This window comes from Paenibacillus sp. tmac-D7 (genome assembly GCF_006519665.1).
GTDB lineage: Bacteria > Bacillota > Bacilli > Paenibacillales > NBRC-103111 > Paenibacillus_G > Paenibacillus_G validus.
The window spans coordinates 1-57,275 of sequence record NZ_VIDW01000002.1 but is presented as its reverse complement, the minus strand read 5'-3'; the positions used below and the strand labels follow the sequence as shown (position 1 = coordinate 57,275).

61 protein-coding genes and 1 other RNA gene (1 of these 62 running past the window's edge) are annotated in these 57,275 nt (G+C 53.4%); 43 read left to right on the top strand and 19 right to left on the bottom strand.

The window, feature by feature from the left end; all coding sequences use genetic code 11:
- The 3 genes from FKP33_RS01760 to FKP33_RS01750 all read right to left on the bottom strand — a co-directional run.
- A protein-coding gene (locus tag FKP33_RS01760) for an ABC transporter ATP-binding protein (protein WP_054796813.1) crosses the window boundary here: on the bottom strand, nt 1-386 show its 5' portion. The gene continues 307 nt to the left of window position 1, outside the view; 386 of the gene's 693 nt are visible here — the first part of the coding sequence; the start codon lies at nt 384-386; its stop codon lies beyond the left edge, outside the window.
- Nucleotides 387-562: 176 nt separating this feature from the next.
- Nucleotides 563-1,750 (bottom strand): MFS transporter, encoded by a 1,188-nt coding sequence (locus tag FKP33_RS01755; RefSeq protein WP_230876123.1) that lies wholly within the window; start codon nt 1,748-1,750, stop codon nt 563-565.
- Entirely contained in the window at nt 1,747-3,120 is a 1,374-nt protein-coding gene (locus FKP33_RS01750; RefSeq protein ID WP_054799235.1) for a hypothetical protein, read from the bottom strand. The genes FKP33_RS01755 and FKP33_RS01750 overlap by 4 nt, the downstream gene beginning before the upstream one ends.
- Before the next feature lie 173 nt (nt 3,121-3,293).
- On the opposite strand from FKP33_RS01750, the gene FKP33_RS01745 reads away from it, so the two are divergent.
- From FKP33_RS01745 to pfkA, 4 genes are all read left to right on the top strand, one after another.
- A complete protein-coding gene (locus FKP33_RS01745; protein WP_054796814.1) occupies nt 3,294-3,611 on the top strand; it encodes a hypothetical protein in 318 nt (105 codons plus the stop codon).
- Between the two features lie 56 nt (nt 3,612-3,667).
- On the top strand, nt 3,668-4,273 hold the full coding sequence (locus FKP33_RS01740; protein ID WP_141333803.1) for a hypothetical protein: 606 nt from the start codon (nt 3,668-3,670) through the stop codon (nt 4,271-4,273).
- A complete protein-coding gene (locus tag FKP33_RS01735) occupies nt 4,260-5,336 on the top strand; it encodes a tetraprenyl-beta-curcumene synthase family protein (protein WP_127606141.1) in 1,077 nt (358 codons plus the stop codon). Before FKP33_RS01740 ends, FKP33_RS01735 begins: the two co-directional genes overlap by 14 nt.
- 98 nt (nt 5,337-5,434) lie before the next feature.
- Nucleotides 5,435-6,400, top strand: a complete 966-nt coding sequence (pfkA, locus tag FKP33_RS01730) for a 6-phosphofructokinase (protein WP_127606139.1) — start codon at nt 5,435-5,437, stop codon at nt 6,398-6,400.
- 174 nt (nt 6,401-6,574) lie between these two features.
- On the opposite strand, the gene FKP33_RS01725 is transcribed toward pfkA, so the two are convergent.
- Nucleotides 6,575-7,033, bottom strand: coding sequence for a peroxiredoxin (locus FKP33_RS01725; protein ID WP_127606137.1), 459 nt, complete (start codon nt 7,031-7,033; stop codon nt 6,575-6,577).
- Nucleotides 7,034-7,226: 193 nt separating this feature from the next.
- On the opposite strand from FKP33_RS01725, the gene FKP33_RS01720 reads away from it, so the two are divergent.
- The 3 genes from FKP33_RS01720 to FKP33_RS01710 all read left to right on the top strand — a co-directional run bounded on the left by FKP33_RS01720 (nt 7,227) and on the right by FKP33_RS01710 (nt 8,455).
- Entirely contained in the window at nt 7,227-7,433 is a 207-nt protein-coding gene (locus FKP33_RS01720) for a DUF3906 family protein (RefSeq protein WP_054796818.1), read from the top strand.
- A 138-nt stretch (nt 7,434-7,571) separates the two neighbouring features.
- Complete coding sequence (locus FKP33_RS28030; protein WP_328133349.1) at nt 7,572-7,769, top strand: hypothetical protein; 198 nt, start codon at nt 7,572-7,574, stop codon at nt 7,767-7,769.
- A complete protein-coding gene (locus FKP33_RS01710) occupies nt 7,754-8,455 on the top strand; it encodes a uracil-DNA glycosylase (protein ID WP_141333802.1) in 702 nt (233 codons plus the stop codon). Before FKP33_RS28030 ends, FKP33_RS01710 begins: the two co-directional genes overlap by 16 nt.
- A 60-nt stretch (nt 8,456-8,515) precedes the next feature.
- Here the strand turns inward: FKP33_RS01710 and FKP33_RS01705 are convergent, their stop codons facing one another.
- Nucleotides 8,516-9,703 (bottom strand): putative glycoside hydrolase, encoded by a 1,188-nt coding sequence (locus FKP33_RS01705; RefSeq protein WP_141333801.1) that lies wholly within the window; start codon nt 9,701-9,703, stop codon nt 8,516-8,518.
- Nucleotides 9,704-9,857: 154 nt separating this feature from the next.
- On the opposite strand from FKP33_RS01705, the gene FKP33_RS01700 reads away from it, so the two are divergent.
- The gene (locus FKP33_RS01700) at nt 9,858-11,021 is read left to right on the top strand and encodes an MFS transporter (RefSeq protein WP_127606129.1); all 1,164 of its coding nucleotides are present in this window, start codon (nt 9,858-9,860) and stop codon (nt 11,019-11,021) included.
- 36 nt (nt 11,022-11,057) lie between these two features.
- Here FKP33_RS01700 and tatA read toward each other — a convergent pair whose 3' ends face one another.
- The 5 genes from tatA to FKP33_RS01675 form a co-directional block, all read right to left on the bottom strand.
- Entirely contained in the window at nt 11,058-11,291 is a 234-nt protein-coding gene (gene tatA / locus FKP33_RS01695; protein ID WP_127606127.1) for a twin-arginine translocase TatA/TatE family subunit, read from the bottom strand.
- A 112-nt stretch (nt 11,292-11,403) separates the two neighbouring features.
- Entirely contained in the window at nt 11,404-11,598 is a 195-nt protein-coding gene (locus FKP33_RS01690; RefSeq protein ID WP_054796819.1) for a hypothetical protein, read from the bottom strand.
- A 159-nt stretch (nt 11,599-11,757) separates the two neighbouring features.
- Nucleotides 11,758-12,591 carry a YitT family protein gene (locus FKP33_RS01685; protein ID WP_127606125.1) on the bottom strand — a complete coding sequence of 278 codons (834 nt, stop codon included), beginning with the start codon at nt 12,589-12,591 and terminating at the stop codon, nt 11,758-11,760.
- Between the two features lie 70 nt (nt 12,592-12,661).
- Nucleotides 12,662-13,381: a DUF4247 domain-containing protein gene (locus tag FKP33_RS01680; RefSeq protein WP_127606123.1), complete on the bottom strand. Its 720-nt coding sequence runs from the start codon at nt 13,379-13,381 to the stop codon at nt 12,662-12,664.
- Nucleotides 13,382-13,431: 50 nt separating this feature from the next.
- Nucleotides 13,432-13,980, bottom strand: coding sequence for a DUF4178 domain-containing protein (locus tag FKP33_RS01675; protein WP_127606121.1), 549 nt, complete (start codon nt 13,978-13,980; stop codon nt 13,432-13,434).
- 263 nt (nt 13,981-14,243) lie between these two features.
- Here FKP33_RS01675 and cshA point away from each other — a divergent pair, with 263 nt between their 5' ends.
- The 5 genes from cshA (at nt 14,244) to FKP33_RS01650 (ending at nt 18,329) form a co-directional block, all read left to right on the top strand.
- Nucleotides 14,244-15,842, top strand: coding sequence for a degradosome RNA helicase CshA (gene cshA, locus FKP33_RS01670; RefSeq protein ID WP_127606119.1), 1,599 nt, complete (start codon nt 14,244-14,246; stop codon nt 15,840-15,842).
- 159 nt (nt 15,843-16,001) lie between these two features.
- Complete coding sequence (locus FKP33_RS01665; RefSeq protein WP_127606117.1) at nt 16,002-16,823, top strand: YesL family protein; 822 nt, start codon at nt 16,002-16,004, stop codon at nt 16,821-16,823.
- A 76-nt stretch (nt 16,824-16,899) separates the two neighbouring features.
- A non-coding RNA gene (ssrS, locus tag FKP33_RS01660) (6S RNA) lies at nt 16,900-17,081 on the top strand.
- Nucleotides 17,082-17,124: 43 nt separating this feature from the next.
- Nucleotides 17,125-17,781 carry a fructose-6-phosphate aldolase gene (gene fsa, locus FKP33_RS01655; protein ID WP_127606115.1) on the top strand — a complete coding sequence of 219 codons (657 nt, stop codon included), beginning with the start codon at nt 17,125-17,127 and terminating at the stop codon, nt 17,779-17,781.
- A 158-nt stretch (nt 17,782-17,939) separates the two neighbouring features.
- Complete coding sequence (locus tag FKP33_RS01650; RefSeq protein ID WP_127606113.1) at nt 17,940-18,329, top strand: DUF1499 domain-containing protein; 390 nt, start codon at nt 17,940-17,942, stop codon at nt 18,327-18,329.
- Between the two features lie 76 nt (nt 18,330-18,405).
- On the opposite strand, the gene tpx is transcribed toward FKP33_RS01650, so the two are convergent.
- Nucleotides 18,406-18,909: a thiol peroxidase gene (gene tpx / locus FKP33_RS01645; RefSeq protein WP_127606112.1), complete on the bottom strand. Its 504-nt coding sequence runs from the start codon at nt 18,907-18,909 to the stop codon at nt 18,406-18,408.
- A gap of 128 nt (nt 18,910-19,037) precedes the next feature.
- On the opposite strand from tpx, the gene gltC reads away from it, so the two are divergent.
- A complete protein-coding gene (gene gltC, locus FKP33_RS01640) occupies nt 19,038-19,931 on the top strand; it encodes a glutamate biosynthesis transcriptional regulator GltC (protein ID WP_054799239.1) in 894 nt (297 codons plus the stop codon).
- An 82-nt stretch (nt 19,932-20,013) separates the two neighbouring features.
- Here gltC and FKP33_RS01635 read toward each other — a convergent pair whose 3' ends face one another.
- A complete protein-coding gene (locus FKP33_RS01635) occupies nt 20,014-20,694 on the bottom strand; it encodes a zinc metallopeptidase (RefSeq protein ID WP_054796820.1) in 681 nt (226 codons plus the stop codon).
- A 39-nt stretch (nt 20,695-20,733) separates the two neighbouring features.
- Complete coding sequence (locus FKP33_RS01630) at nt 20,734-21,165, bottom strand: helix-turn-helix domain-containing protein (RefSeq protein WP_054796821.1); 432 nt, start codon at nt 21,163-21,165, stop codon at nt 20,734-20,736.
- A 358-nt stretch (nt 21,166-21,523) separates the two neighbouring features.
- Here FKP33_RS01630 and FKP33_RS01625 point away from each other — a divergent pair, with 358 nt between their 5' ends.
- From FKP33_RS01625 to FKP33_RS01615, 3 genes are all read left to right on the top strand, one after another.
- Nucleotides 21,524-22,903: an ammonium transporter gene (locus FKP33_RS01625; RefSeq protein WP_373423821.1), complete on the top strand. Its 1,380-nt coding sequence runs from the start codon at nt 21,524-21,526 to the stop codon at nt 22,901-22,903.
- A gap of 65 nt (nt 22,904-22,968) precedes the next feature.
- Complete coding sequence (locus tag FKP33_RS01620) at nt 22,969-24,069, top strand: DUF294 nucleotidyltransferase-like domain-containing protein (protein ID WP_141333800.1); 1,101 nt, start codon at nt 22,969-22,971, stop codon at nt 24,067-24,069.
- Entirely contained in the window at nt 24,066-24,800 is a 735-nt protein-coding gene (locus FKP33_RS01615; RefSeq protein ID WP_141333878.1) for an exonuclease domain-containing protein, read from the top strand. Before FKP33_RS01620 ends, FKP33_RS01615 begins: the two co-directional genes overlap by 4 nt.
- Before the next feature lie 42 nt (nt 24,801-24,842).
- Here FKP33_RS01615 and FKP33_RS01610 read toward each other — a convergent pair whose 3' ends face one another.
- Complete coding sequence (locus FKP33_RS01610) at nt 24,843-25,325, bottom strand: M67 family metallopeptidase (protein WP_127606105.1); 483 nt, start codon at nt 25,323-25,325, stop codon at nt 24,843-24,845.
- A 61-nt stretch (nt 25,326-25,386) separates the two neighbouring features.
- A complete protein-coding gene (locus FKP33_RS01605) occupies nt 25,387-26,730 on the bottom strand; it encodes an MFS transporter (protein WP_127606103.1) in 1,344 nt (447 codons plus the stop codon).
- A gap of 186 nt (nt 26,731-26,916) precedes the next feature.
- Here FKP33_RS01605 and FKP33_RS01600 point away from each other — a divergent pair, with 186 nt between their 5' ends.
- Nucleotides 26,917-27,471 carry a TlpA family protein disulfide reductase gene (locus FKP33_RS01600; RefSeq protein ID WP_127606101.1) on the top strand — a complete coding sequence of 185 codons (555 nt, stop codon included), beginning with the start codon at nt 26,917-26,919 and terminating at the stop codon, nt 27,469-27,471.
- Nucleotides 27,472-27,525: 54 nt separating this feature from the next.
- Here the strand turns inward: FKP33_RS01600 and cimA are convergent, their stop codons facing one another.
- Nucleotides 27,526-29,145, bottom strand: coding sequence for a citramalate synthase (gene cimA / locus FKP33_RS01595; RefSeq protein ID WP_054796824.1), 1,620 nt, complete (start codon nt 29,143-29,145; stop codon nt 27,526-27,528).
- A gap of 177 nt (nt 29,146-29,322) precedes the next feature.
- Between cimA and FKP33_RS01590 the strand changes: the two genes are divergently transcribed.
- The 18 genes from FKP33_RS01590 to FKP33_RS01505 all read left to right on the top strand — a co-directional run bounded on the left by FKP33_RS01590 (nt 29,323) and on the right by FKP33_RS01505 (nt 47,997).
- Nucleotides 29,323-30,645 carry a DNA polymerase IV gene (locus FKP33_RS01590; protein WP_258313354.1) on the top strand — a complete coding sequence of 441 codons (1,323 nt, stop codon included), beginning with the start codon at nt 29,323-29,325 and terminating at the stop codon, nt 30,643-30,645.
- Nucleotides 30,646-30,820: 175 nt separating this feature from the next.
- Nucleotides 30,821-31,054 carry a ferredoxin gene (locus tag FKP33_RS01585; protein ID WP_127606099.1) on the top strand — a complete coding sequence of 78 codons (234 nt, stop codon included), beginning with the start codon at nt 30,821-30,823 and terminating at the stop codon, nt 31,052-31,054.
- A gap of 140 nt (nt 31,055-31,194) precedes the next feature.
- Nucleotides 31,195-33,033 (top strand): CHASE2 domain-containing protein, encoded by a 1,839-nt coding sequence (locus FKP33_RS01580; protein ID WP_127606097.1) that lies wholly within the window; start codon nt 31,195-31,197, stop codon nt 33,031-33,033.
- 63 nt (nt 33,034-33,096) lie between these two features.
- On the top strand, nt 33,097-34,542 hold the full coding sequence (locus tag FKP33_RS01575; RefSeq protein ID WP_181410020.1) for a FecR family protein: 1,446 nt from the start codon (nt 33,097-33,099) through the stop codon (nt 34,540-34,542).
- Nucleotides 34,487-35,164 (top strand): hypothetical protein, encoded by a 678-nt coding sequence (locus FKP33_RS01570; RefSeq protein ID WP_141333798.1) that lies wholly within the window; start codon nt 34,487-34,489, stop codon nt 35,162-35,164. The genes FKP33_RS01575 and FKP33_RS01570 overlap by 56 nt, the downstream gene beginning before the upstream one ends.
- A 28-nt stretch (nt 35,165-35,192) precedes the next feature.
- On the top strand, nt 35,193-36,785 hold the full coding sequence (locus FKP33_RS01565; RefSeq protein WP_127606093.1) for a stalk domain-containing protein: 1,593 nt from the start codon (nt 35,193-35,195) through the stop codon (nt 36,783-36,785).
- Between the two features lie 121 nt (nt 36,786-36,906).
- Nucleotides 36,907-37,644, top strand: a complete 738-nt coding sequence (locus FKP33_RS01560) for an HD-GYP domain-containing protein (RefSeq protein WP_127606091.1) — start codon at nt 36,907-36,909, stop codon at nt 37,642-37,644.
- A gap of 149 nt (nt 37,645-37,793) precedes the next feature.
- Nucleotides 37,794-39,227, top strand: a complete 1,434-nt coding sequence (locus FKP33_RS01555) for a L,D-transpeptidase family protein (RefSeq protein WP_164751752.1) — start codon at nt 37,794-37,796, stop codon at nt 39,225-39,227.
- A gap of 234 nt (nt 39,228-39,461) precedes the next feature.
- Nucleotides 39,462-39,833 carry a YhjD family protein gene (locus FKP33_RS01550; protein WP_127606089.1) on the top strand — a complete coding sequence of 124 codons (372 nt, stop codon included), beginning with the start codon at nt 39,462-39,464 and terminating at the stop codon, nt 39,831-39,833.
- Entirely contained in the window at nt 39,830-41,098 is a 1,269-nt protein-coding gene (locus FKP33_RS01545; RefSeq protein WP_127606086.1) for a DNA polymerase IV, read from the top strand. The genes FKP33_RS01550 and FKP33_RS01545 overlap by 4 nt, the downstream gene beginning before the upstream one ends.
- Entirely contained in the window at nt 41,095-41,598 is a 504-nt protein-coding gene (locus FKP33_RS01540; RefSeq protein WP_127606084.1) for a YhjD family protein, read from the top strand. The genes FKP33_RS01545 and FKP33_RS01540 overlap by 4 nt, the downstream gene beginning before the upstream one ends.
- Nucleotides 41,599-41,923: 325 nt before the next feature.
- Complete coding sequence (locus tag FKP33_RS01535; RefSeq protein WP_141333797.1) at nt 41,924-42,700, top strand: ABC transporter permease subunit; 777 nt, start codon at nt 41,924-41,926, stop codon at nt 42,698-42,700.
- A 16-nt stretch (nt 42,701-42,716) separates the two neighbouring features.
- Entirely contained in the window at nt 42,717-43,487 is a 771-nt protein-coding gene (locus FKP33_RS01530; protein WP_054796836.1) for an ATP-binding cassette domain-containing protein, read from the top strand.
- Nucleotides 43,488-43,519: 32 nt separating this feature from the next.
- Nucleotides 43,520-45,157: an FAD-dependent oxidoreductase gene (locus FKP33_RS01525; protein ID WP_141333796.1), complete on the top strand. Its 1,638-nt coding sequence runs from the start codon at nt 43,520-43,522 to the stop codon at nt 45,155-45,157.
- The gene (locus FKP33_RS01520) at nt 45,157-45,498 is read left to right on the top strand and encodes a 4Fe-4S dicluster domain-containing protein (RefSeq protein WP_054796837.1); all 342 of its coding nucleotides are present in this window, start codon (nt 45,157-45,159) and stop codon (nt 45,496-45,498) included. The genes FKP33_RS01525 and FKP33_RS01520 overlap by 1 nt, the downstream gene beginning before the upstream one ends.
- A 44-nt stretch (nt 45,499-45,542) precedes the next feature.
- Nucleotides 45,543-46,589 (top strand): ABC transporter substrate-binding protein, encoded by a 1,047-nt coding sequence (locus tag FKP33_RS01515; protein ID WP_127606078.1) that lies wholly within the window; start codon nt 45,543-45,545, stop codon nt 46,587-46,589.
- Between the two features lie 108 nt (nt 46,590-46,697).
- On the top strand, nt 46,698-47,033 hold the full coding sequence (locus FKP33_RS01510; RefSeq protein ID WP_054799247.1) for an HPr family phosphocarrier protein: 336 nt from the start codon (nt 46,698-46,700) through the stop codon (nt 47,031-47,033).
- 163 nt (nt 47,034-47,196) lie between these two features.
- The gene (locus tag FKP33_RS01505) at nt 47,197-47,997 is read left to right on the top strand and encodes a DUF2935 domain-containing protein (protein WP_054799248.1); all 801 of its coding nucleotides are present in this window, start codon (nt 47,197-47,199) and stop codon (nt 47,995-47,997) included.
- A 276-nt stretch (nt 47,998-48,273) separates the two neighbouring features.
- On the opposite strand, the gene FKP33_RS28025 is transcribed toward FKP33_RS01505, so the two are convergent.
- Nucleotides 48,274-49,730 (bottom strand): IS3 family transposase gene (locus FKP33_RS28025; protein ID WP_373423819.1). Its coding sequence is split into 2 segments (ribosomal slippage): nt 48,274-49,193 and nt 49,193-49,730, totalling 1,458 coding nucleotides; the frame shifts between segments, so codons are not numbered across the junction.
- A 304-nt stretch (nt 49,731-50,034) separates the two neighbouring features.
- Nucleotides 50,035-50,178, bottom strand: coding sequence for a hypothetical protein (locus FKP33_RS26900; RefSeq protein WP_164751750.1), 144 nt, complete (start codon nt 50,176-50,178; stop codon nt 50,035-50,037).
- Between the two features lie 165 nt (nt 50,179-50,343).
- On the opposite strand from FKP33_RS26900, the gene FKP33_RS01490 reads away from it, so the two are divergent.
- From FKP33_RS01490 to FKP33_RS01465, 6 genes are read left to right on the top strand one after another with little or no spacing between them, the layout of a single operon-like run.
- Nucleotides 50,344-51,447 (top strand): quinone-dependent dihydroorotate dehydrogenase, encoded by a 1,104-nt coding sequence (locus FKP33_RS01490; protein WP_127606072.1) that lies wholly within the window; start codon nt 50,344-50,346, stop codon nt 51,445-51,447.
- A gap of 12 nt (nt 51,448-51,459) precedes the next feature.
- Complete coding sequence (yjbM, locus tag FKP33_RS01485; protein ID WP_127606070.1) at nt 51,460-52,263, top strand: GTP diphosphokinase; 804 nt, start codon at nt 51,460-51,462, stop codon at nt 52,261-52,263.
- Nucleotides 52,264-52,292: 29 nt separating this feature from the next.
- Nucleotides 52,293-52,715, top strand: coding sequence for a DUF309 domain-containing protein (locus FKP33_RS01480; protein WP_258313353.1), 423 nt, complete (start codon nt 52,293-52,295; stop codon nt 52,713-52,715).
- 42 nt (nt 52,716-52,757) lie between these two features.
- Complete coding sequence (locus FKP33_RS01475; protein ID WP_141333793.1) at nt 52,758-53,828, top strand: ABC transporter ATP-binding protein; 1,071 nt, start codon at nt 52,758-52,760, stop codon at nt 53,826-53,828.
- Entirely contained in the window at nt 53,825-54,691 is an 867-nt protein-coding gene (locus FKP33_RS01470) for an ABC transporter permease (RefSeq protein WP_141333792.1), read from the top strand. Before FKP33_RS01475 ends, FKP33_RS01470 begins: the two co-directional genes overlap by 4 nt.
- Nucleotides 54,692-54,696: 5 nt before the next feature.
- Nucleotides 54,697-55,485 (top strand): ABC transporter permease, encoded by a 789-nt coding sequence (locus FKP33_RS01465; protein WP_141333791.1) that lies wholly within the window; start codon nt 54,697-54,699, stop codon nt 55,483-55,485.
- A gap of 122 nt (nt 55,486-55,607) precedes the next feature.
- Here the strand turns inward: FKP33_RS01465 and FKP33_RS01460 are convergent, their stop codons facing one another.
- Nucleotides 55,608-56,090 (bottom strand): thioredoxin family protein, encoded by a 483-nt coding sequence (locus tag FKP33_RS01460; protein WP_127606064.1) that lies wholly within the window; start codon nt 56,088-56,090, stop codon nt 55,608-55,610.
- 246 nt (nt 56,091-56,336) lie between these two features.
- On the opposite strand from FKP33_RS01460, the gene FKP33_RS01455 reads away from it, so the two are divergent.
- On the top strand, nt 56,337-57,275 hold a 939-nt coding region (locus tag FKP33_RS01455), incomplete at its 3' end, for an RsmB/NOP family class I SAM-dependent RNA methyltransferase (RefSeq protein ID WP_141333790.1).

Below are 57,275 nucleotides of genomic sequence, written 5' to 3'. Positions count from 1 at the left end.
ACCTTCGTCAGCAGCGACACCGCTTTGTCCCGGCGCTCCTTTGGTTTCACAGCTTGAAATACGAGCGGCAGCTCGACATTTTCCCGTACCGTCAAATGAGGAATCAGTTCGTACGATTGAAAAATAAAACCGATATGCGAACGCCGAAATTCGGCGAGCTGATTTTCGCTCATTTTCTCGATCGGGCTGCCGTCGATGAGGATGCTGCCGGTTGTCGGTTTCATCAGGCCCGCCATGAGATTGAGCAGCGTCGACTTGCCCGAGCCCGAACTGCCGAGCAGCGCGACCATTTCGCCTTTGGCGATGTGGAAATCGATTTCATGGAGCACCGGCGTAGCTTCTACGCCGTTCTTGAAGCTGTGAGACAACTGATTGACCGCAAGCACATAACCCCTCCGTTACTTATAGTTCTACCTCTGAGTATGACGGATGATCTTTCCAGAACGTTGCACGTTGTACCGGTTCTTAAGAAATCTTTAAGAAGTGAGTTTCACCGCACCAAAAAGCCGCCCGGTTTCGCTCGACTTATTAGACGAACGAAGGGGCGGCGAATCCTGCATAGTCAGGCTTGAAAATCGCGGGCGCCGTTCGCACCGGTGCTCCGGGCGTGAAGGACGAGAAAGCAAATCATCGCTACGAACGCGAGTCCCGATCCGAAGGCATACATCGTCTGCGGGCTGAAGTCGTTAAAGATCCAGCCGCCGATCGTACCGCTAAGCAGCCCGGCGACCCCCGACCAGATGACGGCGAACACGGCTTGTCCGCTTGCCCGGTATTGATCGGGAATGACCATCTGGATGTACCGGATCGCCGTGAACAGGAAGATGCCGAATGACACCGAATGCATCAATTGCGTTACGATGACCCAGAGAGGGTTGTCGATCCAGCTCATCATCAGAAAGCGGATGCCGTACACGAGGCTGCAAACCGCCAGCAGCGGCAGCTCTTTATATTTGTGACCGTATTTGCTAAGCAAGAAAAAAGCGGGTACTTCGCTGAGGGCGGAAGCCACCCACGACCAGCCGATGAGGGAAGGGCTCGCTCCGAGCTCCTGCATGTATAAGACCAGGAAGCCGTCATTGAGCCTGTGCGCGGTAGCTACGATGAGCAGCGTCACCAGGAAGGCCAGGAACGGCCGCGAAGCGACTATCGGGACGAAGCCCGAGAAGTCGGGCTTCTTGATTTGCGGGTCGCGTGCGTCCTTCAACAGGAAGGCCAGCAGCAGCGAAATGATCAGCACCCCGACCGTCAGCACCGGCGTTAAGGTTGCACCGTAATATTTCAACAGCTGTCCGAAGCCGAGCGCCGCAGCGGCGAACCCGATCGAGCCCCATACCCGGTAGGAGGCATAGCTTTTGCGGGTTCCGCTGACCGTTAACAGAATCAAGCTGTCGTTCAGCGACATCATCGGCTGCTGGAAGAAAAAGAAGACAGCCATCAGGGCAATCGTTAACGCGAAGGCATCCGTCCGGAACACGAGCAGGGAGATCGCGAGCTGGCCGATGACGATCAGGATGAGCACCTTGCGGATCGTCCGGTACTTGTCGCTCATCATGCTCCAGAACAGGTTGGCGACGATGCCGACCAGCGGCCCGACGGAGTACAGCAGACCGATTTGTATGGTGGTGTATCCTCTGTATTGAAAGTAAAGCGGGAAATACGAAGTGATGATGGCGATCATCATAAAAAAGGAAAACGTAAAGCTTCGTAAGACCAGATCATTGCGCCTCATGGGCGATTCCGCAGTCATGAGCGTCCACTCGATTCTGTGTTAATTTTGTCCGCTGTCCGTGTGTTCGGTCCGATGCTTCCCGGAACCGTCCGATCGCGGGCCGCTGCACGCAGGACCTGCCAGACGACGGCCGCTTCGGCCGCGAGTCCCAGCGATTGCGCCAGCGCTCCGATCATCCCGTTCCAGCCTGGCGTCATGAACACGCAAACGACTAAGGTTAACAGGGTTATGCACACGTTTGCAGCTTGTGACCATACCATCGTTTTCGTTTGGCCGCTCAGCATTAACAGCCCGTTGCCGTAATCGAGCCATGGAAAAACCAGCGTCAACAGCGTAAATACGCGAAGCGTTGACAGTGAAGCGTGCATCAGCCGCTCGTTCACGCCCATCACCTGCTCCATGAACCAGGGTCCGATGTCCGTGTAGGAAAGCAGGGAGAGCAGCAGCGTCGGAATTAACGACAGCATCAAGGCGAAGCGCAGCACTTTCCGCGCATCTTTGCGGTAAAAGTTCAAGACGATCTGATGCGTGTAGGAGAAGAAACTGGTCACCAGGTTCGTCACGCTGGCGGCGATGGCAAATGCGGCGATCGCTAACTGAATATCGCTTGTTTTGCCCAGAAATGCATTAATGGCTGGCACCGACACGACTGCAATGACGGACGAATAGAGCAGCGGCTTGAAAAATCTGAATATTTGCGACGGCTTTTCAATCGGATGGTCGGGCTTCTTTTCCGGAATGTGGCGCTTCAGCAGCGACCGGCCCTCCCATATGCTGACGGCAGCCTCGATCACCATGCCGACAAGGAAGATGATGGCGCCGACTTTGCCGCTTGTTACGCCGGTGCGGATGAAATAAAGCGAGACGAGGTACATGCCGATAAGCCGGATCAGCATGCCGATTGTCAGCCACTTGGTACGCATATTGAAAATGATGACGCCGTGAAACAAGCAGCGCAGCCCCGAGAAAATGCTGACGAACATAAGGATGCGAAATACATCCATCATCGGTTCAATCAACGTCGGGTCCGCTCCGAACAGGCGGGCGAACACCCACGGACCTGCCGGGGTATAGCTTAGGATGGCCCCGAGCGCGAGAATAGTGCCGAGCACATAGAGGCTCACAACGGACATCGCCCGGAAGGAGATGCGGTCGCGAACCAGGGTAGAGCATGTTTGCCGGAGCAGTACGGCCGGTTTCTCGGTGATGCCGAGAATGCTCATCGGCAGGGCGTAGCTGGCGATGATGATTTCCGGATTGGCCGATCGCGCCAGCGTGCTGTTAATAATGACATGGGAGATGGTAACCAGGCTCGCCGATATGCCGAGCGGCAGGAAGAAGGCTAACAGCTGGCTGAACGTTACGCGTTGGTGCTCGGATTCATTCATAGCAGCCCCTCTTTTCACACAGTCCCCACATTATACCACGAACCCTGAAAATGGAGGAGAAAAATTTCGTTCCCTACTGGAACGAAGGTCTTGTTTCTGATACATTAATAGAATAAACTGTGAGTGCCTCTTGCAGGTCCGGGTTTAAAAGCTTACAAGGTGGTGCACCTCGCATGACCGATGTTTTTGTATGGGACGAACGGCTCGGCATTCCGCTGCCTCAGCTGAAGAAAGACTTCGAGGATTACTCGAAACGGGAGCAAGCCGAGCTGCTGCTGCGCTGGGAAGAGATCCGCGGAACGATTCCCGACCGGGTCAAACAAATCGAACGGATCATTATCGTGAAGCAGGACCAGTTGAATGTGGAAGACGACTTTGCAACCTCCTGCAGGCTGAACAGCGAAATCGCAGAACTTGCGAGCACGATCAATGAGCTTCATTTATGGTTCCGTGTCAATCAAGATATGGATGCCCGTGCGGCGCATCATTAAATGTAGAGACGAATTCAAGACGATAGACGCCATTAACCCCGGGAGGTTCGCGTAACGTGAGTTGGACAGAAAGCCTCGGCCGGATCGCAGCGCAGCTGACGAGCCATCGGCCTTCCTTGTACCCGACGGAGGAACTGGACGACTTGGCGGATTTGAAAATCTCCAAGCTGTCCACGGACGGATTCGAAGGCGAACGCCGCAGCTTCGCGCTTGCCGTGAAGGCTGGGCTGCATCTATTTAATGAAAGCCTGGATCATTCGCACAACCTTTCGCAAGACATCCATACGCCTGAAGGCAGCTACTGGCACGCCCTCATGCATCGGATGGAGGGGGATTACCCGAATGCAGACTACTGGTTTCGGATGGCCGGCGGTCATCCCGCTCATCAGGAGTGGTCCGATCGGATCCGGGAGCGGCTTGCTGCGTTCGTGTGGGATGATATCGGAAATCCCTCCTTTCGGGCCGCTTTCGAACAATGGTCGGCGGACGGGCGCTTCGAGCCGGCAGGCTTCAACCGGCTTATCGAAATGCAGGTGACGCGCACGAGAAATGAACGCGTGGAACAATTGCTGATCGAGCTTCAATGGGAAGAGATGCGGGCGCTGCTGCAGCACTGCTACGCGTTAAGCGGCGGAGGAGGGGATTTGTTTGAACCCCGGTAGCTCCAAAGCGGCCGTTCCGAACGGGCCTTTTCGTTTAGTCTCGAGGGTGTACCGCTACGTCCTGCCGGGCGTACGTGAACAGCTGGGTTATTGGCGCGATCGAGCCGAAACGATACCCGATCCCGAGCTGCGGAAGCAGGCCATCGACAGCATGACGGCGAAGGAATTTCACTGTATCGGAGGCGCAGTCTATGCGGCGGCTCATCCCGCGATGCGTCATGTGCTGATTCCGCTCATCGTCGCGTTCCAAACGATCAGCGACTACTTGGATAATTTGTGCGACCGCAGCACTTCGCTTGACCCGGACGATTTCCGCCGGCTGCATCAATCGATGCTGGACGCCGTCGATCCGTCCGAGCCGCTCCACGAATATTACGAATTCCGGACGGAGCGCGAAGACGGGGATTATTTGAACGATTTGGTCAAAACGTGTCAAGCCTCACTCCGCTTACTGCCGGCTTATCCGCTCGTGGCTGCCTCGGTTCGCGAACTGGTCGGGCTGTATTGCGATTTGCAGGTGTACAAGCACATCCGCAGAGAGCTGCGCGAGGAGGCGCTGCTCACCTGGTGGGAACGTCACAAGAGCCGCTTCCCGGCCATTCAATGGAACGAATTTGCCGCGGCGACGGGTTCGACGCTCGGGGTGTTTATGCTGTTTCTGGCGGCTTCGGAATCGCGCTTGCAGGCGGACACGGTACAGCGCATTCATGAGGCGTACTTTCCGTACGTCTGCGGGCTTCACATTTTACTCGATTATTTGATCGATCAAGAAGAAGATTTGTCCGGCGGTGATTTAAATTTTTGCAGCTACTATGCGAACATGGATGCCACGGTCGAACGAATCGCCGTGATCGTCGAGGAGGCGAAGCGCCATTCGCAGCTGCTGGAGCATCCGGCTTTCCACCGGATGATTATCGAGGGGCTGCTGGCGTTATATTTGTCCGATCCGAAGGTCAGCAAGCAGCAGGAGGTTAAGCGTATCTCCCGCCGTTTGATGAAAGGCAGCCCGTGGATGCGGCTGTTCTTCCTCGTGAACAGCGTCTGGATTCGCAGGACCACGTAGCGGGAGCGGACAGCGCCACAGCGATGTAAGACCAACCTAAGATGCCAATGTTTTATATTTATAGAGATAATAAGGGCAGCGACAAGGAGGAAACCATCATGACAGTAAAAAAAATTGCCGTTCTCACGAGCGGCGGCGACTCGCAGGGAATGAACGCGGCGGTTCGCGCCGTCGTACGTAGCGGGCTGTTTCACGGCCTGGAAGTGTTTGCCGTACAGCGGGGATATGCCGGACTTATTAATGACGATATCCGGGAAATGGATTTGCGGAGCGTCGGCGATATCATTCAACGGGGCGGAACGATTCTGCAAACCGCCCGCTGTAAGGAGTTTATGACGCCGGAAGGGCAGCAGCTCGGTGCAGACAACTTGCGTAAGCGGGGGATTGACGGTCTCGTCGTGATCGGCGGAGACGGATCGTACCAAGGGGCGAACAAGCTGAGCAAGCTTGGAATCAAAACGATGGGTCTTCCGGGTACGATCGACAACGATATTCCGTTCACCGATTTCACGATCGGCTTTGACACAGCGGTCAGCATCGTCGTTGACGCCATCAACAAGCTGCGCGATACGATGAGCTCTCACGAGCGTTCGTCGGTCGTGGAAGTCATGGGCCGCCACTGCGGCGATATCGCGCTGTACGCGGGACTGGCCAGCGGGGCGGAGACGATTCTCGTACCGGAAGTGCCGTTTGACCTGGACGAAATTTCGAACCGGATGGCCGAAAATTTCGCACAAGGCAAACGTCATAGTATCGTCATCGTCGCAGAGGGTGTCTGTAAGGGCGAGGTCATTGCCCAGGAAATTACGAAGCGCAACGGCATAGAACCACGCGTTACGGTGCTCGGGCACATTCAACGCGGCGGCGCGCCTACGCATAACGACCGGATTCTGGCAAGCAGCCTCGGCGATTTTGCCGTGCGGAGCTTAATCCAGGGCGAATCCGGCAAAGCATGCGGCGTGATTAAGGGCCAGCTGACGCTGACCGATATCGATAAAGTGGTGCACACGAAGAAAGAATTTGATATGGATTTGTATGAGCTGACGAAACGTTTATCGCAATAATAGCGGCTTGCCTTACAAGGGCTTCTTTCCCGGAAAGAAGCCCTTGTTTGTTCAGGTGGAGCCTCGCCGCCTGCCGAAGATTTGCCTCATGGTTTCCCCGTTATTTGAAGCGGAGGCAAGCTTACGCAACTGCCGTATGCGGACCCGCTTGTTCGATGGAGGAAGAAGAGGGGGCTAGCCGCCCCTTCTTGCTCGCTCCGACCGAAGCGCATTTAAAATTTCGTGCGTCGGCCGGTTGCCTTTCGCTGCATAGAACACTTTGCCATCGGCGCCGATGACAAATACGATTCGCTGCTGACCGAGCAATCCGAACAACGTTTGCTCGACATCGTACGCTTGCCGAATCGATTCGCCTTCGTCCGTGACCAGCGGGAAATCGTAGTTGAACTTATTCGCGAATCGGCGGTGCTCCTCCAGGGTGCCCGGGTTGATGCCGAGCACGAGCGCATCAAATTCGGCGTACTGCGCTTTCGAATCGCGTACGGCACAAAGCTGCTTCGTACAAATGGGCGTTTCGTCCTTCGGGTAAAAGATGAGAACGATCGGCCGACGGCCTAAATCTTCGTCGAGACGGATCGTGCCTTGCGTGCTTTCCGCAGTAAATGCGGGAGCCGGTGTGCCGACTGCCAGCATGTGTTGTTCCTCCATTTCCTGCGAAACTAGAATGGAAATCTTGTCTCATCCCTCATTGTAACGGATGAAGCTAACCGGCCGCAATTCGGGTGCCTGCGCCGCCGCCGGAGCAACCCTCCTTGGTCTTGCCAAAGCCTGGTGAATCCGGTAGGATGGGAGAGCAAGCTATGCCCGGAGAACGGAGGGATCATCGATGTACTTATACAATATGGAAATTGAATTGCAGGACCGGCAAATCCGCTTGGTGGTGTTGGCCGAACGGGACGAAGAAGCCTTCGACCAGATTGAAGGGCTGCTGGCCCGGTTTTACGTGAAAACGCCGGAGGTGCTAGAGGCCGCTATCGTCGAGAAGAAACGAGCGACCAGAGGCGCAGGCTTCGTAATGGACTTGCAAGCCTAAACCGTATGTTGTGGTAAAGCCGCTTCCGTTTTACAGTAAAGATACCCGAGTCTAACGGCGCTCATGTGAACGAGCTAAGGCAAGGATTGCCCGCCGCCGACGGCATCGTATTGGCGACGGCCGGAATATTGGGGCAGCTTGTCTGGCGCGTGGAAGAATGCGCTTGACTTTGTCGGCTTCGACCATTTCGACGGCAAGCCTGGGTTATCCGTTAGTTCAGCCGGAGGACGCCAAAACCCGAGCAAGGGTAGAGCGGCCTGTCGGCTATTTCGTTCATTGGCTCGTGCGGCTCACGAAACACAGATAAGGGAGAGGGAATCGTGGCAGCGATCCTGACGAACGATTGGGCCGATTTATTGGCCGACGAATTTAAACAACCGTATTATTTGGAGCTGCGGGAGTTTTTGAAGCGGGAATACGCTTCGCGCACCGTATATCCGGACATGCACGATCTGTTTAACGCTTTACACTTTACGGCATATGCCGATGTGAGGGCCGTCATCCTGGGGCAGGATCCGTACCATGGGGCGGGTCAGGCTCACGGTCTCAGCTTCTCCGTCAAGCCGGGCATTCCTGCGCCGCCTTCGCTGCAGAACATGTTGAAGGAGTTGCGGGACGATCTGGGCTGCCCTTTGCCCGATAACGGGTATTTGGTGCCTTGGGCGCAGCAGGGCGTTCTCTTGCTGAACACCGTGCTGACAGTCCGGGAAGGAGAAGCGAATTCGCATAAAGGAAAAGGCTGGGAGCGGTTCACCGACCGCGTCATCTCGCTGTTGAACGAACGGGAGAAGCCGATCGTATTCATTCTCTGGGGCAGCCATGCCCAGCAGAAGATGCAGCTGATCACGAACCGGCGCCATCTCATCCTGCGAAGCGTGCATCCCAGTCCGCTATCTGCGCATCGGGGATTTTTCGGCAGCAAGCCGTATTCGCAAGCGAATGCTTTCCTGCAAAGCATCGGCAGCGAATCGATCGATTGGCAGCTGCCCGATCTCGGCGTTCGCCGAGGCAGTAGCGCATAAACCATCCGCCATGCCAAAGAGAGCGGATCGCCCCATACTTGCGGTGCGATCCGCTCTCTTTTAGTAATCGACGTCCGGCGTATACGTATTCACGGCGTTCCACAGCAGAAACTCTTCCACACCGTTATCCTTCAAGGCGCGGATCTGCTCTTCGATCTGCTGCTTGCCGTACCGGATATGCCCCGGCACCCAAGTGGCGGTAAAGTCTTGAATCCAGGGGCGGACGACGGGCTTGAGCTCCTGAAGCGGTTCCAGTTTTTTGTGCGTATCTTTAGTCGCGCCGTCAATGGTGGCGTAGGGAGCGGCGTCCGGCACTTTAGAGCCGAACCAGCCGGTCGAATAATGGCTCGGATAAATCATCGGACAGATGACGTCGACGTTCTGCGAAATTTTTTGAAAATCTTGCCCGATCCCTTCGGCAGCCGGTACGGAAGCGGCATAACCGAAAATGTCTACGGACACCCTTGCGCCGAGCGGAGCGAGCTGCTCGTGTGCGTATTTGACGAACTCGGCGACGGCATCGATGCGCGTCCGGTCGTCTTTGTCGTATTTCAGGGAGTCGGCCCTTTTCTCGAAGCCTTCCGGAAACCGGACGTAGTCGAATTGTATTTCTTTAAATCCGGCTTTTACGGCTTCTTTCGCCACTTCGATATTGTAGTCCCATACTTCTTTTTTATAAGGATTCACGAAGCTGTCGGGTGGATTTTTACTATTGCCCCAGACGGAACCGTCTGCGTTTAAGAAAGAAAGATCAGGACGTTTTTTGGCCAACAAGGTATCTTTGAATACGACGATGCGGGCAATCGGGTATACGTCGTGCTCACTCAGCGTCGACATAAGCTTGCCCACGTCGGGAATAATTTTTTGCGTTGTCTCCATGGCAAGCAAGGCCGGATTCCCGGTATCGTATGTAATATACCCCCAATCGTCCTTCACATCGATGACCATTGCGTTCAGCTCGGTGTCATCCATCAGCTTGAGCAGCGTGTTCATCCGCGAGCCGCCGGCACTGTGCGCCGTCGCATAGATGCCTTTTACGGCGGGGGCGTCTTTCTGCGGGTCCAGCTTGACGGCCGGCTTAAGCGGGTCTTCGGGATTGCCGTTCGGGGTTGCGGCTGGCTGCGTTTGCTGCACGATGGCGTTCTTGGAATCTAAGGATGCCTGCACCATTTGTTCGAACGTGGCGTCGGGATGGTCGGCGCTAACGCCGCTCCAAGCCATGAATAACGCGGCCACTAAGAGTTCCATGTTCGTCTCTCCCTGCTAGTATAATATCTATCATTATACCAAAGAAACCGAAAATCGATAGACAGCTTTGATACAATTTGACGAACCGTGCTACAATGCAAAGAATGATGGCCGATGGGACATGCGATCTTAGTTTGATTAAAGGAAGGTAATGATGAACAAGCAGCTTTGGAAATTGCGGGGCCTTAATTTTTCATATTATGCAACGACCGGCGTACTTAATCCTTTTTTGCCGTTATATTTGGGGGAGCGCGGCTATTCGTCTTCGCAAATCGGGCTGTTGATGATGATCGGACCGTTCATCACGATATTCGCCCAACCGATGTGGGGATATATCAGCGATCGTTATCAAACGTTGAAGCTCATTATTTTTTGCTTGTGGGGCATGACGATATTGTCCAGTATCGGCATCTTCGGAACGAGCGGGTATATGAGTGCGTTCATCTTCATGCTCATGCTGTATTTCTTCATGCTGTCTTCGACGCCGCTGCTCGATACCTTGTCGATACGTGTGGCGGAGCGGGCGCATGCGACGTACGGCTCCGTGCGAATGTGGGGCTCGGTCGGCTTCATGCTGCTGTCCTTGTCGTCGGGTTTCCTGCTCACGGCGCTCGGAGGCATGCATAATCTTTCTTTCCTGTACTGGACGATATGGGTTCTGCCGATGCTTCTTCTACTGCTGCTGCGCGACGAGAAGGGGAAAGGCGACGCTGTCGTATCGTTGCGCGCTTTCGGCAGCATGCTGCGCAACAAACAGTTTATATGGTTTTTATTTCTCATTTTCCTGATCATGGTTCCGCACCGGATGAACGATTCGTTGTTTGCTTTGTATTTAAAAGATTTGGGCGGCTCCGATGTGATGGTCGGCTGGGCATGGGCGCTTGCCGCAGGCAGTGAAATCCCTACCTTTGCGCTGCTGGGGCGGTATTTGAACAGGTTTCACGAACTGGCTCTGCTCGGCATCGTGGCGGTGCTGTATACGATCCGCTGGTTGTTGTACGGATTTATTCAAGACCCGGTTATTCTCATGTTTTTGCAAACGACGCAGAGCATCACCTTCGCCGTGTTTTGGATTACCTCGGTGCATTACGTCGTACGTCTTGTACCTGACCATCTGCAATCGACGGGACAATCGATGCTGTCCATGGTATTTCTCGGATTGGCCGGGATCGCGGGCGGCTACGCCGGCGGCTTCGTCAAAGACGTATTCGGCGGAAATGATATGTATCTCTTCGGTGCGGTGATAGCCGGCCTCGCCGCTGTGCTCACATTCGGTACGCAGGCTTATATGCGCAAAAAAAACCATCCTGCCGTGTAGGCGGATGGCTTGGAAAGGCTCCGGTCAGGAGCTTTTCTATTTTTGCGCGTTTGGCTGTTGTGCCGTATCGGAAGCAATTGCCAGCTCTTTTTTCGGAGCTTCCAGCTCACGGTTGTCATTCGTGTTTCCACTGTTGTTGTTCGTCGCATCCTTGAACTCGCGGAACATCTTGCCGAAGCTGCGGCCGAGCTCGGGCAGCTTGTTCGGTCCGAACAGCAGCAGCAGCACGACAGCAATTAAAATAATATGCCATGGGGATAAGGCGCCCATTCATGATCCCTCCGATTACCGTATTCTATGTCATATCATATCACATTTAGGCGGAAAGCATAACATGGAATTATTGCGAAATGTTGAAACTCATAAATAAAACGCCCCCTTCTTAATGAAGGTGGGCGTCTTTCTGGTGCTCGGATATGCTGTATTGAATAATTTCCATGGCGTCCTCGGCCTCCAGGGCAGCGAGCCCGTTTCGCAGCACGATCTCCGACTCGAGTTCACGCTGCTTGAGAAAAGGATATAATTCCGGCGTTAATTTCATAACAATCGTCGAAAGCTTTACTGTTTCCACAAGCATCACCCTTCCCGTCATCTGGTGTTGAGAGATCAGGAGCCACTTACGAGCCATACAGGTAAAGCCGGGGAAATCAACGGCTATGAAGTTACAATTAGATTATAACATAGATTGTTTAAGTTGACAGCGGTACTTTTGTGCCAGCGGACTGCTAAAAATAAGCTAATTTCTGCGAAATAAGCCCATAACGCCGACGGTTTCGGTGATATTCACGAACGCTTGCGGATCCCATTTGCGGACGAGCTGCCGGAGGTCGGCGAGCTCATAACGGGTCGTTACGGTCATCAGCATATGCTGCGGCTGCTTCGTATATGCCCCTTCCGTTTGAATAACGGTAACGCCGCGGTGCAGCTTTTTCATTTTTTGCAGCAGCAGATCCTTCTTTTGCGTGACGATATAGACGGTGACCTTCAAATGCCGGATATGTATCGTGTCCACGACCTTGCCCGTAATAAAAATAGTTACCATCGAATAGAGGGCGAGGTCCCAGTTGTTCTTATAATAGCCGAGCATTAAAATAACGACGCCGTTCAAAGCGAACAGGACGGTGCCGAGCGGAAAATCCCGTTTACGGGTCAATATCGATCCGATGATATCGAGGCCGCCTGTCGAGCCGCCAGCCCTCATGGTGATGCCCGAACCGATACCGAGCAGCACGCCGCCGGTAACGGCGGACATGATCGAATCGTTCGCAACGGTATCGACGGGTACGATCCGCATGAACCATGTCGTTAAGATAACGGAAAGCGTGCTGAGCACAATGAATTTGCGTCCGATCGAAACCAGTCCCCAAATCAGGACAGGCAAGTTCAATACGAGGTATAGCAGAGAGATGTCGAACCCGGTCAAATACCCGATCATCATCGCAATCCCGGACAAGCCGCCGCTGAGCAGCTGGTGGGGGATGAGGAACAAATTGAAGCTGGCCGCAATGAAAGCCGAGCTCAAGACGGTCACGAGAATGGAACCGATCCACGAGCGCTGCAGCTTTATCATAGGAATCCTCCGTGAATGCGAAACGTGAAGCTCTCTCACGATTGTCGCGGAAAGCTTCACGTTTCGATTGTTATTTTCGTTTAAAAGAACCGGATCGCTTGCTTGTACTCGGCTTGGACGATCCGCTTGACGGCGCTTTGCCGTAGCTTGGGGTGGAGCCGTCGTTCCGGCGAACCGAGCCGCTGCTGCTTCCGGCGCCCGTACTGGGCTTGGTTGGCGTCGTTGTGAAGCTCCCTTTGCGATCGGACGTCGAAGGCGCGGTCTGCGCCGGCGTCTTCGCGGGAGCGGAGGCGCTCGGATAAGGCGCCGTCTGGTATTTGCCGTAATCGTCGTAACGCTTGCTGGACGTGTAGCCCCGGTAGTCATATCCCCGGTGGCTGTTAAACCAGCCTCCGCCAAAAACAGATTGAATCAGCGTAGCGGTTAAATATCCTTGCAAGAACGAAGAGTCGTAATTATCTTTTGCATATTGGATCGTGTCTAATTCAACAAGCGTCGTATTTTCGTTATCCGGGTCTTTCTGGACATGAATGATCTTGTTGTCGTATACGAGAAACATCCGCTCGGTCGATTCTTTGCTTATTTCCTGCGGTTTCTCTTGCTGTTCCAGTTCATGAGCTACAGTAGGCACATCTTTGCCGGTTACCGAATAAATTTTGGCAGTGCTCTTGCCTTGGCCCTGAACATCGATCAACGAATAGTTTTCCTTAATAAAATTGCCTGAATCGCCGCATCCGGCTAATAGCGCGAATACGAGCACAAGGGCGAGCCAACGGGCTGCACGCTTCATTGAACAGGGTCACCTCCTCGCAGAACCATCGTATGATCAGGCGAAACGAATCAATGAGAGTTCGGTTCGCTCGAAGCTTTCAAAAATTTGATTAAACCGGCAGGCGTCCGTTCGCCTTCCATCGCCACATATTTACCGTCTTGCCATTGCAGGAAAAAATAACGATCCTCCGTCCCGAAATAACGCCAAAACATCACTTGGTCCGCGGCCCGGAAATCCGTATTGCCTTCGGTCCGCACCGTGTCGGTCCGATTGTGCTCAAGCTCGTACGTCACCTCGCCGCCTGTGTCAAGCCGGGTAGGCACATCGTTAGGATCGTCCAAAGCTCCCTCCACGAATTCACAAATAAAGCATTCGTACGTACGTCCTTTTTCCACAAGCAAACAGGAGAGATGCTTGCCGTTTTGCAAATAATACGCAAAGCGATGCGGTGCGAAGCCTTGATCGAAGTACGTCAGCTTGCCGGACACGACGTATTCTTCCAGATCGACGCTCACGATGTCTCCAACCTTCGTATCTTCAAACGGATTGGAGGGTTTAGTCTCCGGCACCGACTTGTTGCTTTTCAAAATTCCTCCCACTCTTTTCCATACGGACATGGGCTGTCGCTCCTTTTCGTCAGGGCATTCTATATATGTATTATATACGATGTTCGGGGAAAACGGGTTTCAATTTGAACATTTCTGGAATATGACTTCCGCATGTGGTATAATACTAAAGATATTCTTAAGTACGGCCTTGACTGTTCATTTTGACACAGCTAGAAAGTGTTTCATGAAGAGAGTAATAAAAAGAAGATAGGAGTCGCACTTAAGGGTACAGACAATATGAGAACCCATAGAACAAAGGAGAATGAAATCATTTGAAAACGTTTAGTGAATTCGGCTTGGAGCCGAAAGTGTTGCGTGCCATTACGGAGATGGGCTTTGAAGAATCGACTCCGATTCAAGATAAGGCCATTCCTGTAGCCATGGAGGGCCGCGACCTCATTGGTCAAGCACAGACGGGAACCGGGAAAACGGCAGCATTCGGGATTCCGTTGATCAATAAAATCGACATCAAGGAAGAACGCATCGTAGCGCTCATCATGTGTCCGACCCGCGAACTTGCCATTCAAGTGGCGGAAGAAATCGAAAAGCTCGGTCGTTTCAAAGGCATCCGCTCGCTGCCGATCTACGGCGGTCAAGATATCGTGAAGCAAATCCGCGGCCTGCGCAAGAAGCCGCAAATTATTATCGGTACGCCGGGCCGTTTGCTCGACCACATTAACCGCAAAACGATCAAGCTGGACGACGTGCAGACGGTTATCCTGGATGAAGCGGACGAAATGCTCGACATGGGCTTCATGGAAGATATCCAATCCATCCTTCGGCTTGTTCCGGACGAGCGTCAAACGATGCTCTTCTCGGCGACGATGCCGACTAATATCCAGAAGCTGGCGCAACAGTTCCTGAGAAATCCGGAGCACGTTTCGGTTATTCCGAAGCAAATCAGCGCACCTAACATCGAGCAAGCTTACATCGAGCTGCATGAGCGCCAGAAGTTCGAAGCGCTGTGCCGTTTGATCGATATGGAATCCCCGGATCTCGCGATTATCTTCGGCCGCACGAAGCGCCGTGTCGACGAGCTGTCCGAAGCGCTGCAAAAACGCGGTTATACGGCGGAAGGTTTGCACGGGGACTTGTCCCAGAACCAACGCGATAACGTGATGCGCAAATTCCGTGACGGAAGCATCGATGTACTGGTCGCTACCGACGTAGCCGCACGCGGATTGGACGTTTCCGGCGTAACGCATGTCATCAACTTCGACTTGCCGCAAGATCCGGAAAGTTATGTGCACCGGATCGGTCGTACCGGCCGTGCCGGTAAAGAAGGCGTGGCCTACTCGTTCGTAACGCCGCGCGAGATCGACCACCTGTACTTTATCGAGAAAATTACCCGTCATCGCATTGCCCGTAAGCCGATGCCAAGCTTGGCCGAAGCGATTGAAGGCAAGCAAAAGCTGACAGCCGAGCGCGTGCTTGAAGTGCTTCAAAAAGAAGAACATAACGAATATAAAGGTCTTGCGATCTCGCTGTTGGAGCAGCACGACTCGGTTCACCTGCTGGCTTCCGCTTTGAAATTGCTGACCGGCGGCGATAAGAAGGAAGTTGAAATCGAACTGACGCCAGAGGATCCGATTCGCGCTAAGAAGCGTCGTCCGGACATTCGTTCGAACGGACGCAGACCTTCCGGCCCTTACGGTACGGCAGGCGGCGCACGCCGCAATGACCGTCCTTACGGTGGTGGCGACCGCGGCGGCTCCCGTCGTGACGGCAGCCGTGATGGCGGACGTCGCGAAGGCGGCTACCGTGAGAACCGCGATTATCGCGGCCGTTCGGATAACCGTCAAGAAGGACGCAGCGACCGCGGCGGTCATACGCGTTCGTCCAATCGCTCGAACGAAGAAACGCTCGTATAATACACGAATCGCCCTAGTTACCAAATCGGGAAGGCTCATGCCTAAAGCATGGGCCTTCCTGATTTTATAGCCGTATTTGAATTTCCCGGACGGGCATGGACGGCTACCTGGATTTCCGGAAATAAGCTATTAAGTTTGGAGACATAAGGAGGCGTTGTAGTGGAGTTTCGAGGAGTAATGGGCGGATTTTATCGGATTTCCGAATGGATTATGCGGTTGTCCGTCATCAATTTATTATGGATCTTTTGCGCGATACCGTTCTTTTTCCTAGGTATTTTACTGTTGAATTCGACAACAGAGCAGATGGTCTACCAAACCTTGTTCTTAATGGCTGTCGTTTCGCCGTTCACCCTCTTTCCTTCGACGGCGGCCATGTTTAGTGTCGCGCGTAAATGGGTGACGGGGGATGAGGATGTGCCGCTGTTCAAGACATTTTTCCGCGGCTACAAGTCAAACTTCGTTCAAGCGATGATCGGCGGATTTATTTACTTGCTGTTTGGCGCTATCTTGTACGCCAATTTTCAATTTTACGGGAATCAATCCGGGCTGTTCGGCATTTTACGTTTTTTGGTGATGTCGATTTCGGTGCTGCTGATCATTTCTTTGTTCCATTTCTTTTCTATATTGACGCATTTGCATATGAAGATGCTGCAGATTGTCAAGAATGCGGTGCTGATTACGATCGGAAGCCCGATTCGCTCCTTGTCCATGATTGTGCTGGTCGGTGTTGTGCTGTTCGTGAGCACTCGCATATTCACGTTCCTGATTCCGTTCTTCACCGGCAGTCTAATCGCCGTCATTTCGTTCTGGCACTTTAATCTCATCTTCGGCAAGCTGCAGGAAAAGCAGCAGGCTTTGAGCGGGAAGGAAGAGGCGGACGAAGGCGATGCGCCGTCGGACCCGGATGAAGCATCGAAGTCTGGCGACCTTCTTGCGGCGGATGCGGCTAAAGATAACGCCAACCAAGCGGACAAGCAATAAGTTCCCACCGTTCCATGAACTTCATCCGCGGCCGAGTTTACTTTCGCTCAGCGGTAGATTATAATAAGACTACAACAAAATCCTGCGATGTTCGTTTCGGTTTTAAAGTTGTTTTGAACCAATGACTGTTTCTAGGGAGACCAACATTGAATCGCGGCTGACATGCCCTCGAAAAGGGATCTCAAAACCGGTTCTGCGGACACCCACCTGCGAGAGCGGGTTTGAGACACTAAACCGGACGGCATATGCGGGTTTTTTTGTGCCCAAAATACCGGATACATATGATGAAGGGATGTTGGAGATGAAGCTGTTTATCGATACCGCCAATGTGGAAGAAATCCGAAAAGCGCATGAGCTTGGCGTCATTGCCGGCGTCACGACGAATCCTTCGCTGATCGCGAAGGAAGGCAGAGATTTTTTTGAAACGGTACGCGAAATATCCGCCATTGTCGGCAACCTTCCGATCAGTGCGGAAGTTATCAGCTTGCAAGCCGATGAAATGGTGGAGCAGGGCAAGAAGCTCGCTTCTCTGGGCGACGGGATCGTGGTGAAAGTGCCGATGACCGAGGATGGGTTAAAGGCAACGAAACGTTTCACCGAGCTTGGCATTAAGACGAATGTAACGCTTATCTTCAGCTCCACGCAGGCGCTGTTGGCTGCACGCGCCGGCGCTACATACGTCTCTCCGTTCGTCGGCCGTCTCGATGATATTAACCAAATCGGGATGAACCTGATTAAAGAAATCAGCGAAATGTTTAAAATTCATAACATTTCCTCTGAAATCATTACCGCCAGCGTACGGACGACGACGCATGTCATCGATGCGGCGCTGCTGGGCGCAGATATCGCAACGGTCCCTTATAAAGTCATTCAACAGATGGCCAAGCACCCGTTGACGGATGCAGGCATCGAACGTTTCTTGAAGGATTGGGAAGGCGCCAATCAATCGGTTTTCTAGAAGAAGTTTAATTCAAGAGAAAGAGCCGCTTCAACTTCTGATTCGGCTCTTTTTCTTGCGAAAACGCGCATTTCCTCTTTCTCTTCCTTGTAAACAATGATATGATAAACATTAGTGTTAACTGGAATAGATACGCACTTCGCATAGGAGGGAATGCTTTGCTAAAGCGAACCTTAATCGGTCTGATTCGCAGCCATGAAACGACCGGAGAGAAAGCCAGGGATCCGCTGCTGAAGACCCGCAATTATAAACTCTCCAAAGACCAGGCCATGGATGAAGTGGTCAACATGTTCAAAAAATTGAACGGTTACAAGCTGCTCCATGAGGTGCGCAGCGTCGGCGAAATCGTATTGGAACGGCGGACGATTACCGGCAGGACGCAGGATATTACGGTGACGTTATTCGGGATCAACCCGGTCAAAACGGCCATCGATGTATATTCCGCCTCGCGCGGTTCGCTGGGGGACTTGGGCTCCAATTACCGCACCATACTGGACATCTTCAAACATATCGACAAGCGGCTCGCCGCTTATAAAATACATGATTGAATCCGGTGTTTTTCCAGGGGGGAATAAAAAAACAGCGAGGGTAGCTTCGCTGTTTTTTTTTATGACTTCATATGGATTACACGAGTTTTTTCACAGCGTCGACAGCTGCTTCATAGTTCGGGTGATCGGTCATTTCACCGAGGTACTCCACGTATTGGATGGTGTCGTTCGCGTCGATAACAAAGATAGAGCGCATCAACAAGTGCAGTTCTTGGATCAACACACCGTAAGCTTTACCGAAGGAATGATGTTTGTAGTCGGACAAGGTGATGACTTTGTCGATACCTGCTGCGCCGCACCAACGGGATTGCGCGAAAGGCAAGTCGTTACTGATGGTAAGGATGACCACGTTGTCGCCCAATTTAGCCGCTTCTTCGTTGAAACGGCGGGTTTGTGCGTCGCACACGCCGGTGTCCAAGGAAGGCACCACGCTGATGAGCTTCACTTTGCCCGCGTAATCGGAAAGCGATGCGGTTTCGAGCAGATTTTTGTTAACTGTGAAGTCAGGTGCTTTGTCTCCGGCTTTAAGCTCCGGTCCGACAAGCGTGATCGGATTGCCTTTCAGTGTCGCTTGTGCCATGTGTACATGGGCCTCCTTTAATTCTCTTTGAGAATGATTGGTATTTCACCAATTATTATTATAAACTTTTATATGAGAACTTGTCCAATAGAGCGTGCCTCAACCAAGAAACAGGGGGAAGGAATCCCGTGGAATTCAGACAGTTGCAGTATTTTGTGAAAGTGGCCCGCAAGCAGCACGTGACTCAAGCGGCGGAAGAGCTGCATGTGGCGCAATCGGCGGTCAGCCGGCAAATCCACCAGCTGGAGGAAGAACTGGGTGTCCAATTATTCGTGCAGAAGGGGCGCAATCTCCAGCTTACCTCGGTCGGAAAGTTGTTTTTGTGTCGCGTAGAAGCCATAATGACGGATTTGGAGCGGGCGATAAACGAAGTTCATGAGTTCATGGATCCGGAGCAGGGAGAAATTCGCATCGGCTTCCCGCACAGCCTCGGCATTTATTTGCTGCCCACCGTCGTGGCGCGTTTTCGGGAAACACATCCGCGAGTCAAATTCCGCCTTCGTCAAGGCACCTACAATAGTCTCATCCGCGATGTGGTGAAAGGTGAAATCGATCTGTCCTTCATTTCACCTTTTCCCGAGAAACATAACCAAGTCACGGGCGATTTGCTGCTGCTGGAAGAGCTGTACGCCATCGTCCCGCAGGAGCACCCGCTGGCCCGCAATGAACAAATTCGATTGGAACAGTTAAAGAACGATTCGTTCGTTATGTTCAGCGAGGAGTATTCGCTGCGGAGCATCGTGCTTGAAGCTTGCACTAAGGCCGGATTTACCCCGAAAATCGGCTTTGAAGGCGAGGAGACGGATACGATCCGCGGATTGGTGGCGGCCGGTATGGGGGTAAGTATGCTGCCGGAGATGGCATTAACGGAGATTAGCCAGCTGCAGCCGTCCAAGGTGCGGGTCATCGAACCGCGCGTAACGCGCAGCGTCGGGTTGATTCAACGCTCGGGGGACAAGCTGCCGCTTGTTGCCGAAGGGTTTCGTAAATTTTTACTCGAGTTTTTCATTCATCGTTCTTGATCATAGCCAGCCCATCAACGGCTGCATCACATAGCAACCAAGAAGCCCCGGCCGATGGCCGGGGCTTCTTGATGGAGTTGAATTAATCGTCGCTGCGGTTGAAGATCCAAATGTATTCTAACAGCTGCAGCACCGAGATGAGTGCGGCGGCGACATAAGTGAGTGCGGCGGCGCCTAATACTTTGGAGACGCCCTTCTCCTCATGATTACGAATGAATCCCGAGGAGATCATCAGGTCGCGGGCGCGGGAGGAAGCGTTAAACTCCACCGGCAGCGTAATCAACTGAAAAGCGACAGCGGCGCTGAATAAGAGAATCCCGATCAAGATGAGCCCGGAAATTTTGAAGAAAAATCCTCCTAACAGAAGGAACGGTGCGATGCCGGAAGAAAAGTTTACAATCGGGAAAATCTTATGTCTGGCTACCAGCATCGGATAATGAACCTTATGCTGGATCGCATGACCGACTTCGTGCGCCGCCACCGATACGGCGGAGATCGAACGCTCGTAGTATACGGGTTCAGACAATCTGACGACTCTCGCCACCGGGTCGTAATGGTCGGTCAATGCACCGCGAACCGCTTCGACCGGTACGTCATACAGTCCGTTGTCGTCCAGGATGCGCCGCGCTACATCGTAACCGGTCAATCCCGACTCGACCGGTACGTCTGAGAATTTGTTGAAGGTTCCTTTAACCCGGAAGCTTGCCCAAACGCTCAGTCCGAATGCGGCCAGAATGAGGATGGTCCATGGCGTGAATAACATATTCGACTACACTCCATTCTTTGTTTGTTTGAGGTTATATCAGGAAAGAGGGCCTTTACCCAGCAGCAGCAAGAGTGCTTCGATACAAGCAGCAGCGGATGGCGTCAGCTTCTGGTGCAGATTCTTCAGCTGCGTCGGCTTCAGCTTCTCGACAAGCGGGCCGACCTCCTTCGCTTCCCGTTCCAGCTGCTTCAATAGAACCTGCAAGGATGTAAGTTTATCTGTCACAATCTCGTCTTGGCTTACTTTGTTCCATTGACGAAGGCTGTCCTTGATCTCTTCTAAGGTATATTTCTCCCTCTTCATCGATTCAATACGTTTAAGCCGAGTCAAGGTTTCATCACTGTACAATCGATAATTTGTATTCGACCTCGTTTCCGGATCGATTAAGCCGAGCTTCGTATAATAATCGATCGTTCTGGGGCTTACTTCCGATAAGCGAGCCAGCTCGCCAATTTTATAAAGCTTCATATCCCCATGATTCGTCACCTCTTTTCACCTATAATGATACTCATTCCAAACCATACAGTCAAACGTTATGCTTTGCGTTGCGTAAATGGGCATAGAACCGATATGGCTGCCGGAAATCGGTAGACATCCAAATGAATTGTAATAATATATGACACGCATATTAGGAGTAGTACAAATTATTCATATAAAAAACGAATGATCATCTATCGATGTCAGGTTATTTTTCGGAAAACCATAAAATTAATGAAAGATCTATTGCAAAAAAATGAATATCTGCATATAATGACATTATTAATTTCATATTATGTTATATAAAATAACACAAACTAAGGAAGTGGTCGATGTGTTAAAGAAAATGATGGTTTCTTTAGGTCTGTTGTCCCTGTTCGCTCCTGCCGGAATGGCACTTGCGGCTGACGACAAAACGCCGGCTCAATTGGCTGCGGCTATCGATTCGGTTTGGGTTATGCTTGCAGCCATTCTCGTCATCTTCATGCAAGCCGGCTTTGCCTTATTGGAAGCGGGCTCGACGCGGATGAAAAATGCAGGTCACGTTGCCGGTAAAACCATCTTGACGTTCGGGCTGTGCGCCATCGCTTTCTGGGCTGTTGGTTTCGGTTTGGCGTTCGGCGACGGCAACAGTTTTATCGGTACCGGCGGTTTTTTCCTGGACGGTACGGCTGATCAGGTGAAAGCGAGCATCAGCTTGTTTGCGGAATCTCCGATTCCGATCGGCATCCTGTTCTTGTTTCAGCTCGCCTTTGCCGGCGTATCGCTCGCGATCGCATGGGGCGGTTTCGCAGAGCGCGGCAAGCTTCCGGTTTACTTCATCTTCGGTATTTTATATACGATCATCATCTATCCTATCGTTGCCCATTGGGTATGGGGCGGCGGTTGGCTCGGCTCTATCGGCATGCAGGATTTCGCAGGCTCGACAGTCGTTCACCTGCAGGGCGCGACGGCCGCTCTCGTGGCGACCCTCTTGCTGAAACCTCGTATCGGTAAATATAATAAAGACAAAACGCCTAACCTGATTCCAGGTCATAACCAAGTGCTTTCTGTTCTTGGCGTCATTATTTTGTGGATCGGTTGGTTCGGATTTAACGCGGGTTCCACGCTTAGCGCAACCGGCGACGGCTTCTTCGGTCACGTTGCGCTGACCACGAACCTGGCTGCTGCAGCAGGTGCGGTAGCGGCACTGATCGTCTCCTGGATTTACTTCGGCAAAGCCGACATTCCCAGCATGCTGAACGGCTTACTTGCCGCGCTTGTCGCCATTACAGCCGCGTGCGCTTTCGTAACGCCCCGCGATGCCATCATCATCGGCGCGATTGCCGGTATTGTTACCTTCTTCACCGCGCAATGGTTTGAAAAAGCGGGTATTGACGATCCGGTTTACGCTTTCTCCGTACACGGGATCGCAGGGGTTTGGGGTACGTTGTCTACAGGTATTTTCGCAACGCCGCAATTGGTTGAAACGGTAGGGATCGGTAAAGCCGGTTTACTGTACGGCGGCGGGTTCGAGCAATTGGGCGTTCAAGCGCTCGGCGTTGTCGGGGCGTTCCTCTTCGTGCTCGTGCTTTCCTTCATTATCTTGTACTTGATTAAAGCGACGATCGGTCTGCGCGTAACCGAAGAAGAAGAAATCATCGGTTTGGACCTTTCCGAACACGGCACGTACGGCTATCCCGAGCAAATGAAAAAAGCGGCAGCCGGCGGCCAAACGCACAGCCTGTAAGAAAAGCCTCGGAATCTGTACAAGAAAAATCAGCTATAATTCTCTCACGGGAAGGAGATGCAGGCATGGAGCGTCATGCGTGGGACAGCATCATCCAAGAGGTCAAAGAGGCCCGGGACTTCAGCCAGCTTAGAGCTTTACGCGATCGCGCTCACGATGTATTTCTCCTGCATCTTCCTTCGGAAGAACCGTTCGAATGGAACGGAGGGGTGAATCGGCTTCACGATACGATTATTTACCGGACGATCGAGATGACGGAGCGAATCCTCTGTGAGGAGAGGAACGAACAGGTTCCTCTTCCCTATGCTTTTTTGCTATTCGGCAGCGGCGGACGAGTAGAACAAACATTGTGGAGCGACCAGGACAACGGTCTGATTTACGCCGATCCGGGGGATGAGAAGGAAGCGGAACAAGCGAAGGCGTTTTTCAGCGTGCTGTCCGAACGTATATCGGCCAATCTGGAGACGGCGGGCTATCCGCCATGCAGCGGCGGGGTGTTGTGCACGAACGACAAGTGGCGGCAGCCGCTATCCGGTTATTTGGCGATGACGAACGAATGGTTGGCGGAGCCGAATTGGGAGAACGTCCGGTATTTGCTCATCGCTGCCGATTTGCGCACGATTTACGGCGACCGCAGCCTGGGAGAGTCGCTCATCGACTCCTTCGTTTCCTACAATCAAGCGCATCCGCTGATGTACAGGCATATGCTGCAGAATACGCTGCACCACAAAGTGTCGATCGGCATATTCGGCCAGCTCATCAAGGAGCGGTATGGTGAGGATGCCGGCGGTGTGGATGTCAAATACGGCGCCTATATCCCGATCGTCAACGGAGTCCGGCTGCTCGCGCTGGAAGCAGGCATTCGGGTTACTTCAACGGAAGGGCGGATCAGGCTGCTTCTTGCCCAAGGGCATGTGCCCGACGAAATCGGTCACGACTGGCTCGATGCGTTGGCGGCTGCGCTAAAGCTGCGCTCGATGACCCCGTTCCAGCTGGAGGAAGGCCATTATACGTCAAGAGGCAAGCTGACGGCGGATTTATTGACCAGAGAGAGAACGACCGAATTGAAATTGTGTTTGCGGATCGGAAACGAGCTGCAAAAATACGTCAAAAAGGTCGTACATTCGGAGATAGAAAATCGGAAGAAAGCGGGTGAATGCTGGTGATGGATAGGAGGCCGCCGGGAAGAATGTGGAGTTTGTACAAAATGGGCGGGCTTACGCCGGCGATCACATCGATGTTTGATATGCAAAGTGCACAGCAGATGGCTTTTATTCGGTCCATCATGAAGGAACAGCGAAAAAATTCGTTATATGAAATTCCGCTCCATACGCTGGAACTGGTCGTATTCGATTTGGAAACGACCGGTTTTTCGCCGTATAACGGAGACGAAATCATTTCGGTCGGCGCGGTAGCCGTCAACGGCTCGGAAGTGGAAGATCAACAAACGTACTACAGCTTGGTCAATCCGAAACGCAATATTCCGGAGGAAATCGAAGAGCTGACGGGCATCACGAACAAGGAAGCGTCCGCCGCGCCCGAGCTGCTGCATGCTTTGCGCGGTTTCTTGGAGTTCGTTCAGCAGAAGGTGCTCGTTGCGCACGGCACCGGGCATGACAAGCACTTCTTGAACGCCGCTTTATGGCGCACCTCCAAGGTGAATTTGACGCACCGGCTGCTCGATACGATGATGGTCGCCAAATGGTTGAATCCGAAATTGAAAGCGTATGATCTGGATACGCTGCTGGATCATTACGGCGTTAAAGTGACGCAGCGGCATCATGCGCTGGAGGATGCGAGAATGACAGCCCGCTTGTGGTCGAGGCTGCTCGAGCAAGCGCGTGAACGAGACGTTCAGACGCTTGGCGATTTGTACATGCAGCTCAGCAGACATTAAAAAACCTTCGGAACGAAGTCGAATCCGAAGGTTTTTTTGCGCTTATGGACTGTTGTCGCCAACGCGGAAAACCAGAGGAAGGCTGACCGGTTTCTTGTCCCCGCCGCAGGTGATGGTGTAAGCTCGCACAGCCGGCGACTCCAGGTCGGATAACGATACGATCCAATAACTCGCAATACCGTTCCACAACGGGTCGAGATCGAGCGAAGATGGAACCGGCGGCGCTTTCGGGTGCGAATGAACGATGCCCAGCAATGCTCGACGTGTTCCCGCCGGGTGTTCTCCCGAGCCCCGCGTCAACGCCCGAATCAGCTGCTGCGGATGCATCCGAAACCGGTGCCCGGGGTCGGAGGCAACGTTAGCGATAGGCAGAAATTCGTCGATGATGGGCGAAACCAGGGATTCGCTTTGCGTTGAATCGCCGCCGAATAGCAAGCCGCAGGCTTCCAGCGGGTAGGCTTCCCGGCAATGGTCTATCATCTTTTGCCAAACGGCGGACGTCAGTGTAATCGATTCGGGTGGCATCGGGCGCTGTTCGCCTCATCTCATTTTTACCTTCCATTATAAGAGCAACCGCTCCGGATGGCTAGCTGCCTCCAAGCTTGGCAGGCGGTTTGATGAAGAAAAAGACGAGAACGAGCGTGATCGCGGTAAGCGATGTAACGGTAATAAATACGATTTGATGCGACTTGTCCATCATCCAGCCGAACAAGGGCGGACCGAACGCCACACCCAGGAAGCGCAGGCTGCTGTAAAGCGACGTAATCATTCCCCGCTGGTCGCGTTCGACCGAGCCCGTAATCATGGTGTTGAGGCACGGCAGAAGGAGCCCGGTTCCAATGCTGCTGAGCGTTAGAAGACTGATGAACAGATAGATGTTTTTGTTATAAAAGAGGATGCATAAGCCGAGCGAGACCGTCATGACAGCTAATCCGATCGTCATCAGCACTCGCATCAAGCTGCCGTTCTTCTTAATCATGGAGCCTGTCGTATACGACGTGATCACGAGTCCCAGCAAGGGGATGGCCAGCACAAGACCTTTCATGACGCCGTCGATATGGTACGGCGCCGCTTCTAGAATGTCCGATAAATAGAAGAGAACGCCGAACAGGACGAACAGCGCTACCGAACCGGCGACAAACGAAGTGACCAGCCAGCGGCCTTTTTTCTTCATGACCGTGCCGATCTGCCGGATATATTCGGACAGCTTCGGGGGTTCGTTCTTGCGCTCCGGTTCCTTCAGCAAAAAAACAACGGCGAGCAGGGAAAGCAGGCAAAACACCGGAAATGCGAAAAAGGCGGCATACCAAACAATTAACGCCAGCAGCGAGCCGAGTATCGGGCTGACCACTTTCCCGGTGCCGTTGGACGCTTCCGTCAAGCCTAGCGCCTTGCTTTCCGTTCCATCGTTATACAAGTCGCCCGCCAGTGCCATCGCGATCGGCGCCGTGCCGGCGGCGCCCAGGCCTTGAATCGCTCTGGCGACGATAAGCACGGTGTAGGAGTTCCAAACGGCCCCCAGACCAGCCAAAATGCCGGCTGCTCCGTAAATGATGAGCGAAGGGATAATAATCGCTTTGCGTGAGAACCGGTCCGACAAATAACCGGATATCGGGATCACAAGGCCGGCTGTGACGGAAAACAGCGTAATCACAAGGCTGCTCTGAAATTGGCTGATCCCGAGCTTCTCTTGAAGTTCCGGCAAGATCGGTACGAGCATCGAATTGCCGAGCACCAGGACGAGCGGTACCGTTGCAATGGCGATGAACTCCCAGATCAAACCTTTGGAGCCGGCGTTCGCTTGCTGCTTCGCGGTCGGCTTGGATTCGGTTTGGTCGCCGGCTTCGGATTGGCGATTCATTGTGTAGTTATCCGCTGTTATATCGCTTTCGAAGAGGATGGACAGTTTCTTCTTTTTCGTTTTTTCCATTGCTGACGGGACCTCCATATGCGCCGATAATAAGATTAATGTATCCTGCGCTCTGGAAGCCATCCTTGGAAGCAGGCTGGAACGTTTTCCATGGGATTCATTTCGCTGCAGCTGGAAATAATAGTAGGCATCCCTTGTTGGCGCGCCGGAGGAAAAGCAGGAACGCAAGATGGAGGAGAACATACGATGAAAAAAACAATAGCATTGGCGGTTGCGGCTTTGGTTTTGGCGGTTACCGCCGGCTGGCAATGGCAACGCATGGATCGCCAGACGAAGGTCGCGGCAGCGGCGGCGGCTAAACCGTCGGTTGCGGTCGATTTGCCGGTTCCTCACCATGTAATAAAAGGCTTGGACGGTAAAGAATACGTGATCGGAGGCACGCGCGACAAGCCGCTGCTGATTAATTTTTGGGCGTCTTGGTGCGGGCCTTGTCATGAGGAGGTGCCGGCGCTGAAACATGTGTACAAGCGTTACAAGGATCATTTCGATCTGTATGCGGTGAACGTTACGAAGGGTGATTCGATAAAAGATGTCAACGCGTTCGTTCAAGGACACGATCTGCCTTTTCCGGTCCTGCTCGACACGAGCGGCGAGGCGGCGAACGATTTCCGCATTTTGTTCGTCCCGACAAGCTTTCTCGTTGACAAGCATGGACGCTTGGTGGAAATCGTCCATGTGCTTGCTCCCGATGAGCTGGAGGCTAAAATTAAGAAGCTTATTGACGCTTCGCCGGCTTCCTGAACGTAAAAAAGCTGCAGCCTGCGCATCGGAGCGCGGACTGCAGCTTCACTCGTTCTAGTGGTTGACAAGGCCTAAGCGTTCTTTAGACTCTGCTTGCTTGCTCGCGGCTCTTGTTTGGTTCAGCAAGGCATAACGGATGCTGTCGACAAGCGCTTGCCAGCTGGCTTCGATAATGTTCTCGGAGACGCCGACCGTGCTCCACGTATTCTGGAAGTCGGACGATTCGATCAGTACGCGAACCTTCGCGGCCGTTGCGTCTTTCTCGTCAAGCACACGCACCTTATAGTCGGACAAATGCATGTTCTGGAGGCCGGGGTAGTACTGCAGCAAGCATTTGCGCAGGGCGTTGTCGAGCGCATTAACCGGGCCGTTGCCTTCGGCCGCGTTATAACAGGTTTCGCCGTGGACTCTCACTTTCACGATCGCTTCGGTTAATACCGGCTGGTTCATCGTTTTGGCGACCATAATTTTGAACGATTCGAGCGAGAATACTTCCTCCAGCTTGCCGTATGCGTTGCGAATGAGCAGCTCCAGCGTAGCGTCTGCACCTTCGAATTGGTAGCCTTGATGCTCCATTTCTTTGATCTGCTCGATCAACTGCTTGGTTTGCTGGTTGTTCGTATCGAAATCAAGACCCATTTCCTGCGCTTTGAATACGAGATTGCTTTGACCGGCCAGCTCGGAGACGAGGACACGCTGTTTGTTGCCGACAAGCTCGGGCTTGATATGCTCGTATGTGCTGGAGTTGCGCAGGATGGCCGAGACGTGAATGCCGCCCTTGTGAGCGAAAGCGGCCGCTCCTACATACGGCTGGTTCACCGGCATATGCATATTTGCGATTTCGCTGACGTATCTGGCGACGCCGGTTAAGCTGGCCAGCTGTTCTTCGCTGATGACGCTGTAGTTCAGCTTTAATTGAAGATTCGGAATAATGGACACGAGGTTGGCGTTGCCGCAGCGTTCGCCGTACCCGTTAATGGTGCCCTGCACTTGCGTAGCGCCGGCCATGACAGCCGCGAGGCTGTTGGCGACGCCGAGCTCACAGTCGTTATGGGCGTGGATACCGACCGGCGTCGCGACCGATTGACGGACGACCTTCACGATTTCCGTAATTTCGTGCGGCAGCGTGCCGCCGTTCGTATCGCACAGCACGATCCAATCCGCGCCTGCTTCCTCCGCTTTGCGGATGGTAGCCAAGGCGTAGTCGGGGTTGCTTTTGTAACCGTCGAAGAAGTGCTCGGCGTCGTAGATAACCTCGAGCCCGTTCTGCTTCAAGTAACGGACGGAATCGAAAATCATCGCCAGGTTTTCTTCCAAGGTCGTTTGGATCGCGGTATGAACCTGGAAATCCCACGACTTCCCGAAGATGGTGGCAACCGAAACCCCGACTTCGATAATTCGGTTCAGGTTCGGATCTTGATCCGCGAGCGTTTCTTTGCGGCGCGTGCTGCCGAAGGCGGTCACCTTGGCGTGCTTGAGCTTCAAATCTTTGACGCGAATGAAAAACTCGATGTCTTTGTTGTTGCTTCCCGGCCAGCCGCCTTCAATATAAGTAACTCCCAATGCGTCGAGCCTCTGGGCGATTTTCAGCTTGTCTTCCACGGAAAGGCTGACGCCTTCTCCTTGCGTTCCGTCGCGGAGCGTAGTATCGAAAATTTTAACGGTGCCTGTCATGGGAATCCTCCTGTTTCGTGAAAGCCTATCGATGGCAAAGTATAATTCATAATTATAGCACATTGTTTCTTGTTAGGGATATTATAGAATATAAAATCATGCCGTCAGGGCGGCAGTTGACCGACGCCGCGAGCCGATTTATGCTAGAGATAGCGAAGTGAGGAGGTGACCCGGGCGATGTCGGACGGAACCCAGGAGACGCGGATGCCGGCGAACGGTTATCCGCTGAACGGCAGAGTGATTCTGCATATCGATATGAACGCGTTTTATTGCTCCGTGCATGAAGCCGTCGAGCCGGAGAAGTACGGCGGCAAGGCGCTGGCTGTGGCGGGAAGCGTGGAGCTGCGCAAAGGCATCATCGTGACGTGTTCGTACGTCGCCCGGGCCCGCGGCGTGAAGACCGGAATGCTCGTTCGCGAGGCGTTGAAGTTATGCCCGAATTTGATTTTGATCCGACCCGATTTCGATTTATACCGCCAGTTCTCCCGCCGCTTTATGAAAATCGCTTATGACTATTCGCCGCTCGTGGAAACGATGTCGATTGATGAATGTTACGTTGATATTACCGGCTCGAAGTCGTTCGGCACGCCCCTGCACATTGCGCAAACGATACAGAGCCGCATTCGCGAGGAGCTTAGCTTGCCTTGCTCCATCGGCGTCGCCCCGAATAAGCTGCTGGCCAAAATGGCTTCCGATATGAAGAAGCCAAATGGCATCTCCGTGCTGCGGAAGCGGGACGTCCCCGGGGTGCTATGGCCGCATCCGTGCGCCTTGCTGTTCGGGATCGGGAAGAAGACCGCGGATAAGCTGAAACGGCTGCAAATTCATACGCTGGGTCAGCTGGCGCATGCCGATGAGAGGCTGCTGACGAACCACTTCGGGGTGATGGGCGCCTGGCTGAAACGGGCGGCGAACGGCGAGGACGACGCCCCCGTCAACCCGGAGCGCGAACAGAGCAAATCGATCGGCCATACGACGACGCTGCCCGTGAACTATACGCAGCGTGCTGATCTTCACCGCGTTTTTCTGAATTTGGCGGATCAAGTGGGGCGCAGACTGCGCAAGCAGGAGCTGCTCGCGCACACCGTGCAGGTGACGATTCGCGATCCGGATATGAAGACGATTACGAGAGCGGCTAAGCTTACGGAGCCGTCGGAGAGCGCCGACGACTTTTACCGGATGGCGTGCAAGCTGTTCGATGCTTATTGGAAGGAAGGGGACCCGGTGCGCCTGGTCGGCCTTACGCTGCAAAATTTGACCTCGCGGCAGGAATCCGCCGTGCAGCTCGATTTATTCAGCTATCAGAAGCAGCCGGTGAAAGAAAAGCTCAACCGGACGCTCGACAAGCTGCGCGACAAGTACGGGGAAAGCGCGGTGTTGACGGCCGGGATGCTGGGCGACGATCCGTCGACGCTGATCCGTAACGCCAAAGTGCGCGGCACGTCGCTGCAGATGGATCACTTGCGGCTCAAGGGGCTCGAGGTGGAAGACGATTCCTGAACCATTTGCGTTCGTTTTGTTTTAAGGTTGGGCCGTTCGGGTTAATATAACGTATAGAGAGGCTACCGTTCTCGTTCCGTGAACGATTTGTTTCATACTTTCTATTTGAACTTTCTTGTTTTTTATAATATTATATTTTAGGATAAGGTTACACAATCAAGGGAGGAACTTAGACATGGCAAAATATACTTGGGTTGAAAAAGACACCTGTATCGCGTGCGGCGCATGCGGCGCCACGGCACCTGATATTTACGATTACGATGATGAGGGCCTTGCTGAAGTTATTTTCGAAGGCGACGGCAACAAAGGCGTTACGGAAATTCCGGAAGACCTGTACGATGATCTGCAAGACGCGCAAGACGGTTGCCCGACTGACTCTATTAAAGTGGCGGATACGCCTTTTAACTAATCGATTCGACCTGCAACTTAAAGCCTATTCCCGGCCATCGGGGGTAGGCTTTTTTTCATATGTTTTTACAATTCCTTGATTCTTTAAATGTTTTTGTATGTTAAAATATAGTGGCGTATACTGATCGCTGGGGGCTATTCATGAAGAAGAAGGAAATGAGCAAGTCAACCGTCCTTTTTATTGGCAATGCAATCATCATATTGTTAGGTATCGTCATACTGGCGTCCGGTTGGTTGAAGGTGCTGTCGAATGAGATATATATGTGGAATTTGAAAGGTACGATGTCCCAGCAGCCGCATGAGGATATCGTCGTCATCGGCATCGACGAGCAGTCGATTAAGGAAGTGGGACCTTATCCGTGGGACCGGAAGGTTTACGCGCAGCTGATTCAAAAGTTGGAACAGGGCGGGGCTAAAGTCATCGCCTTCGATATCGAGCTGTACACCGAAAGCGACAAGCCGGAGAGCGACCAGGCGCTTGCCGAGGAGCTGGCCAAGCATAAGAACATTATTCTTCCTTCGCACGCGCTGGTGGAAGGCGAATTCAACCGCAGCACGACGGTCAGGGCCGGCGAATGGATGGAGGCCCGCGGGGTGCAGCAGCCGATTCCGATATTTAAAGACTCCGTGCACCGGGCGCACATCAACGCAACGTTCGACACTGACGGCGTCGTCCGCTCGAACTGGCTGCAAATCCATACGCCCGAAGGCCTATTTCCGTCGATGGGCTTGGCGATGGCCCAACTGGCGGGCGCCAATGTGGATCGCTACTTGAATTTGCCGATGCTGAAAGACCGTCCGAAATCGGAGATGCTGATTCGATGGGACGCCAAGGAGTTTGACTTTGAAACGATTCCTTTCAATAACGTGCTGCAAGGCAAAGTGCCTCCGGCGACATTCAAGGACCGGCTTATTCTGGTCGGTTATGTGGCGCCGGGCTCGGATGAAGGCATTACCCCGATCGAGAACCATATGCACATGGTTTACGCGCATGCGAACATCTTGAACCAAATTTTGAAAGATCAAGTCATTGCGCGGGTGAACGGGCTGCTGGAGCTGGCGCTTGCCGTCGTCGTGGCGCTGTTCGCCGTCATCGCGACCTGGCGGCTCCGGGCGACTTCGGGAGCGCTTCTCCTGCTCGGCCTCATGATTGCGCTCCTTGCGGGCCAATATTTCCTGTTCTCCTCCTCGCTGCAATATATGGATGTCGTAGGCGCGCTGGCGTGCGGATTGCTTGCCTACCTCGGGAATATCTCCATGAAGACGTACTTCGAGACGAAGCAGAAAAACTACATAACGAAACAATTCGGCCGTTATATCTCCCCCGATCTGGTTAAAGAAATAGCTACGAGCGAGCAAGAAATCAAGCTCGGCGGCATCAGTAAAGAGCTGACCGTGCTGTTCCTGGACGTCCGGGGATTCACTCCGCTATCCGAGAGGCTCGAGCCGGAGGAGGTCGTCGATTTCCTCAACATGATGTTCAACCTGATTACCGAACGGGCGCTGGCCAACCACGGCACGATCGACAAATTTATCGGCGACGCAGCGATGATTCTGTACAACGCTCCGCTTGACGTTCCGGACCATCCGTACTACGCGGTGAAGACGGCATTCGAGATCCAGAAGGGCATGGAGAAGGTTCGCGCCGACGTGCTGGAGAAGTATGGCGTAACGATTGCGGTAGGGATCGGCATCAACACGGGGAAAATGGTCGTCGGCAACATCGGCTCCTACCTGCGGGTCGACTACACGGCGATCGGCGATAACGTCAATACGGCGGCGCGGATCGAATCGAACACGCAGCCGAATCAAGTGCTTGTTTCCGAAGCGACGTATGAGCTGACGAAGGCGTACTTCGAATACAACTTTGCCGGCGAGAAGCTGATGAAAGGGAAGAGCGTGCCGCTGAAGCTGTACGAGGTGTTAGGTATACGGGGAGCTCCGGCGTCAGCTGCGGAAAGGAAAACCGGCGTATCCTAGACGAGAATGGGTTCGATTTCGATTTCGATGGTTCTTATACATCGTAAAGAGAGGAGTTTTGCAGTGAGACACGAAACTGAAGCACATCAACGGAAAGGCCGGAGGACGGTGTCTTGGGCCGTAACGGGGACGATGGTTTTGTCGCTGCTGTCTTCGGCATTCGCCGAACCGGCTTCCGCCAAGTCCGTTCGTTCCGCCGTCGTTGTTGAAGTGAGCGGCGACGTCACCTACACGAAATCGGGCGGATCCCGTTCCAATACGGTTTATCAAGACTTGACGCTGAATCAGGGGGATACGATCTCCACCGGTCCCGGAGCGTCGGCCGTGCTGCGGATCGTCGACCGGAACGATGAGCTGACGATCGGGGAGAACGCCGAGGTGTACATCTCCGAGCTGATGGAAGACGGGGGCGCGAAGAAATCGAAGGTGAAAGCCTGGGCCGGCTCCATGTGGTCGAAAGTGAAATCGCTCGTCAGCTCGGAAGACGAGTTCGAGGTGGAGACGCCGACGGCGGTCATGGGTGTACGCGGAACGCAGTTCTTCATATATACCAATCCGTTAACGGGTAGAACGACCATGCTGGTTGCCGCGGGGGTCGTCAGGGCGACGACCGTAACTTCCGGTACTTCAGGGCCCGGCGAATCCAGTTTACAGCTTACAAATACCGCAGCGGTGTATCCGGCCCAGCAGATCAATCTGGACACGCGAACGCAAGCGCCTGATTTGCGTACGAGGGTTGAATATGCGGATATGAATCAAATCGTAAACCAGGCTTCGCCCAAGGTAATGGAAGCTTTCGTGAAAAACATTCCCGACATCCAGCGGGAGCTCGATGAGATGAAACAAAAATTGCAGCAGCAGTTCGAGCAAGGCTTGCAGAAGCCGGATGAGTTTGCGATCCTCAAATTTCTGTCGGAGGACGATTTGGCGAAAGTGATGAACAACTTCGATGCCGCTATCCCGAACCTGGTGAAAGCTGCCATCGATGAGAAGAAAATTGATCAGAAGATGGTGGATCAGGCGAATCAAAACATTGAAGACCCGCTCAAAAAGATTGATTTGAACAAGATCCCGTTGCTGGACAAGAACGCGGGGATCGACCCGGAGGTCGAGAAGGCGAAGCGGGAGCAGCCCCCTGCGCCGCCGAAAACCGGTGAAGACAATCTGCTTCAGGCCAACAAGGATAAGCTGAGTTCTCTGCTGAATCGGCTGGAAGAAGACAAGAAGCGGATCAAGGAAGCGAACGATGCAGCGAAGGCGGCGGCTAATAAACAAGCCGAGGATGCGCTGTTAAGCCGTATGACGGATGAGGCCAGAAAAAATTTCGAACAAACGCAACAGAACAATCCGAATCCGGCGCCAACCCCCGCGCCAGCTCCATCTAATTCTAGCGGGGATTCCGGGAATACGCCTCCGGGCGCTCCCGTCGTGAAGAGCGCCCCCCCGGAAGGCGTTGAAAAACCAAAGCGTAACCGTCGTGCTTACCGCAGAGGCCGGTTCGAAAATTAAGCTGAACAACGAAACGAAAGACGTTGTGAACGGAGAAGCTGCGTTTACGGTTACCGTACCAAGCACCCTTGGGGTTTACCGGCTGCATGCGGTTACGATCAATTCTGCCGGAACAAGCGCAGACAAAGAGATTGCGATCGAAGTGGTTGAACCGAAAGTGACCCTGAGCCAGGTCGGCGTCAAGGAAAACAATCAAATCATGCTGAAGCTGGAGATGGAGAACTTCCTGGAAGCTCTTCCGTTCTATGCGGTTCAGGCGCATGTCGCTTACAACAAGGCCGATTTGAACTACGAGGCTCCGGGCGCAGGCTTGCCTAGTGATGACGGAACGATATTCGACGGGGCAAACTCGGCGGAAACGTTAACGCAAGAGGTCGGAACGACGGAGAAGCAGCTGATTTTCGCCGGCACCCGTTATGAGACGCCCGGCTCCAGCCCGGTGCCGCCAATCAACTTGAAGGGCGAAACGGCAACGCTGCTCTTCGCGCCGTTAACCGTAACGACATCGGCTGCTTCGACACAAGTCAAGCTGATGTATGTAAAGGTCCTTGACAAAGACGGCCGCACCGTATACGAATTGCCGGTCAGCGCGGCAGCATCGGCCGCTGTGACGTTAAATTAAAGCTTCAGCGGCCAGAAAGGAGCACCTCATGAATAAAGCCATGAAAATCATCGCCTTGTCCATCCTCGCATCCGTTATCGCCGGAGGTACCGGAGCGTCTGCAGCGGGCTTGTACGCGGACGGTCTCCGGGGAGCGGATCATCAACTATTGCTCCAAGTGACGACATACGCCGGAACGGGGGATATCGGCAACGTCAACGGCAGGACGAATGCGGCGCAATTCCGGCTTCCGGCAGGTATTGCCGTCAAGCCGGACGGAGCGGTTCTTTTCAGCGATTCGCGCAATCATCAAATTCGCAAAATCTACAGCGGGCTGGTTACCCCGTACGCCGGCATTTATTACGAAATGGACGCTAAAGGGTTCCCGATCGGCGGGCGATTGGACGGCGCAAGCGACTTGTCGCTGTTCTCCGGCCCGCAGGGAATCGCGACCGACGCGCAAGGCAATGTATACGTCGCGGATACCGGCAATCACTCGATCCGCAAAATCGATCCGTCCGGCAACGTCAGCACGATTGCCGGGGACGGCGTTCTGGGCAAGGAAGACGGGCCGGGATCCAAGGCGCGTTTCAACAGTCCGCTGGATGTCGCCGTCGCGGCTGACGGTACCGTTTATGTAGCCGATACGCTGAATCATGCGATTCGCAGCATTTCGCCAAGCGGTCAAGTGACGACGTTAAATGCGGCATCCGGACGGGCGGTCGAGGTTTCTCCAGGGCAAGCGGCGCCGGCGGGAGATTTCGCCGACGGAGCTTTGGCTCAGGCCAAGTTTAACGAGCCGAGCGGGCTGGCTTTGGATGGCAAGGGCAACCTGTACGTCAGCGACGCGGGCAATCAGCGTATCCGTTATATCGATCTGCAGCAAGGCACCGTCACAACGGCAGCCGGCAGCGGCAAAGCGGAAGCGCTCAAGGATCTGTATGTCCCGGGCGGATTTGCCGACGGGGAGGCGTTGAACGCGGCGTTTAACTTCCCGCTGGGCTTGTCGGTTACGGAAGAAGGCGGCGTGGTCATCGCCGACAGCCAAAACCATTCGATCCGTTATTTGCTCGACGGTCAAGTATCGACGCTTGCCGGCGCGCCGGATCAAACGACGGGCGAGGCCGACGGCATCGAAGGCTATGCGCAGCTGCATCGTCCGACGGACGTCGCCGTGCTGGAAGACGGCAGTCTGCTTGTTTCGGACGCTTACAACAATAAAATTCGTCAAATCCGTCCTTTCCGGCTTCCCGCCAACCTGCCGGACGATACGAACGTGAAGGTCGTTCTCGATGACAAGTGGATCGAGTTTGATGCGCTGCCCGAAATCGGGAACGGACGGACGATGGTTCCTGTTCGGGCGATCACGGAAGCGCTCGGTTACAACGTAACGTTCGACGATGCGGCTAGAGCCGTCCAGCTGAGTAAAGACGGCGTAACGATTGAGCTTTACATCGACCGCACCGGCGTGAAACGAATCGAGCAGGGCCAAGCGGGCGTCGAGAAAAGCACGGATGCCGCCCCTTATATCAAACAAGACCGCACTTATGTGCCGGTCCGTTTCTTCGCCGAAGAAATTGGCTTGGATGTTGAATGGGATTCTAAGACACGCACCGCCATCTTGCGGACAACTGGCAAATAATTGCCGCTGAACGGAACAAGGCTTATTCTGTAGAGAGAGCGACTTTACTTTCTTCACAGAATAGGTCTTTTCGATTAAGATTACATGTACATTCAGACGTCAAAGAACAGAGGTGAACGGCTTGCCGGACGAACGAGAGCGGTTGCTGAAGCGTATCGAACAATTGGAAAAAAGAAACCGTGACTTGGAGCTGCTGCTGGAATCGGCATCCGAATTAAATCGCGGCGGTGCGGAACCGGACCATCCGTTCTCGATGAATTTGATTCATTCGCTCGTATTGGCGCTGGATTCACGCGATCCTTATACGGCCGGGCATTCGTCCCGCGTTGCGTTGTACTCGTTGTGGATCGCCCGGAAGCTTGGAATATCCGAGGAAGAATGCAAGCATTTCCACCGCGCCGCGTTGATGCACGACATCGGCAAGATCGGCGTACCCGATCGTATTCTGCTGAAAGCGGAAAGCTTGAACGACGAGGAGTTTCAGGAGATGATCGCGCATACGACGATCGGCGCCCGCATCTTGTCCAAGATGGAGCCGGAAGAACGTATGCTTCAGGCGACTCAGGTTGCCAAATATCATCATGAGAAGATGAACGGCTCGGGGTACCCCGACGGCTTGCGCGGGGATCAAATTCCGTTCTTCGCGCGAATCGTCGCCGTGGCCGACGCTTTCGACGCGATGACGACGGACCGTCCTTACGCGCGAGGGCGCAGCTACGAGGAAGGCATGTCGGAAATTATACGCTGCAAGGGGACCCATTTCGACCCCGAGATCGTCGATGCCTTTGAGGCGGTCATGCGAGAGAAGCTTCGCACGGGAACGGTACTGCGTTCATCGTCAAGCCTCGAGGAGAGGTAAGAGGGAGCGCTTCATGAATAAGGCAAGAAGAAGCTGAAACCGCTGCAGAGCGGTTTTTGGCGCTGCTTCCGCGGCTCCCCTTCACCTTCACAATTAAAAGCCGCCGGCCGATATTATAGGGGAGAAGGGTGGAAAGCGAGGGGGAGTTCGTGAGAACGAAAGATTCCGACGAACAACTGCAGCAGTTTTTTAAACAGGATCCGCAATATTTGAAAAAATACGTCCGGGAGCATCCCGATAATAAAATGGCCTGGTACTTGCTCGGCCGGGAGTATGAGGAGCAAGGCAAGCAGGGCAAGGCGCTGTACTGCTATGCGCAAGCCGGCGAGGTGTACGAGGCCTATGAAGAGCAGAAGGTCGTGCTGCCCGCGGAGGAGGCGGCTTCGCCCGGGCCGTCGAAGCCGCCTCGGGCGTCTCGCCGCTGGGGGATTCGGTTCATGCGTCTCGCCGTAGCGATGCTTGCGCTCGGAGCTGCGCTGCTCTCGGCGCCCGGCCTGCAGACGCGAACGGTGGAGGAGCTGGCGCAGCCTGCGGCCGTCGTCCCTGCGGACGTCACGCCGGCGCAAATTCAGGCGACCCGGGTGTACTATTTGGCCGGGACCAAAACGCCGGAGACGATCGGCCAAGCGCTGCAGCACATGCTGCTGCTCGAACGGGTGAGAAGCTTCGGCATCCTGGTGCGCGGCATCCCGCTCAGCGATTCGACCTGGATCGAATGGCTGCGAAAGCCGGAGACGCTCTTGTCGGTGGAGGCGGAGTCTGACGCTTCGCGGCAGCAAATTTTGTACCACGACGCGGAAAGCTGTCAATGCGAGCCGAGCGACGCTCAGCGGGCGGACGGCGTCGTAGCGGCATGGATGTCTCATCAGGAGCAGCAGGCCGTGCTTCGCTCGGCGGTGGCAGCCTACATCCGGCGCACCGGACAAGCGCCTACGGAAGCTTCGCAATTGACGGCGTCGTATCCGGACAACGTGCTGCCCGGGTTGACGCCTTATATGTCGGAGCTGTTCGCACGCGACTCGGCGGCTATAGCGCAAGAGATGCAGGGCTGGAACGAGCGCTCAGCCGCGCAGGCGGGCGGATCTTCGCAAGGTCAGACGCCACCCGGTGAGCTTCCCGAGGGATTGATTCAACCGCTCGCCGAGCCGCTTGAAATTAAGATAGACAAAACGGCTCACCGGCTGGCGGTCGTGAGCGGCAGCATTGTCGTGCGCGAATACCCGGTCGGTCTCGGCGGTTCGCGGACGCCGGAAGGGAGCTTCGTTATTTCGGAGAAGGTGCGCAATCCGAACGGCCAATCAGACGGCGATTTCGGCAGCCGAGGGATGACGCTGTCCGATACGTTATACGCGATTCACGGGACGAACAAGCCGAAGAGCATCGGCAAGGATCAGTCGCTCGGCTGCGTCCGGATGCGCCAGACAGACGTGGAGGAGCTGTTCGACATGGCGCCGCTCGGTACGAAGGTGACGATCGGCCGCGGCTTGCTGCCTGCCGCCACGTCCGTCAGCGCGACCCCGTTGAAGCTGCCCGCTCAAGCCGACGATACGAACCCGAACAAGGTGTATAAATGGCTCGATTAGACGACGTTCCCCTCGCTTTTGGCGTTCCGTTCAACGATGATGGCGTGATCGTAAATTTGAGCCGCAAAGATGGAGTACGAAAATATTGCAAAGGACAGGTGCCTGCCGGTAACCTGTTTTTTTTTGCATGGCTGAGGGAAGAATCGATTTCCAAAAAATTCACTTGCATAAAGAACAAGTGTTCGGTGTATAATGTGAAACGAGAATATATGTTCGTATGATGGTGGTGGATGTATGAGTGTTAATCCAAGTATTGAAACCGAAGAAGATATTCAAATCATCAAGGACTACACCTTGCTGCCCATTTTGCTGGATATGTTAGCCAGAGATATGGATACGTTAAAAATGTATCAGGACAAAATTGTTTTCCGTCATGTCATTTTTTATCTTAGGGAAGTTGAAGATTCCATTTATTCAAAATTGCAGAGCATTAAAAGTAAGATGATCCAACAAAATATTAAAGTTTTGAGTACAGAAATGAATGCGCAGGGTATTCAGGTAGAATACAAAGTCCGCGGCTACGTTCATCATTTCAACATGCTGAGGAGTTTGATAAAGGCTGAGCTCATGACCATGCTTATGAACTTACGGAGGCAGATAAGATGAGCGAGAACAGCGAAAGGACTATTTTTCTAGCGGATTGCCAGAGCTTTTACGCCAGCGTAGAGAAGGCGGATCATCCTGAATGTAAAAATAAACCCGTTGCTGTTGCCGGTGATCCGGCACGCCGCTCAGGTATTATTCTGGCTGCCTGTCCCATCGCGAAAAGCTTCGGGGTGACTACGGCGGAACGGTTGGGCGAAGCCCTTATCAAGTGTCCGGAGCTCGTTGTCATGCGTCCCCGGATGCAGCATTACATTGATGTCTCACTGATGATTACGAAGATTTATGAGGAGTTTACGGATCTTGTTGAGATATTCAGTATTGATGAGCAGTTTTTGGATGTTTCTGCAAGCTTGCCTATCTTTGGAGATCCTGAAACGATCGCTAAATCTATTCAGCAAAAGGTTCTTAGTCAAACCGGAGTATGGGTTAGAGTAGGCATCAGTTCTAATAAAATACTTGCTAAAATCGCGACGGATATATGGGCAAAGAAGAATGAAAGTGGCATCTTTACCTTGTCAAAAACAGAAGTCGAGACTTTGCTATGGCCACAACCCGTAAATAAGATGTTCGGTGTCGGTTCACGTATGACGGCACATTTTGCTCGTCTTGGAATGCACACCATCGGCGATATTGCCAGAACGCCGCTGCCGCGTCTTAAAGATAAATTTCGTGCTCGCTTTGGCAAGCAATCGGATATTCATGCAGAGGTGATGTGGCGGACGGCGAACGGTCTGGATGATAGCCCGGTTACACCCGGAACATTCAACACGCCGCCAAAATCAGTCGGCCATATGATGACTTTACCTAGAGACTATGTGGAGACGTGGGAAGTGAACACCATTTTACTGGAGCTCACAGAGGAGGTATGCCGCGACTGCCGTCGTAAAGGATATATGGGCTCTGTAGTCACGGTCAGCTGCATGTGCAGTCCCTACGAAGCACCGACCGGATTCTCGCGCCAAATGAAGATGCAGGACCCTACTAACCACACCAATACCGTATTTGAAACCGTAAAAATGCTTTTTTATAAATTCTGGAATAAAATGCCCGTGCGTCGTGTCGGTGTGACATTAAGCCAGTTAATGGACGATCAGGATTACCAGCTTACCCTCTTTGAGGATCAGGTAAAGTCCAGAGCCTTGGAGAAAGCTACGGATAGTATAAAAAATCGATATGGCAGCGCCGCAATCGTAAGAGCTTCATCGCTTACCGCTGCCGGGCAAGCAGCGGATAGGTCGATGAAAATCGGAGGGCATTATAAATGAGCAAAAAGCTTGAAAAGAACGGGCTGTGGGAATCCAGCCGGATGATGCTTCCGCAACATAAAGAGGCATTTCAGAACAGACTCAACGATAAATCAGTTCAACATAGTCGTCCGACAACGGAAGAAATCAACATGATGAGAGATTATGTGTTATTGCCCATCATGCATTCGATTATTATAAGAAAGGCTCGGGAAGTGGAACGCTCCTCCGAAACCTTGAGATTGCTCTATTCTAAAGCGGCTCAGGTTCTGGCGAAAAACATTCATGTAGACTTGTCGAAAGTAAAAAAATACTTGTTGGAAAAAAACATCCGTGTGTTTGAAGAGGAAAAAGATGATCGGATGATTCGCTACCGATATATCTGCCGTGAGCATGAAGATAGTTTTACAATCACCAGAGACTACATGCGTGCTGAAATAAGTGTGAGGATTGGACGATACGCCGACAGTCTTGTAACAAACATGTATAGCGCGGGAAGACCGGATGAGCAACAAATATAAACCATGCAGAAGCCCGACGGAAACATTTCTTCCTGCGGGCTTCATGTATTGAAATCCAGTTGGAGCCGGTTGTTATCATTTTGATAAAATGAAAGCAGCGTATTGACGATCCTTGGAATGAGGTGCTATAGTAAATCAACAACATTAATCCGAGTAAATATATATGAATTGTTTACAAATAGGATGGTATGGCCAGTCTACCCGGCAAAGAGGAGACTTCCACCTTTTTCATTTTTGAAGAAGGTAGGGGGTCTCTTTTGTTTTTGTTTCATCATTCGAATCATCCGTCAACCAACTCCACTTCACAAAAAGAGAGGGATTCCCCATGTCCAAACGAAAATTCGCAACATTCTGGCAGCCTTGGGTTTTGCCTGTACTGATGCTGGCAGCTTGGCAGGCGTTCGGCGCTGCAGGCGTTTTATCTCAACGCATACTGCCAACGCCTCTGGAAGTCGTGCAAGCGCTTGTCGAGGTGGTCAAGGACGGCACGCTGCTGGAATATGTAGGTGCCAGCACGCAGAGGGCGTTCTTAGGCTTTCTGATCGGAGGAAGCGTTGCTTTCTTCATTGGATTATTAAACGGCATTTTCCCTGTAGCCGAACGGTTTATTGATACTTCGGTCCAGATGCTGCGCACGATTCCTCATCTGGCGCTTATTCCCTTGGTTATTATGTGGTTCGGTATTGGCGAAACGTCCAAATTGTTTCTGGTAGCTCTCGGGGTGGCATTTCCGATTTATCTGAATACATTTCATGGCATACGCTCGGTAGATCCGGGACTCATCGAGATGGGACGGGTTTACGGGTTAAACGGAGTTTCCTTATTTACCCAAGTGATATTGCCCGGTGCGCTATCCAATATTTTGCTCGGTGTCCGGTTCTCGCTAGGCATCATGTGGATCACGCTGATTGTCGCGGAGACGATTGCTGCCGATTCCGGGATCGGCTATATGGCTTCCCACGCCAGGGAGTATATGCGAATGGACGTCGTCGTGCTGTGCGTGATCTTGTACGCGCTGCTCGGCAAGTTATCCGATCTTGCGGCGAAATTCCTCGAGCGGCGGTGGCTTCAATGGCATCATAACTACGTGAAAAAAGCGTGAAGGGGAGGTCATGGACATGACGGTCAAAGAAGGCGGCGTTAAGCTGCATACTCGTAATTTGGGCATAACATTTGGTACAACAGAGGTGCTTACAGATATTAACTTTCAGGCGGAACCCGGTGAATTCGTCGCGATCGTTGGCAGGAGCGGATGCGGCAAAAGCACGCTGCTTCGCTTGGTAGCCGGCTTGGAGAAGCCGTCGGACGGTCTGATTATGATCGAAGGCAACGCAACGAAGGGCATCCATCCCGATATCCGGGTACTGTTTCAGGATTCCCGGCTTCTTCCCTGGAGGAAGGCGGTCGATAACGTCCGCATCGGCGTGAAGTCCGGCGACAAGAAGCTGGCGCATGAAGCGCTGAAGCAAGTGGGCTTGGAGGAGAGAGCCGGTGCATGGCCAGCGGTCCTGTCAGGCGGTCAGCGGCAGCGCGTAGCGTTGGCACGTGCTTTGGCCGGAAGCCCGAGATTGCTCCTGCTCGATGAGCCGCTAGGCGCCCTGGATGCGTTGACGCGAATCGAAATGCAGCAGTTGATTGAACGGTTGTGGAGCGAGCAAAGATTTACCGTTTTGCTCGTCACGCATGATGTGAGCGAAGCGGTAGCATTGGCGGACCGCGTAGTGCTCATTGAGAGCGGGAAGATCGCGATGGATGTGAAAATTACACTCCCGCGTCCGAGAGAACGCGACAGTGGATTTGCCTATTTTGAGAAGGTGATTTTGGATCGCTTGCTCTTGAAGGAGCCAGGCGCAATAGAAGCCCAACGGGAGCTTTCGTTTTCGATTTGATAAATCCATACTCTATAAAGGCGGGGAAAACAATGAGTCGATATGATGTGAATCTGAACGCAGATGTGTTGGTAATCGGCGGAGGTCCATCGGGGACCTGGGCGGCGGTAACAGCAGCTAGAGAAGGTGCGAAGGTTGTATTAGTCGATAAAGGCTATTGCGGAACGAGCGGCGCTACGGCTCCATCCGGCACAGGTGTTTGGTATGTGAATCCGAATCCCGAGGAGCGGGAAAGCGCAATGAAAAGCCGTGAAGCGCTGGGGGGCTATTTGGCCGATCGCGGCTGGATGCAGCGGGTGCTTGACCGTACCTTTGCCAATACGAACCAGATTGCGGATTGGGGCTACCCATTTCCTGTCGACGAAGCGGGGCTGTCTCAGCGCCAAAGTCTGCAAGGGCCGGAATATATGAAGCTGATGCGCAGACAGGTGCAGAAGGCGGGAGTGAAGATCCTCGATCACAGTCCGGCTTTGGAGCTCCTCGCGGATGAGCATGGTGTGGCCGGAGCGACGGGAACGAACATTCAAACGAAGGAAACGTGGCGGGTCGATGCTTCAGCCGTCGTGATCGCGACCGGCGGCTGCGCATTTTTAAGCAAAGCCTTAGGGACGAATGTATTAACCGGGGACGGCTATTTGTTGGCCGCTGAAGCGGGGGCCGATTTCTCGGGCATGGAATTCTCTACCGCGTACTCTCTGTGTCCTGCATTCTCTCCGGTGACGAAGTCGGCCTTCTACACCTGGGCTACCTTCTATTACGAAGACGGCCGGGTGATCGAGGGCGCAGGGTCGCAGCGAGGCCGCTCGGTGATCGCGCGGACGCTGCTCACCCAGCCCGTGTACGCCCGATTGGATAAGGCCGACGATGAGCTGAAAGAGGCGATGCGCAAGGCACAGCCGAACTTTTTCCTTTCTTTCGACCGACTCGGAATCGATCCGTTCACGCAAAAATTTCCGGTTACGCTTCGCTTTGAAGGAACGGTTCGCGGAACGGGCGGCATCCATATTATCGATGAAAGCTGCGCGACCAAGGTACCTGGATTGTATGCTGCCGGGGATGCGGCGACACGTGAGCTCATCTGCGGCGGGTTTACCGGCGGAGGCAGCCATAATGCGGCTTGGGCGATGTCCTCCGGCTATTGGTCCGGTGAGGGAGCGGCACGCTATGCCTTGAAATTGGGAGCGCATGCCGCCAGCCGCAGTGCGCAAGGGTTCTCGGAACGAACCGGCATCCCGACACAACCGGCGGAGCGCAAGGGAGGACCGGATACGAGTGAGATCGTGAAGGCCGTACAGGACGAGGTGTTCCCTTACGACCGGAACTGGTTCCGCACAGGAGCAGGGCTTGAAGGAGGGCTTCAGCGGCTCGAGCGCGTCTGGAATGAAGTGAAAAGCGGACTTCAGGCCGGGGACGGCAATACCGTTCGGGTCCGGGAAGCGGCGGCAATGACTGCGACGGCCCGTTGGATGTTTATAAGCGCATCAGCGCGTCAGGAGACGAGAGGGATGCACCGTCGCGAAGATTTTCCAGGGTCCGATACCAAGCAGCATTATCGCCTGCTAAGCGGCGGTTTGGATCAGCTCTGGGTTCGACCGTTATCCGATCAGGATGCCGGTGCCGCCCACTCCGGTATCCATTCCACATTCACCAAGAAGGAGGCTGTCATCTAATGATTGAAATCTTAAGCCAAGACCGCTGCGTCAACTGCAACCAGTGCGTGTCCGTCTGCCCGACGAATGTATTCGATCCGGCAACCGAAGACGGCGGCGTTCCTGCTATCGCCAGAAAATCCGACTGCCAAAGCTGCTTTATGTGCGAATTGTACTGCCCTACGGATGCTTTGTTCGTATCGCCATTTGCCGAGCAGGAAGCGGAGTTCAACGAGTCCGCACTGATCGAAAGCGGACAGCTGGGCAGCTACCGTACCAACTTGGGCTGGACCCGGGGCGCCAAATCAACGGCGGCGGATGACGGTTCTTATCTTATATTTCGACGCATGCACAGGCACTAAACCAGGCACAACCTTATTAAACTAGACAGACAGGGGGCATTACTATGAATTCATCCCGCAAGCATTGGACTTTAACTGCATTACTCCTTACATCTGTATTTGCCTGGGCTCTCTCCGGATGCGGGACTTCAGGCTCCAAGCAACCGGCAGCAGGCGATGCAGCCGCCCCGGCGCAGGGAGCAGGCCAGACATCCGAAGCGAAGACGACGCTTGAACCGAAGCTTCGTATCGGGTATATTTCCCCTAACAACAAAGGTACCATCACGGGGGTAGAAGGCTGGGCGCAGAAAAAAGGCTACCTGGAATCCGAACTCAAAAAATACGGCGTCACCGATGTTTCGGTGAAATCTTTTCCTAACGGACCGAACTTGAATGAAGCTCTCGCCTCGGGTGCTCTGGATGTCGGAATTTACGGCGATACGCCGGCAATTAATGCCAGAGCGGTCGGCTTGAAGACGAAACTGATTAACATTACCCAGTCCGGTATGAATGCCTGGCTTGTGGCTAAAGCGGATGGACCTCAAAAGGTGGAGGATTTGAAAGGCAAAAAAATCGCTACAGCCGATGGCTCCTACATGAGCCGTTACCTGAAAGGATTGCTGCAGGAAAAAGGCTTGGATAAAGACATAAAGGTCGTTCACCTGCTCCCTGCTGACGGCGAAGCGGCTTTGGCGCGAGGGGATATTGAAGCTTATGCTTACCCGACAGGGTTCGGCCCTTTGATTATCAGCAAAGGCTATAAAGCGATAGATGAAGCAAAGAGTCATCCGGATCTTCGGGGCTCGAGCGTGACGGTGGCGAGTGAAGACTACCTTTCCAGGAACCCTGGCTTCGTGCAAGTATGGAACGGAGTGCGGCAAAAGGCAGCAAAAGAAATTCAGTCCAATGCCGATGAATTCTATAAGCTGTATGCCGAGTCCTCCGAATTCCCGCTGGATGTAGTTAAAGCATCCTTCGATATTAGCCAGTGGCAAGTCGAGGATTTTTCAGCGGACAGTCTGAAACTTCTGGAAGGAACCAAAAAATATTTGTTCGATAACGGCATCATCAAGAAAGACTTTAATCTTAACGATTGGATCTATAAGCCTTAGGCTTAGGCAGCAAAAAGGAACGATTCTTCCGGTCAACTGGAGACATGTTCACCTGATGAGGGGGCATGTCTCTTTATTTTTCTCACGAAGAAAGGAAGGGATTTGACGATGAACATTGAATGGAAGTGGGATGCAGCGATTCCGGTTGCCATAGAATCTTTAATCAGGCTTGCGGACATAGCGAACGGTTATAAAAGCAGCATCTTGTTTGGTAAAAAGCAGATGTATATTAACGGGAAGGTGTCTTCCCAGGTCGTCTCCTTATTCTTAACGATGAAATGCGACCAAACCTTGAGCGTGAACGTAGAAGGCGAGGATGCCACTGAAGCTTTCAGATCCATTCATGCCTATATTCACGAACTGATGCGGGAGCCTGACGCCGTACCTGCGCAAGCAGCGCAGATTAAAGCGGTACATCATCACCCCTTTACTCAAGCGATGTAACACTCATCGTAACGGAATTCATATTCAGGAAGCGGCGCATTTTTTCACGAATGCATCTGTCAAGGAAGTCAATGCTGAAACAGACCGCATGCATCCATTATTTGAGCATACTTCCTTTCAAAGTCCATAATATTTAATCATGGAGTGAAATGGAGGTGCAGCTATGTCCAATGGATTCGTTATGCGTTCTTTAGACGAAGTTCGGTTTTGGTCACGTATAATGAAGGAACATTCACTTTTTCTGAAATTAGGGTTTCGTTGCGATGACACCCAGTTAATAAATGAGGCGAATCACTTTTACGCGGTGTTTGAGGAAATTGAAAGAAGGTCAAACACATTTACACCTGAAACAGACCCTGAAGTAATCAAAAGATTCAATGTAGAAGTGCACAATGCGGCTTCCCATATATGGGCTTTTAAAAGAAAAGTGTTAGGATTAATTTTAAGTTGCCAACTTCCAGGAGCCAATAACTTTCCATTGTTGGTCGACCACACGAGTAGAGAAGCATTTTACTTTAGAAACAGATTGGAAGAACTTAATACTGGAAGATTAGATCCTTTACCCGATGCAATCATTAATGAAAATGTATTTTTCTTAAGGATAATGGCTGACCATGCAAAATTTATTGGACATTTACTGGACCCCTCTGAACGGCAGTTAGTTGAACAATCACGTAACTTTAGTCAAGATTTCGACCAATTGCTCTTTCAAGCAAGAGATTTAGAATCCATGCGACCTCAATCCCAGACAGTTCCTTTACTAGACCAATTCCTTGACCAGAATCGAATTTCCGTAAAATCTCTTCGCGATTTTAAAAAGACGGCTAAAGAATTAATCGAGTCTTGTCGTATAAAGAGTATTATTCATCCCCTGCTGGCAGACCATGTATTTCGGGAAGCGGAGCGATTCCTTCTCATTATAGATATGTTAGAAAGTAGTTTGACAAAAACTCCTGCGAGATAAAACATAAGAGTGTATTATAAATAACCCTGAGAACAACTCAGGTATGACTCCCGTTAGAGCTCAAAAAAGGAAAACATCTCCCGCGCCTTCGCTTGGGCTACGTCCTCCAATTTTATTTCCAATTATAAATTAAAGCACATACGCGTGTAGCATGTAGTTCTTCAGATAAACCACTAAATTATTCTAAGCACTAAGAAAATACTTTATTTCGTATTATTAGGTCAGCCAAATTTGAAGTGCACCCCGTCAAGTAGACAGTGGAATAAAATAAATTGATTAAGCTGCCTTAGCTCGAGCTTCCATCGGGCTAAGGCAGCTTAATTTCTTCTGCAACCGCTCGTAGTTATAAAAGTGAATGTAATCCTCGATATCCTTCTTTAATGCTTCAAAGGTCTGGTATGTGTGGAGGTAGTATTTCTCGCTCTTGAGGGTGCCCCAGAATGCCTCCATGGGGCCATTATCGATGCACTTTCCTACCCTCGACATACTCTGCGTCATCCCGTGTGCTTCCAAGCGTCTTTTAAAACCCCATGAGGTATATTGAAAACCTCGGTCACTATGCAGCATTGGCGATGTGCCGGGTGCGGCTTTCAAAGCCAAGTCCAGCGTTGTGAAAACGAGGCTATTGTTGTTGGAATGGCCTAGGACGTACGCCACAATCGATTTATCGTGAAGATCTAAGATGGCGCTGAGGTAAGCTTTCTGGCCCTGGCCGTACTTCATTTCGGTTACGTCGGTTACCCACTTCTCATTCGACTTCTCAGCAGTGAATTCTCGGTTCAACAAATTCTCTACGATCTGTTCAGGCGTGGATTTCACGTATTTCTTTTTCTTCCTGCGAATAACCGACCGAATGCCTGCCAATTTCATCAGGCGATAAATCCGCTTGTGATTAATCGCGCGATCCAGTTGTCTTCTCAAATGAAGGGTTAATTGGCGGTAGCCAAAGATGCCCTCCACCTTCTCATAATGCAAGATCATGGCATTTGCTAGCTTTTCGTTTTCTTGCTCCTGAAAGCTGGGTTCCCGATTTAACCACTTATAGTAGCTCGAACGGGGAATACCTGCCATTCTGCATAAAAGTTGAATGCTAACGCCTTTGTTTTGCTGTACGGATTGAATAGACAGGTAGACGTTCTCCTGACGTATCCGGCTTAATAACGCCTCCTTTCGAGCTCCTCTAACTTTTTTAACAGGGCATTCTCCGCGCGCAGCCATTCGTTCTCGGCTTCTAACTTCTTTAAGGCGAGTCTTTGTCGTTCTACTTCACTTAACTCTTCGGCTGCTTTAGGATAATCGCGATTTTGAGAGAGACAGTACAATACGATATCGATCCGTTCTTCCCAGGTTGTCGTTCGTCCCTTTGTCATAGCGGCTACGCCTCCGTTCTTGTACGGTCTTAGACCGCTATGACTATTATACTTCTTAATCCAGCTCCTGAGCTGTGTACGACTTGCAATGCGGTACGTTCTAATGATTTCGTTCTGCGAGTACTTCCCTGAAAGATAATCTTGAACCGCTTGAAGTTTAGTTTCCGCCGTGTAGCTCTTATTGCCTGAACGAAATTCCAACCCTTCGGCCCCGTACACTTCATAACGCCGCCGCCATTCCTTTAAAGTACTGACGTTAATGCTATATTTATAGGCTATCCCGCTTAGTGACCCTTGCCCCGTTTCAAGTTCCTTCAATATGGCTAACTTCTCTTTTCCGCAGTATTCGTTAATTTTGGACATGAAAAAACTCCCCTTGGTAGATAGGTTTTATTATTTCACCTGTCTACCTAATGGGGAGCATATCAATTTCTGGTTGGCCTTTTTTCTTAGGCGTCATATGATGGCGGTAAGCCGGGAGAACGCAAACTTAATTTTTCCCGCCGCGGCTATGAGAGTCGGCGGCAGGATTGAGAAATAGGTGAGGAGGCTGGTTGCGATCCTGCAGGAGGCCAAAAATAAATAGCCCGAAAAGGCCCGAAGGATGCTTTCTCCCTCGGGCTGACTTTATTCGGCGCTCATGGAAAAATGATTACTATCGAGCGCTTCAACTGTTTACAATGAGAAGGACCGACATGCCGACAATAATGAGGCCAAGGACGGAGGCGACCCAGATGATCAGCTTTTTGTTTGGCTCTTCTTTCGCTTTGCGCTTTGCGTACGGAGTAATTTTCTTTTTGGACATCGACATCAGCCCTGCCTTCCGATAGGTTTAAGCATATTCTACCATATTGTAACCGCTGGAGCGTCAGGGTTTTGTTGGGTTGTCCTCTTTATTTTTCCGCCGTAAAACGATAAACTGTCATCTAGAGAGAGTTATCGTCAGCAAGAGACGGACGGGAAGAGGGCGAGAAGCATGTTGTACAAATCGATAGCCAAACCGGTGCTGTTCCGAATGGACCCGGAGAAGGCGCACCATCTCACGATCGACGGGCTGCATACGTTCGGTAAAATACCGGGAGGACGGCGGCTGCTGCAGGCTGTATGGGGCGTCGGCGTTTACCCGGAGCTGGAGACGGAGCTTTGGAACATCAAGTTTACGAACCCGGTGGGCCTTGCCGCAGGCTTGGACAAGAACGGCAAGGCGGTTCCGGGCTTTTCCAGCATCGGCTTCGGCTTCATGGAGGTCGGGACAGTGACCCCGAAGCCCCAGGAGGGCAATCCGCTGCCGCGGCTGTTCCGGCTGCCCGAGGACGGGGCGCTGATCAACCGGATGGGCTTCAACAACGTCGGCATCGAGGGCATGAAGCGCAATTTACGGAATCAAGGAAAGCGGACGATTCCGCTGGCGATTAATATAGGCAAGAACAAAGCGACGCCGAACGAACAAGCCCACGAGGATTACCGCGCATGCATTCAGGCCCTGTATGGCTACGGCGATTTTTTCGTGGTGAATATCAGCTCGCCGAACACGCCGGATCTGCGCAATCTGCAGCACGGCGACGACTTGTCGCGTCTGCTCGCCGCCGTCAAGGACGAGATGGACGCCATGCATGCGAAGTTCGGCGGCCGGGAGAAGCCGGTGCTCGTCAAGATTGCACCGGACTTGACGCCGGAGGAAGTCGAGTATACGGCGGCGACGATTTTGCGCAGCAACGTGTCGGGCATCATCGTGTCCAACACGACGATCTCGCGCGACGGCCTGGCGAATGCGAACCGCGGCGAAACCGGCGGACTGAGCGGCAGGCCGTTGACGGGCAAGTCGACGGAACTGATCGGGACCGTGTACCGCTTAACCGAAGGCAAGCTGCCGATTATCGGGTCGGGGGGCATATTTACAGCGGAAGACGCCTATGCGAAAATTCGCGCGGGAGCCAGCCTGGTCGAAGTGTATACGGCGCTCATTTATGAAGGACCTGCATTGGTGAAACGAATCAACCGCGGCTTGCGGCAGCTGCTGCGGCAGGACGGCTTCAAGCATATTTCGGAGGCGGTCGGCTCGGCGCATACGGGAAGATAGGGAGGATTACGGATGGATGGTCGCGATTGGAAAAAATTCCTTCTGCCATACGAGCAGACGGTCGAAGAATTGAAGGTCAAATTCAAGACGCTGCGAAGCGAATTGAAAAGCCGCGAAGAGTATTCCCCGATTGAATTTGTGACCGGCCGCGTGAAGCGGGTTTCCAGCATATTGGAAAAAGCGAAGCGGCTTAACGTGCCGATGGAACAAATCGAGACCGGCATCGAGGATATTGCCGGGATCCGCATCATGTGTCAATTCGTCGAAGATATCGGGCAATTGGCGGAGCTGATCCGCGCCCGTCAGGATATGACGTTAGTGTATGAAAAAGACTATATCACGAACAAAAAGCCAAGCGGCTACCGCAGCTATCACATGATTGTGGAGTATCCGGTGCAGACGTCGCTCGGCATGAAGCGGGTGCTGGCGGAAATTCAGCTGCGTACGCTGGCGATGAACTTCTGGGCGACGATTGAGCATTCGCTCAACTACAAATACCGCGAAAGCTTGCCGGAGGAAGTCGTCAGCCGGCTCAGCAAAGCGGCGGAAGCGGCGTACAAGCTCGATCAGGAAATGAGCAGCATCCGCGACGAGATCATGGAGTCGCAGCAGCTGTTCGAGGACAACTCCAATATCGTCAACCGGGTGCTGAACAACATTCAGGTGTTGTATTTTTACCATCGGGTGCGGGAGGCCGCTCAATTCCAGCTGCGTTTCAATGAACTGTGGGATACGAACGACACGTGGTTATTGAAAGAATTGTCCGATCAAATCGAAGAGGCGATCAGCCGGGCGAAAAAGAGCTCGTTGTCTTAGCATCGGCTCGAAACCGGGGAGGGTTCATCTTGACCGCGAAGTACGATCGGTTGTATGTGCTGTTCGTGTACTATTTCAACATCGCAAGGGATTACTTCGAATGCCATGAGGTGATGGAGGAGCTCTGGCTCGAGGAAGGACGCGACACGTTGTATCAGGGCCTGCTGCAGGTAGCGGTAGGCCTTTATCATTACCGGAACGGCAATAACGGGGGCGCGGTGAAGCTGTTCGCCGCGGCGTTGGAGAAGCTTGAGCAGCAGCCGGAAGAGGTGCTTGGCATCGATCTGGAGGCGCTGCGGCAGGACAGCCGGGCCTACCTGGGCAAGCTTCATCGGCTCGCGGAGGAGCCATTCGCCTTCTATGACCTGGACATCCGCGTTCTCGATCCGGAGCTGAATGCGCTCGTAGAGGAATACCGCCTGCATCCGCCGCAAGAACACGAGGAAGACTAATCAGCGCGCGTATAGAGCGAAGCTCGAAGGAGGACGAGACGGTTGATTCATGTGGAGCACCTGTCCAAGCATTATCGCGTGCACGAGAGGGAGCCCGGACTACTGGCGTCTTTGCGCAGTTTAGTGAGCCGCAGCTACCGGGTGGTGAAAGCGGTCGACGACATCAGCTTCCATATTCCCGCGGGCCAAATTGTGGGCTTTCTCGGTCCGAACGGCGCCGGGAAAACGACGACGATGAAGGTGCTGACCGGGCTGCTGCATCCGACGGCCGGACGCGTCGAGGTGGCGGGGTTCAAGCCGCAGGAGCACCGGAACGCGTTCAAACGCCGAATCAGCCTGGTGATGGGGCAAAAAAGCCAGCTGATTTGGGACGTGCCGGCATCGGACAGCTTCCTGGTCAATAAAGCGATCTACGAGATCGATGACGAGACGTACCGGAAAAGCCTCGGCGAGCTGGCCGAGCTGCTGGAGCTCGAGCGCGTCCTGCATAAACCGGTGCGGCAGCTGTCGCTCGGCGAACGGATGAAGTGCGAGCTCGCGGCGTCGCTGCTGCACCGGCCGGACATTTTATTTTTGGACGAACCGACGATTGGCCTCGATGTACAAATGCAGGAGGTTGTGCGCCGGTTTATTTTGGAATACAACCGGAGCGTCGGCGCGACGGTGCTGCTTACGAGCCACTATATGGGCGATGTGACGGCGCTGTGCGAGCGCGTCATGGTCATCGGAGGCGGGCGGCTCTTGTACGACGGCGGCATCGCCGAGCTGGTCGACCGGCATTCGCCCCGCAAGCGAATCAAGCTGCAGCTGGCCGAAGGCGGCTCGGCGGAAGCCATTCGGGCAAGGCTGGCCCGGGAGCCGGCGGTGACGAACGTGATGCTGGACGACTATCCGGTCGCCCTGTTCGAGGTGCCGCGCGAGCAAGTATCCGCCGTGTCCGCGAAGCTGCTGGCCGATTTTCCGGTACTCGATCTGACGATCGAGGATCCGTCGATGGAGACGGTGATCGGGCAAGCGTTCGCGCAGACGGACGGGGCAGGCGGTTCGGCAGGCGCGGTACGCAAGGAAAACCGGCAGGAGGAACGCGAGACGTCGGAGGTGGGGCGCGAATGAGCGGCCGGGAGAATGGTCTCGGGCAAGCGGCGGACGCCCGCACAGCCGGGGAAGCCTGGCTGCGGTTCCGGCAGAAGTATGCGGCGCTGCTGAGCGTTGAATGGGCCGTCATGCTGGCGTATCGCAGCGAAAGCCTGATCTGGATGATCGGGTCGTTCGTCCAGCCGATCGTCAGCCTCTCGGTATGGCTGTCGATTGCCGGCGGCGGCACCGTCCGCGGTTATGGCGCGAACGATTATATCGTGTACTTTATCGGCGTGCTCGTTGTCGAGAGGCTGTCGCGGTCGTGGGACGTGTGGGAGCTGGACAGCGAAATCCGGCAGGGCACGTTCTCGGCCAAGCTGCTTCGCCCGTTTCATCCGATGCATTGGAGCATTGCGCAAAACATCGTCTACAAGCTGTTTTTCGCGTCGCTGCTCGTTCCGTCCTGGCTCGTGCTTGCGTGGATATGGCCGGTGCTGCGGCCTGCGGCGGACGGGGGGATGATCGGGCTCGCCGTACTGGCGCTGCTCGGGTCAAACGTGCTGCGTTATTTGATCGGCTACGAATTCGGTTTGCTGGCGTTCTGGACGAACAAGGCTACGTCGATCTTTGCGCTGTATGAAGGCTTGCATTTGTTTTTGGCGGGACGCATCGCGCCCTTGTCCATGTTTCCGGAGGGGCTGGTTTGGGTCGCCTCCTGGTTCCCGTTCTATTCGACGGTCGGATTTCCCGTCGATTTGCTGACGGGCAAGCTGGCGGGACGCCCGGATTTAATCGGGCAGGGCTTCGTCCAGCAGCTGGTCTGGATCACGGTGCTGATCGTGATTTTCCGCATCCAGTGGAAGCGGGGACTGGCCAAATACTCCGCGGCGGGAGGTTAGGAGAGATGCGCAAATACGGGCGTACGCTGCAATCATTTTTCCGGGCGTGTCTGGTCGAAGAATTCGAGTATCGGGCCAATTTCGCCGCCAACGTGCTGCATACGCTGTTCGGTCTGGCGATGGCGGTGCTGACGGTGCAGCTCTATTTTTACCGGACGCAGCAGATCGGCGGCTGGTCGTTCGACGAGGTGCTGGCGCTGCTCGGCGTATTCACCGCCGTACACGGCTTTATCGATTTCTTCCTGCAGCCGAACATGAGCCGGCTCGTGGACCATATTCGCAAAGGCACGCTGGATTACGTCTTGACGAAGCCGATCGACAGCCAATTTTACGTAAGCTTTCGGCATCTTGTATTTTGGCGTCTGGCCGACGTCTTGCTCGGTTTCGGGATGGTGGCCTTCGCGCTCTTGCGCATCGGCTATACCCCCGGCTGGCGGGAGCTGCTGATGTTCGCGGCGGTATTCGTTGCGGCGCTGGCGGTCGTGTATTCGCTGTGGATTGCGATGATGACGGTATCGTTCTGGGCGGTGAAGGTCGACAATTTATCGTTCCTGTTCACGACGTCGTTCGAGACGGCGCGTTTTCCCGTTTCGGTGTACCCGGGCGCGCTGCGGTTCATCCTAACCTACGTGTTCCCGGTGGCGTTCATTACGACGTTCCCCGCCGCCGCCATCGTCGGACGCATCGGCTGGACGGAGGTGATCGTCAGCGGGCTGGTCGCGCTGATCGCCCTGGCGCTTTCGCGAATGTTTTGGCGGTATGCGGTCGCGCATTATACGAGCGCGAGCAGCTAGACCTGCTCATACGAAAGGCTGCACCCGACGTTTGACGTCGGTGCAGCCTTATTCGGGTGCGCCCAGCAGAGCGTTAGTATGAATAATTCGTCTACCCAGGCTTCATCGTGCTCCCGGCCGGTTTAAGATTTGTGCTTGCTGATGAACGATTGCAGCGCTTCCTTCGTTTGCTCGCCGACGAGCCGCTCGACTTCTTTGCCTTCTTTATAATAAATCAAGGTCGGTGTGAACTCGATGCCGTATCGCTTCCAGCCGTCTTTGAACTCCTCGAGGTTGAATTGTTTGATGTCGGCGCCCAGCTCTTTGGCCACGGGCATCAGGATCGGCGTCGTCACCTTGCAATGCGGGCAGGTGGAAGCGAAGTAATAAATATAGAAGCTTTCTTTATTCGCAATTTTTTTATCCAGGTCCTCCGGCAGAATGATATTTTGATAGTTTGGATCGTCAAGCAGCTTCACCGTTTCCGGATGCAGCTTGTCCGGCGCGATCTTGTACACGTTGTCGGCGTGTTTGCCGAATTTGGCTTTATTGGACTGCTGGTTCAACACGAATAACGCGCCGAACAAAACGACGATGATGGATAAATAAATGGCAAGCTTTTTCATGGTTCCCCCTCTTTCTTGTCGATGTGTTCAAATAGCTACCTCTTTCTATCATACCTGAAATGGGGTGTAATTTCGAATTTCTTGACCAGACCCCTGCCCCCAATCGGAACCATCCCGGGTTGCGGGGACTATCGGATTCGAAGTACAATGGGAATCATCCGGCATCCGGGTCGGGACCAGAGCCGATAGGCGGCTCCCGACGGCCGGTCTGGATGTCCACATTGACGGAAACGGGTTGAACGAAACATGACAGGGCGCGATCTGCCTGCGGTATTTTTGCAGCATATGGAACGGTTGCTGGAAGCGGATTTTCCGGCTTTTTTGGCTTCATACGACGAAGCGCGGTTATACGGCTTACGCGTGAACACCTTGAAGCTGTCCCCCGCGGCGTTCGAGAGGCTGTCGCCGATCGGGCTGCGTCCGATTCCTTGGGCGGAAACGGGGTTTTATTATCAAGGCGCTGCTCCTCGCGGCGGCTCGGAGACGGAAGGATCTGCGGATGAAGTCCGGCCGGGGAAGCACCCGCATTATCACGCAGGGCTGTACTACATTCAGGAGCCGAGCGCGATGGCGCCGGTCGAGCTGCTCGATCCGAAGCCGGGCGACCGGGTGCTCGACTTATGCGCCGCTCCCGGCGGCAAGACGACGCAAATCGCCGCCAAGCTGCAGGGTGAAGGGGTTGTCGTGACCAACGACATCCATCCGGACCGGGTAAAGGCGCTGGTGAAAAATATCGAGTTAAACGGGGTCCGCAATGCAGTCGTGCTGAATGACGATCCGGCGAAGCTGGTTGATGCGTTTGCCGGCTATTTCGATAAAATCTTGGTCGATGCGCCTTGTTCCGGCGAGGGGATGTTCCGTAAGGAAGAGGAGATGGCCAAGGCGTGGGAGCCGGCCTGGACGGCCAAGTACGCCGCCATGCAGCATACGCTCATCGCTCAAGCGGCGCGTATGCTTCGCCCCGGCGGAAGGCTTGTGTATTCGACCTGCACGTTCTCGCCGGAGGAGAACGAAGACATCATCGCCGCGTTCCTCGCGGAGCACCCGGCGTTCGAGGTGGAGCCGGTGGAACGGGCGGACGGCCGCGCCGCGTGGTCGGCAGGCCGGCCGGACTGGGTCCGCGGCGCAGGGGAGCCCGCTGCCGCGGCAGTCGCCGGCACGGTCAGGCTGTGGCCGCACCTCGTG

Coding starts and splice junctions, on each gene's coding strand:
- FKP33_RS01520 (WP_054796837.1), top strand. CDS start 45,157: ATGATTGAAATCTTAAGCCAAGACCGCTGCGTCAACTGCAACCAGTGC.
- FKP33_RS01610 (WP_127606105.1), bottom strand. CDS start 25,325: ATGCCACCCGAATCGATTACACTGACGTCCGCCGTTTGGCAAAAGATG.
- FKP33_RS01750 (WP_054799235.1), bottom strand. CDS start 3,120: ATGAATGAATCCGAGCACCAACGCGTAACGTTCAGCCAGCTGTTAGCC.
- cimA (WP_054796824.1), bottom strand. CDS start 29,145: ATGACAGGCACCGTTAAAATTTTCGATACTACGCTCCGCGACGGAACG.
- FKP33_RS01525 (WP_141333796.1), top strand. CDS start 43,520: ATGAGTCGATATGATGTGAATCTGAACGCAGATGTGTTGGTAATCGGC.
- FKP33_RS01700 (WP_127606129.1), top strand. CDS start 9,858: ATGAACAAGCAGCTTTGGAAATTGCGGGGCCTTAATTTTTCATATTAT.
- FKP33_RS01515 (WP_127606078.1), top strand. CDS start 45,543: ATGAATTCATCCCGCAAGCATTGGACTTTAACTGCATTACTCCTTACA.
- FKP33_RS26900 (WP_164751750.1), bottom strand. CDS start 50,178: ATGTCGATGTCCAAAAAGAAAATTACTCCGTACGCAAAGCGCAAAGCG.
- FKP33_RS01690 (WP_054796819.1), bottom strand. CDS start 11,598: ATGCTTGTGGAAACAGTAAAGCTTTCGACGATTGTTATGAAATTAACG.
- yjbM (WP_127606070.1), top strand. CDS start 51,460: ATGGATGGTCGCGATTGGAAAAAATTCCTTCTGCCATACGAGCAGACG.
- fsa (WP_127606115.1), top strand. CDS start 17,125: ATGAAGCTGTTTATCGATACCGCCAATGTGGAAGAAATCCGAAAAGCG.
- FKP33_RS01510 (WP_054799247.1), top strand. CDS start 46,698: ATGAACATTGAATGGAAGTGGGATGCAGCGATTCCGGTTGCCATAGAA.
- FKP33_RS01675 (WP_127606121.1), bottom strand. CDS start 13,980: ATGTCCGTATGGAAAAGAGTGGGAGGAATTTTGAAAAGCAACAAGTCG.
- FKP33_RS01725 (WP_127606137.1), bottom strand. CDS start 7,033: ATGCTGGCAGTCGGCACACCGGCTCCCGCATTTACTGCGGAAAGCACG.
- FKP33_RS01530 (WP_054796836.1), top strand. CDS start 42,717: ATGACGGTCAAAGAAGGCGGCGTTAAGCTGCATACTCGTAATTTGGGC.
- FKP33_RS01600 (WP_127606101.1), top strand. CDS start 26,917: ATGAAAAAAACAATAGCATTGGCGGTTGCGGCTTTGGTTTTGGCGGTT.
- tpx (WP_127606112.1), bottom strand. CDS start 18,909: ATGGCACAAGCGACACTGAAAGGCAATCCGATCACGCTTGTCGGACCG.
- FKP33_RS01470 (WP_141333792.1), top strand. CDS start 53,825: ATGAGCGGCCGGGAGAATGGTCTCGGGCAAGCGGCGGACGCCCGCACA.
- FKP33_RS01625 (WP_373423821.1), top strand. CDS start 21,524: ATGGTTTCTTTAGGTCTGTTGTCCCTGTTCGCTCCTGCCGGAATGGCA.
- FKP33_RS01505 (WP_054799248.1), top strand. CDS start 47,197: ATGTCCAATGGATTCGTTATGCGTTCTTTAGACGAAGTTCGGTTTTGG.
- FKP33_RS01590 (WP_258313354.1), top strand. CDS start 29,323: ATGTCGGACGGAACCCAGGAGACGCGGATGCCGGCGAACGGTTATCCG.
- pfkA (WP_127606139.1), top strand. CDS start 5,435: ATGACAGTAAAAAAAATTGCCGTTCTCACGAGCGGCGGCGACTCGCAG.
- FKP33_RS01465 (WP_141333791.1), top strand. CDS start 54,697: ATGCGCAAATACGGGCGTACGCTGCAATCATTTTTCCGGGCGTGTCTG.
- FKP33_RS01745 (WP_054796814.1), top strand. CDS start 3,294: ATGACCGATGTTTTTGTATGGGACGAACGGCTCGGCATTCCGCTGCCT.
- FKP33_RS01460 (WP_127606064.1), bottom strand. CDS start 56,090: ATGAAAAAGCTTGCCATTTATTTATCCATCATCGTCGTTTTGTTCGGC.
- FKP33_RS01605 (WP_127606103.1), bottom strand. CDS start 26,730: ATGGAAAAAACGAAAAAGAAGAAACTGTCCATCCTCTTCGAAAGCGAT.
- FKP33_RS01705 (WP_141333801.1), bottom strand. CDS start 9,703: ATGGAACTCTTAGTGGCCGCGTTATTCATGGCTTGGAGCGGCGTTAGC.
- tatA (WP_127606127.1), bottom strand. CDS start 11,291: ATGGGCGCCTTATCCCCATGGCATATTATTTTAATTGCTGTCGTGCTG.
- FKP33_RS01620 (WP_141333800.1), top strand. CDS start 22,969: ATGGAGCGTCATGCGTGGGACAGCATCATCCAAGAGGTCAAAGAGGCC.
- FKP33_RS01755 (WP_230876123.1), bottom strand. CDS start 1,750: ATGACTGCGGAATCGCCCATGAGGCGCAATGATCTGGTCTTACGAAGC.
- FKP33_RS01535 (WP_141333797.1), top strand. CDS start 41,924: ATGTCCAAACGAAAATTCGCAACATTCTGGCAGCCTTGGGTTTTGCCT.
- FKP33_RS01490 (WP_127606072.1), top strand. CDS start 50,344: ATGTTGTACAAATCGATAGCCAAACCGGTGCTGTTCCGAATGGACCCG.
- FKP33_RS01565 (WP_127606093.1), top strand. CDS start 35,193: ATGAATAAAGCCATGAAAATCATCGCCTTGTCCATCCTCGCATCCGTT.
- FKP33_RS01545 (WP_127606086.1), top strand. CDS start 39,830: ATGAGCGAGAACAGCGAAAGGACTATTTTTCTAGCGGATTGCCAGAGC.
- FKP33_RS01635 (WP_054796820.1), bottom strand. CDS start 20,694: ATGTTATTCACGCCATGGACCATCCTCATTCTGGCCGCATTCGGACTG.
- FKP33_RS01720 (WP_054796818.1), top strand. CDS start 7,227: ATGTACTTATACAATATGGAAATTGAATTGCAGGACCGGCAAATCCGC.
- FKP33_RS01550 (WP_127606089.1), top strand. CDS start 39,462: ATGAGTGTTAATCCAAGTATTGAAACCGAAGAAGATATTCAAATCATC.
- FKP33_RS01630 (WP_054796821.1), bottom strand. CDS start 21,165: ATGAAGCTTTATAAAATTGGCGAGCTGGCTCGCTTATCGGAAGTAAGC.
- FKP33_RS01540 (WP_127606084.1), top strand. CDS start 41,095: ATGAGCAAAAAGCTTGAAAAGAACGGGCTGTGGGAATCCAGCCGGATG.
- FKP33_RS01680 (WP_127606123.1), bottom strand. CDS start 13,381: ATGAAGCGTGCAGCCCGTTGGCTCGCCCTTGTGCTCGTATTCGCGCTA.
- FKP33_RS01580 (WP_127606097.1), top strand. CDS start 31,195: ATGAAGAAGAAGGAAATGAGCAAGTCAACCGTCCTTTTTATTGGCAAT.
- FKP33_RS01585 (WP_127606099.1), top strand. CDS start 30,821: ATGGCAAAATATACTTGGGTTGAAAAAGACACCTGTATCGCGTGCGGC.
- FKP33_RS01685 (WP_127606125.1), bottom strand. CDS start 12,591: ATGATAAAGCTGCAGCGCTCGTGGATCGGTTCCATTCTCGTGACCGTC.